Origin of the sequence: Pseudomonas sp. 7P_10.2_Bac1, from assembly GCF_025465935.1 — a bacterium.
Classification (GTDB): Bacteria; Pseudomonadota; Gammaproteobacteria; order Pseudomonadales; family Pseudomonadaceae; genus Aquipseudomonas.
Window position 1 is genome coordinate 56396 of record NZ_JANLNV010000057.1, and the last position, 52935, is coordinate 109330.

Sequence of the window (52935 nt, forward strand, 5' to 3'; positions counted from 1 at the left end):
CGAGGATTTCAGTGGGAGCCATCAAGGCCACCTGATAACCGACCTCCAGCGCCTGCAAGGCGGCCAGGGCCGCGACCACGGTTTTACCCGCGCCCACATCGCCCTGGATCAGGCGCAACATGGGCTCGGATTGGCTGAGGTCGTAAGCGATTTCATTGCCGACCCGCACTTGCGCGCCAGTGGGCGGGAAGCCCAGGTTGGCGAGGTATTGCTTGGGCAGCTTTTTGGCCTTGGGCAACGCCGGGGCTTGTTGCGAGCGCAGGCTCTCGCGCAGGCGTTGCTGCGAGAGCTGGTGAGTCAGCAGTTCTTCAAACGCCAGCCGGTGCTGGGCCCAGTGATGGCCCAGTGCGAGTTCTTCAACGTCAGCGTCAGCAGGCGGCTGATGCAAATAACGAATGGCCTCGTCCAGCGGGGCCAATTGGTATTCCTTGGCCAGTTCTGGTGGCAACCAGTCGGGCAAGCTGCGCGGCCCCAGCATCGCCAGGCTCTGCTGGCTGAGCTGGCGCAAACGCTGCTGCGTCAGGCCCTCGGTGGTGGGGTAGATCGGCGTCAGCGTGGTGTCGACAGGCGGCGGCTCCGCTCCGGTGATAGCGCGGTACTCGGGGTGGTAAATTTCCAGACCCGAGGCGCCCGGCCGTGCCTCGCCATAGCAGCGCACTTCGGTGCCGCGCTTGAGACTTTCTTTTTGCGCGTTGCTGAAGTGGTAGAAGCGCAGGCTCAAGCCGCCGGTGCCATCGTTGATGCGCACCAACAGACTGCGGCGCTTGCCCATCACTACGTCGACGCCAATCACCCGGCCTTCGACCACCGCGTCCTGACCGGGACGCAGCGCACCAATCGGCACCACGCGGGTGCGGTCCTGGTAGCGCAACGGCAAGTGGAAAAGCACATCCTGAACGGTTTCGAGCCCTACCTTGGCCAGCTTCTCGGCCATGGCCTCACCGACGCCCTTGAGCGCGGTGACCGACACGTTGGACAACTCAGTCATTTCAGCTTCTTAGGTCGCGACAGGTGGCTTGGCCACGGAACACAGGCGGATCGAGTCCGCGAGGATTTCGATGGCTTTTGGCCGTGGGAAGCTCGCACGCCAGGCGATGGCCACCGTGCGAAACGGTACCGGCGGGGTCAGCGGACGCACGGACAAAATGCCAGGGGCGTAATGGTGGCTGTCGACCGCCGACAACGGCAGGATCGAAATCCCCAACCCCGAGGCGACCATATGGCGGATGGTTTCCAGCGAACTGGACTCCACCGTGGTGTGCTTGGCGCCATCGGCCCCCTTGGTCAGCGTAGGGCACGCTTCCAGCACCTGATCGCGGAAGCAGTGGCCTTCACCCAGCAGCAGCAAGCTCTTGTCGTTGAGCAGGTTGGCGTCGATGGTTTCTTTTTTGCTCCACGGGTGTTCGCTCGGCATCAAGACGTAGAACGGCTCGTCGTAGAGCGGCAACGTCAAGACGTCGGCTTCCTGGAACGGCAGCGCGATGATGATCGCGTCCAGTTCGCCGTTGCGCAGTTTGTCGCGCAGCACGTGTGTGAAGTTTTCTTCGATGTACAACGGCATTTGCGGTGCGACCCGATGCAGTTGCGGAATAAGGTGTGGGAAAAGGTACGGACCAACGGTGTAAATCGCCCCCACCTTGAGCGGTGCGGTCAGTTGATTCTTCCCGGCCTGAGCCAGTTCGCGAATGCCTTGGGCCTGCTCAAGAACCTTTTGCGCCTGGGCAACGATGCCCTCACCCACAGGCGTGAGACGCACAGCGCTTTTGCTGCGCTCGAAAATCAGCACACCGAGTTCGTCTTCCAGCTTTTTCACGCCCACCGACAAGGTCGGTTGGCTAACGTGACAACGTTCGGCTGCGTGACCGAAGTGTTGCTCTTGGGCGAGCGTAACGATGTAGCGTAATTCGGTAAGAGTCATAACGGGCGTCCCTGTGTTTGCGGGCCAAGCATAACGGCTGCTATCGATAGACGCACGTTATCACTCATTGCCTACGGAACCACAGTGACTGCGGCACGTATTCATGTTCAAGCATCAACTGGGTGAGCCGCCTGTGTAGTCGCTGACCAAGCATGGGGCTGCGAGGGGTTGCGAAGCGCCTCTGAGCGGCGACGACAGGGAGCGGGGCCAATATGTACAAAGGGCACCCTGGGGTGCCCTTTGTGGTGTTAACGCCGACGTTTATCGATGGAATAAACGAACGGAGCCACGATTTCGATGCTGCCGTTAGTGAGCATTTCAGGCGGCGGCTTGGGCAATGGTTGTGCCCGGCGAATCATTTCCAGGGTGGCCCGGTCCAGATCCGCGTTGCCGGAGCGGCCTACCAGCTCGTAGGACAGCACCTTGCCTTCGGCATCCACGACGAAGCGCAGACGGTTCAGACCTTCTTTGCCCCGCGACTGAGCGGCGGGCGGGTACTTCTTGTACTTGCCCAAGTGGGCCAGCAACGTACCTTCCCAGCTGGCTTTGGCGGCCAGTTGTTGTGGCGACGGGCCTGGAGCCGGCGCAGCAGACTTCTCGCTCGGCGCCTTGGTCGGCGTTGCGTCGCTAGGTTTATCTTCTGACGGCTTTTCCTTGACCGGCTCAGGTTTTTCCACAGGCTTGGGCGGCTGAGGCTTCTGCTTGGGCTTAACCGGTTTGGGCACAGCAATCTTGGGTTTGGGCGCTTCGGCCAGCTTGGGTATCGGCAACTCTTCCACGGGAGCCGGCGGTTGTGGCGGGGTCACCACTTTCGGCGGCGCAGGCGGAGGCGGCTCTGGCATCGGCGCCAGATCCACCATCATGGCTTGCGGCGGAAGTTCGATAGGCCGTGGGTTAGACCAATTCAGGGCAAGAGCCACTGCCACAGCATGAATCGCCAGCACCACGGCCAAGCTGATTGCGTAACGCGTCATCTTTTGGCGCGCTATGGTCATTTCTTGGCTGCCGTCTCTAGTCCGACCAGACCGACCTTCAAGTAACCAGCTGCGCGCAATGCATCCATCACGCTCATCAAATCACCGTAATCCACACCTTTGTCTGCCTGGAAGAAGATCGTCGTGTCCTTGTTGTTGTGAGTCCTGGCATCCAGGGTCGGGCCCAATGCTTCAACCGTGACCGGCTCTTCGCCCAGATATAGGCGCTGGTCAGCTTTGACGCTGAGGAACACCGGTTTCTCGGGTCGCGGTGCCGGTTTGGCGGTCGAAGCGGGCAGGTCAACCTTGATATCAACAGTCGCCAGCGGTGCCGCCACCATGAAGATGATCAGCAGTACCAGCATCACGTCAATAAAAGGGGTGACGTTGATTTCATGGTTCTCGGCGAGATCGTCATCGCCTTCTTTTAAATGCAGGCCCATGGCCGATTACCCCACTTTCACCATGTGCGGTTGCGAGCTGCGCTCGGGCGGCAGGTGATCGAGGTCACGACTAACCAGCAGCAACACTTCTGCCGATGCATCCGCCACCTGAGCCTTGTAGCCGGTGATGGAGCGGGCGAATACGTTATAAATCACCACCGCAGGAATCGCAGCCACCAGGCCCAAAGCGGTTGCCAGCAAGGCCTCGGCGATACCGGGTGCAACGACGGCCAGGTTGGTGGTTTGGGTTTTGGCGATGCCGATGAAGGAGTTCATGATGCCCCATACGGTACCGAACAGACCGACGAACGGTGCTGTGGAACCGATGGTCGCCAGCACGCCGGTGCCGCTGCTCATGTTACGACCGCAGGCCGCCACCAGACGCTCAAGGCGGAAGCTGACACGCTCCTTGATACCTTCTTTTTCACGGCTGTTGGCCGACAGGCGCATTTCTTCCATGGCGTCCTGTACCAACAGGTGCGCGAGGGTGCCTTCTTTGGCTGCTGTTTCGCTGGCTTCTTGAAGTGTGCGGGCTTTTTTCAGGTTGGCGATTTCGCCGCGCAGGCGACGCTTGGCGCCCATCACTTCAAAGCCTTTGGCGATCCAGATGGTCCAGGTGATGATCGAGGCGATTGCCAGGCCGATCATCACGAGTTTCACAACAATGTCAGCGTTTTTGTACATGCCCCAAGGGGACAGGTCATGGGCCATGCCCAAGCTGTTATCTTCTTCGGCCACGACTTGCGATGCTTCATCAGCCGGAGCGCCAGCGCCTTCAGCGGGGGCTGGGTCTGTCGCAGCCGGTGCAGCAACAGGCGCCGCAGCCTCCGTGGCGGAGTGCACAGCCGGTGTGGCAGGTTCGTCGGCAAAGGCCGCCGCTGGTGCCAGCATAAGGCTGAACATCAGCGCCGCAAGCCCACGCCATAGACGTGAAGGGCTCGAAAGCTGGGTTGGCGAAGCGGAGGGTTGATTGCGTGTCATGCTAGCCGGACCTGAAGAAAGTAAAGAAGAAATGCCCTACAGCGCGTCTTAAGACCCAGGGCAAACGATGCGTTATTATTGCAAGTAATTCTTGTTAACAAAAGCAAATGCACTTGTTTTTTTCAAATGTCACGATCTTGAGCGTGACCGCACAGCCATTTTTGTAACATTTCGTAAGGAGCTTAAGATGTCCAAACCCACAGCGCTGATTGTCGGTTGCGGTGATGTCGGGAGTCGTCTGGCCACTCAGTTGCTTGAGCGTGGCTGGCAAGTCTATGGGTTGCGCCGTTCGATAGATCGCTTGCCTGCCGGGGCCATCGGTGTTGCGGGCGACCTCTTCAACCAGACGTGCCCGGCCAACTGGCCGACCGGTCAGCTTGATTACCTGGTGTACAGCACCGCTGCCACCGAACATGACGAAGCCGGCTATCAGGCCGCGTATGTCGAGGGCTTGAAACATACCCTGAGCTGGCTCAAACAACACGTCCAACAACCCAAGCGCTTGCTGTTTGTGTCCAGCAGCGGAGTGTATGTGCAGCAAGACGGGGAATGGGTAGATGAAACCTCACCCGCAGAATCAACCAACTACTCCGGCCGGATCATGCTCGAGGCTGAGCAGATAGCCCTGCACAGTGGCGTGCCGGCCAGCGTCGTGCGCCTGACTGGTATTTATGGGCCGGGGCGTGAATGGTTGCTGGGGCAAGTGCGCAAGGGTTATCGCGTGGCCGTCAATCCACCGCTGTATGGCAACCGGATTCACGCCGATGACGCAGCCGGGCTTTTGGCCTTCTTGCTGGAAGCAGACCGACAAGGCAAGGCTTTGGACGACTGCTATATAGGTGTTGATAACGAACCCGCGCCGCTGGCCGAGGTGGTGGACTGGTTGCGTGAGCGCCTGGGCGTGACCGAATGGGCCGAAGAGGCGAGCGTGCGCCGTGCGGGCAGTAAGCGTTGCAGCAACGCGCGGGCTAAAGCATTGGGCTGGGAGCCGCGCTATTCGAGCTATCGCGAGGGCTATGCAGCGATTCTTGACGCTATTACACCGTAAGAGCTGTCGAGGCACGAAGGCTGCGATCTTTTGAAGATCAAAAGATCGCGAGGCAAGCTCGCTCCTACAGGATGAACTGCCCCAAACAGTTGGATGGGTGTCCAACTTTTTGGGGGCAGTTCAGGAGCGGGGTTGGCTTTTAGGGCTGTTTCTCTAGCACCCATTCCTGTTTGCCAGGGTAAAACTGGGGCATTTCGTCAGGCTTGGCCGAGTCCAGCGCCTGGAAGATTTCAAGTCGGCGGCCATTTCGCATAAATAGATGTGCAGCGCCGATTTCATCCTGTTGCAGCCACAGGCTGTCGTACTCGCCACTCATCGAGGCGCAGTCACCTGCCAGGCACAGGGCATAGGCGTTGTAATTGGCCAGGCCTTTGATTTGCCCATCCGGCATAAAGGTGACCGTATTGCCCTGCCCCGGGCCGCTGATCACGCGCCACTCACCGCCCAAATAGGCTGCCTTGAGCGCGTACTCGAAATGAGTGCCCAAAGGCGCATCCCGGGTCAGATGCACAGGCGAGCGAACAAACGATTGTTGCGGGTCGGAGTCAGAAGCGGCCTGGGTCAGCCCGATACCTTTGAGGCTCAGCTCAATGGCCGAACTGCCGTATAAGTCCACTTGCCAGACACCCTTCTTCTCAGGTGCCAACTTGCCTTCTACCCACTCAAAGCCGTTGGTGTAGTTGGCCTTGGCGTTCTTGGCGTCGATGTCCCATTCAAGATTCGGCCCGTAAGCCAGCAAGGCTTCACGCAGGTTGCCACCTTTGGCGGCCTCATCGATTGCCGCCTGGTTAATCCAGACGCCACTGATATCGCGGGGTGCAGGGTCGCTGGCACAACCAACCAAAAAAACGGCGAGCAGTGACCAGGCTAGCGCTTTGCGCATAGTGGAATCCTTTTAAAGCAGGGGGGTGGCGCAGCAGGAGAGGCTGCGCCGAGGGTGTTACTCGAGTACCAGAATGGCATCCATCTCAACTTGCGAACCCTTTGGCAAGGCGGCAACACCGATGGCTGCGCGCGCTGGGTAAGGTTGTTCGAAGTACTTGCCCATGATCTCGTTGACCTTGGCGAAGTGGCTCAGGTCGGTCAGGAAGATGTTCAGCTTGACGATGTCTTTGAACGAGCCACCCGCTGCTTCAGCTACCGACTTGAGGTTTTCAAATACCTGAATGGTCTGGGCTTCAAAGCCTTCAACCAGTTCCATGGTTTTTGGGTCCAGCGGGATTTGACCGGACATGTAGACAGTATTGCCAGCTTTGATCGCCTGAGAGTAGGTGCCGATTGCAGCAGGTGCCTTATCGCTGGTGATTACAGTCTTGGACATGGGTGACTCCTTGTAATTAGGTGGCTACGCACGCATACGGGTAATGCGGATGACCCCGGTGAGGGCGCGCAGTTTTTTGATCACACGAGCCAGATGCACACGGTCGTGCACGCTGACTACCAGTTGGACCACGCTGATACGACCATCGCGTTCGTCCATGCTGATCTTTTCGATGTTGCCGTCGGCGGCGTTGACGCTGCTGGCCAGCAATGCGATCAAGCCGCGCTGGTGTTCCAGCTCGACGCGCAATTCGACGTTGAATTCGCCCGTAACGTCCTTGGCCCATGATAGCTGGACGCATTTTTCAGGGTTATGACGGATTTCACTGATATTGCGGCAGTTGTCCAGGTGCACAACCATGCCTTTGCCCGCAGACAAGTGGCCAACAATCGGGTCGCCCGGAATCGGCGTGCAGCATTTGGCGTAGCTGAGCACCAGACCTTCTGTACCGCGAATTGCCAGCGGGCCTTCGGGGCTCGGCAGTTGCTCGCCCTCGCCCAGCAAGCGTCGGGCCACAACGTAAGCCATGCGGTTACCCAAGCCAATGTCTTCGAGCAGGTCTTCGATGTGTTCCAGGCGATATTCCTGGAGCATGGCCTGGACGCGCTCGGCGGGGATTTGGTCCAGCGCGCTGTTGAATCCGTTGAGCACTTTGTTCAGCAGGCGTTCGCCCAGGCTGATGGATTCGGATCGACGCTGCAGTTTGAGTGCGTGGCGAATGTGCGTGCGTGCCTTGCCGGTCACCACAAAGTTGAGCCAGGCCGGGTTCGGGCGGGCGCCCGGGGCACTGACAATCTCGACCGTGGAGCCGCTTTGCAGGGGCTCGGACAGCGGCGCGAGACGACGGTTGATCCGGCACGCGATGCAGCTGTTGCCGACGTCGGTGTGTACCGCGTAGGCAAAGTCGACCGCCGTGGAGCCTTTGGGCAGCTCCATGATCCGGCCTTTAGGCGTAAAGACGTAGACCTCGTCCGGGAACAGATCGATTTTGACGCTTTCGATAAATTCGAGGGAGTTGCCGGCGCGCTGCTGCATCTCGAGCACGCCCTTGACCCATTGTCGCGCCCGGGCGTGAGTCCCGGTGTGTTGCTCGTCGCCACTGGATTTGTACAACCAGTGCGCGGCAATCCCGTTGTTGGCCATTTCTTCCATTTCACGGGTACGGATCTGAATCTCGATCGGTACACCGTGCATGCCAAACAGCGTGGTGTGCAACGACTGATAGCCGTTGGCTTTGGGAATCGCGATGTAATCCTTGAAGCGTCCCGGCAGGGGTTTGTACAAATTATGTACAGCGCCCAATACGCGGTAGCAGGTGTCTACTTTGTCGACGATGATCCGGAACGCATACACGTCCATGATCTCGTTGAACGCACGACGCTTGCCGCGCATCTTTTTATAGATTCCGTAGATGTGCTTTTGACGCCCGCTCACCTCACCCTGAATGCCGTCAACGGCCAGACAGTGGCTGAGCGATTCTTCGATTTTGTTGACGATTTCTTTGCGGTTGCCCCGGGCGCGCTTGACCGCCTGATAAATGCGCGCAGAGCGCATCGGGTACATCGCCTTGAAACCGAGGTCTTCGAATTCGATACGAATGTTGTGCATACCCAGCCGGTTGGCGATGGGCGCGTAGATTTCCAGGGTTTCCTTGGCAATCCGCCGGCGTTTTTCGCCGGACAACACTTCGAGGGTACGCATGTTGTGCAAGCGGTCCGCCAGCTTGACCAGAATCACCCGAATGTCGCGGGCCATGGCCATGGCCATTTTCTGGAAGTTTTCAGCTTGGGCTTCGGCTTTGGTTTCGAAGTTCATCTGGGTCAGCTTACTGACGCCATCGACCAGTTCGGCCACGGTTTCGCCGAACTGCGCAACCAGCGCTTCCTTGGCAATTCCGGTGTCTTCGATCACGTCATGCAGCATGGCCGCCATCAGGCTCTGATGGTCCATATGCATGTCGGCAAGGATGTTGGCCACTGCCAGCGGGTGCGTGACATAAGGCTCGCCGCTACGTCGGCGTTGGCCGTCGTGGGCTTGTTCTGCGTAAAAATACGCTCGTCGGACCAGATTGACCTGGTCCGCACTGAGGTAGGTCGACAAGCTGTCGGCGAGGGCGTCTATGCTCGGCATGAGGGAGCCTCCTGCCAAAACTGTGAACCCTTCGCCGTACTACGTCGACCGGGCATAGGCTTAGTTCGCCTCGTTGGACTCGTCCTCGAACGCTGCAAACAGCGGTTCGTCTTCGACGATTTCAGCGTTGGCGATAAACTCGTAGCTCATCAGGCCTTCTGCGATTTCACGCAGGGCAACGACGGTAGGCTTATCGTTTTCCCACTGAACCAGAGGCTCTTTACCACCGGTGGCCAGTTGACGGGCACGCTTGGTAGACAGCATGACCAGCTCAAAGCGGTTATCCACGTGTTCTAGACAGTCTTCAACGGTTACGCGGGCCATGGTCTTCCTCGTAGCAAATGCAATGTGCGCGCTGCCCGGATGGGCGAGCGGACTCAACAGTTTAAAAAATCACCAGCGATTAGGGAAGCGCTGATTTTTCACGCGCCCTGCCCATAGCCTCTGTAAGTGCCAATTTAAAGCCCTTGCAGGGGTTTTGGGAAGTGCTGTTTAGCCAAGCAGTTCGGCCAGTAATTTACCAAAACGCTGCTGCTGGCGTTTCTGCTGCAGACGATTGGCATGGAAAATGGCCTTCAGGTCATCAAGTGCCAACGCAAAGTCGTCGTTGATGATCAGGTAGTCATAGTCGACGTAGTGACTCATTTCACTCACGGCTTCGCGCATACGGCCGTCAATAATCTCGGCACTGTCCTGCCCGCGATTGTCCAGACGATCACGCAAGGCCTGTTGGCTCGGCGGCAGGATAAAGATTGAACGCGCTTGAGGCATCAGCTTGCGGACCTGCTCGGCGCCTTGCCAGTCGATCTCCAGAATCAGGTCGTGACCTTCATCGAGGGTTTGCTGCAGGTAGCTTTGCGACGTGCCATACAGATTGCCAAACACCTCGGCACGCTCAAGAAAATCACCGTGCTCGATCATCTTCACGAACTCTTCGCGTTCGACGAAGTGATAGTGCACGCCGTTCTCTTCACCGGGGCGCTTGGCCCGGGTGGTGTGCGACACCGAGACGCGAATGTGCGGCTCAACGTCGATCAGGGCCTTGACCAGGCTGCTTTTCCCGGCCCCTGAAGGAGCGGAAATAATGTAGAGAGTGCCAGTGCTGTGGGTCATGTCGGGGTGAGCCTTACTCAATATTCTGTACTTGTTCGCGCATCTGCTCGATCAACACTTTGAGGTTGACCGCCGCCTGGGTACTACGCGGGTCGAATGCCTTGGAACCGAGGGTGTTGGCCTCCCGGTTGAGTTCTTGCATCAGGAAGTCGAGGCGACGGCCGGCAGCACCGCCCGACTTGAGCACGCGCCGCACTTCCAGAATGTGGGTGCTCAGACGGTCCAGCTCTTCTGCGACGTCACTCTTTTGCGCGAGCAAGACCATTTCTTGCTCAAGGCGCTGAGGGTCCAGCTCGGCTTTCATGTCGGCGAAGCGATCCAGCACCTTCTGCCGCTGGGTGGCGAGCATTTGCGGCACCAGCTCACGCAAGGTGTCTACGTCGCTTTCGATGGCGCTCAAACGGTCATTGATCAAGCGCGCCAACTCTGCGCCTTCGCGCTCACGACCATTTTTGAGCTCTTGCAGGCCTTGCTTGAACAACGCCAGCGCCTGTGTGTTCAGGGCTTGAGGGTCGGCCGCATCGGCCACCAGCACTCCAGGCCAGGCCAGGACTTCTAGCGGATTCAGCGCTGCGGGCTGCTTGATCAGGCCGGCGATGGTTTCGGCCGCGGCCACCAGTTGTGCAGCACGCTCGCGATTGACTTGCAGCGGTTTGCCGGTGCTTTCTTCGGTGAAGCGCAAGGTGCACTCCAACTTGCCACGGGAGATACCCTGGCGCAGCGCTTCTCGCACCGCACCTTCGAGCTCGCGAAAGGACTCCGGCAAACGCAGGTGTGGCTCCAGGTAGCGGCTGTTGACCGAGCGCAGCTCCCAGCTCAGGGTGCCCTGAGCGCCAGCGCTTTCGACGCGGGCAAAGGCGGTCATGCTGTGCACCATGGAGGTACCTCGCGATCTGATGAATGAAGCCGGACGGCTATTAAGGGGGCGGATTGTAGCGCAGTGCAGCAGATGGCCCCAAATTACGTCTGTCGCAAAGGCGTTGCAGGCCTGGATTGTTTTTAAATGTGCCCGGATTGATCTCGGCCTTTATAATGCTCGGCAGTTTTCCGTCCCGTACAGGTATCCCACATGAAACGTCCAAGTGGTCGCGCTGCCGATCAGCTCCGTCCGATCCGCATCACCCGCAACTACACCAAACACGCAGAGGGCTCTGTACTGGTCGAGTTCGGTGACACTAAAGTCATTTGTACCGTCAGCGTCGAGAACGGTGTACCGCGCTTCCTCAAAGGTCAGGGCCAAGGCTGGCTGACCGCCGAATACGGCATGTTGCCGCGTGCCACTGGCGAACGTAACCAGCGTGAAGCCAGCCGTGGCAAACAAGGCGGCCGCACCCTCGAAATCCAGCGCCTGATCGGCCGCTCGCTGCGCGCTGCACTGGACATGTCCAAACTGGGCGATATCACCCTCTACGTCGATTGCGACGTGATTCAGGCAGATGGCGGTACTCGTACCGCATCGATCACCGGCGCCATGGTTGCCTTGGTTGATGCCCTCAAAGTGATCAAAAAGCGTGGCGGCCTCAAAGGTGGCGACCCGATCAAGCAAATGATTGCCGCCGTATCAGTGGGCATCTACCAGGGCGAGCCGGTACTGGATCTGGACTATCTTGAAGATTCGGCAGCCGAAACCGACCTGAACGTCGTGATGACCAGCACCGGTGGTTTCATTGAAGTTCAGGGCACTGCCGAAGGCGCACCATTCCAGCCGCAAGAGCTGAACGCTATGCTGGCACTGGCTCAACAAGGCATGACCGAAATCTTCGCACTGCAACAAGCGGCATTGGCTGACTGATTGCCAACCGCCTGGATGATCGACAGGAGAACGCCATGACAGAACTCGACCTTTCAAATCCCAAACCGAGCCGCGAAGCTCGCCAATGGGCAATGTTTTGTCACTTTGCGGCGTTCTTGGGGATGTGGTTTCCGTTTGGCAACCTGATTGGGCCGCTGATCATTTGGCAGCTCAAGCGCGAGAGCGATCCCTTTGTTGACGAACAGGGCAAGGAAGCCCTGAACTTTCAGATCACCGTGGCGATTGCTTCGGCCATTTGCTACGTGCTGATGTTTGTACTGATTGGCTTCGTCTTGCTTGGCCTGCTGTTCATCGGCGCCGTGGTGCTGGTGGTGATTGCCGGTGTCAAAGCCAATGACGGGGTGGCCTACCGCTACCCATTCACCTGGCGGCCGATCAAGTAAACCCCAGATTTGCCTCGCGATCTTTTAGATCAAAAGATCGCGAGGCAAGCTCGCCCCTACCGGTTTTTCAGACGGTTGTTACGCCGTAGCGGGCGGCGGGTTTGTTGTGCGAGAGGTTGGGTAACAGCGCTTGGCGCGCCGCATCAAAGGCCGCCCAATCTGCGCTGTCCGGTAACGCCGGAACGGTGACGTGCTCACCTTGTGCCAGACCGGCCAAGGCGGCATCGACCATGTTTTCGGCGCTCATGACAATCGCCTCCGGCAAAGCGTCCACCGACGAACCGGCAACATCCCAGAACTCGGTGGCTGTCGCACCTGGCAGCACGACCTGAACCTTGACTCCTTTGTCACTGAGTTCATGTTGGAGCGATTCACTGAGTGCCAGCACAAACGCCTTGGTCCCGCCGTACACACTGTTCAATAATTTTGGCGCAACGGCAACGACGGAAGCGATATTGATGATCGTGCCGCGCCCCTGTTCAACGAAGTTACCGGCAGCGGCCTTGGCCAATCGAGTCAATGCCAGCACGTTCAGCAAAATCATCGCATCCATCGCGTCTGCCGACGACTCCAGCAACGAAGTGCTCGCTCCGACTCCCGCATTGTTGACCAGCAGGGTAATACGCGGGTCTTCCTGCAACAGGCTGGCTACACGCTTCAGGTCGGCGGACTGGCTAAGGTCGGCGACCACCACCTGGACATCCCGTCCGGTTTGCGACGTCAACTGCGCTGCCAAGCGCTCCAGCCGCTGTTGGTTACGGGCAACCAGAATCAGGTCATAGCCATCACGCGCCAAACGATCGGCATAAACTGCACCAATCCCCGAAGAGGCCCCCGTAATCAGGGCATAGCCTTTACGTTCACTCATGACGTTGCTCCAAAATGGCCGGGTAAGGAGTCGGCCTTGTTAGCGTTGAGGTTATGAGCGTATGGTGATGGCTGCAATGTCATATATCCCACCTTTAAGGACATGCTCATGGTTACGATTGGCATCCTTCTGTCGCCCGGCTTTCAGGTCCTGAGCCTGTCCACCAGCACGGTCTTTGAGCTGGCCAATCGGTTCTATGGGCAACCGTTCTATCGAGTGGACTTGATTTCCGAACAAGGTGGCTCAGTGGTCAGTTCCATGGGATTCACCATCGATACACTGGCATTCACACAGCGCCGCTATGACACAACTCTGGTGCTGGGCGATAACGAGTTGATAAAGCCCACTCCTGGGTTGATCCACTATTTACAGCAAGCGTTCACTTCATCACGGCGCCTGGCCTCAGCCTGTACCGGCTCCTTTCTGCTGGCCACGGCAGGCTTGCTGGATGGGCGCAAGGCAACCACGCACTGGTACCACGCGCGAACGTTTCGCGAAACTTTTCCCAACGTAAAGCTGGAAGAAGACCGCATTTTCACGGTCGACGGCAAGCTGTGGACCAGCGCGGGCATGACCGCCTGCATTGATTTGGCCTTGGCCTTGGTGGAGCAGGATCTGGGCGCGGCAGTGGCACGCGACGTGGCCAGAAAGCTGGTGGTCTACCATCGCCGCGCCGGCGGGCAGTCGCAGTTTTCGGCCTTGTTGGAGCTCGCGCCAAAGTCCGACCGCGTGCAAACCGCGCTGACCTACGCCAAGGAGCACCTGCGCGAAGAGTTGTCGGTCGAGCAATTGGCCGAGGTCGCCCACTTGAGTCCCCGCCAGTTCAGCCGCTTGTTTAGCAGCGAAACGGGCCAGTCGCCGGCCAAGGCCATCGAGAACCTGCGCCTTGAGGCCGCTCGATTGATGCTTGAGTCCGGCGCCCACAGCATCGACAGCGTGGCGCGTGAGAGCGGTTTTGGCGACCCGGAGCGCATGCGTCGAGCCTTTATACGCGCGTTTGGTCAGCCACCCCAAATGCTGCGCCGGGCGCTGCATTTGCAGGCTTAGCCGCCTCAAAAAAAATGCCCGTATCGTGGGATACGGGCATTTTTATACTGCGAAAGAACACTTAGATAGTGAGTGTCCAGTCGTAGTCCACGATCAACGGCGCGTGTTGCGAGAAGCGTGGCTGACGCGGCAAGCGAGCGCTGCGAACAAAGCGGCGCAAGCCCGGGGTCAACAACTGGTAGTCAAAGCGCCAGCCCAGATTCAGCATCTCGGCCTGTTCGTTGTCCGGCCACCAGCTGTACTGATCACCTTCGCGGCTGACTTCACGCAGGGCATCGACATAGCCCATATTGCCGACAATCTCATCCATCCAGGCCCGTTCAGGCGCCAGGAAACCAGGAGACTGCTGGCTGTCACGCCAGTTTTTAATGTCGAGCTTCTGCTGCGCCACGTACAACGAACCGCAGTAAATGTACTCACGACGCTTACGACGCTGCTTATCCAGATAGCGTGCAAAATCGTCCATTAGCTTGAACTTCTGGTTCAAGTCTTCATCGCCATTCTGCCCCGAAGGGAGCAGCAAGGTCGCGATGCTGACCTTATCGAAATCGGCTTGCAGGTAGCGCCCGTAGCGATCGGCCGTCTCGAAGCCAAGCCCGGTGATGACTGCTTTTGGCTGCAACCGCGAGTACAAAGCCACGCCGCCTTGGGCAGGGACTTCAGCATCGCACGCATACAGAAAGTAGCCATCCAGCTGGTAGGCTGGATCGTCCAGTTCAAAGGCAGAGGCGCGGGTGTCCTGCAGGCAGATAACGTCGGCATTCTGAGCTTGCAGCCAACTGAGCAAACCACGCTCGACTGCCGTCTGAATACCATTGACGTTCACACTGATGATCCGCATAAATGGCCCCAAAAATCACGTGCGTGTATGATACACGCCGTCTTACTAATTAGCTAAATCTGTGGTATCTGGGGCCATTTACATGCAAGCGTATCAGCGCGACTTTATCCGTTTTGCCATTGATCGCGGCGTTTTGCGCTTCGGTGAGTTCACCTTGAAGTCCGGGCGCACCAGCCCCTACTTCTTCAATGCAGGCCTGTTCAACACCGGTTCCGCACTGGCTCAACTGGGGCGCTTTTATGCAGCCGCCATCGTCGACAGCGGTATCCCATTCGACGTGCTGTTTGGCCCGGCTTACAAGGGTATTCCGTTGGCTGCAGCCACCGCTGTATCGCTGGCCGAACACCATGATCGCGACATGCCATGGTGCTTTAACCGCAAAGAAGCCAAGGCCCACGGCGAAGGTGGCAGCCTGGTCGGTTCGCCATTGGAAGGCGACATCCTGATCATCGACGACGTCATTACTGCTGGCACCGCCATCCGTGAAGTCATGCAAATCATTGAAGCGCAAGGCGCCAAAGCGGCGGGCGTATTGATTGCCCTCAACCGTCAAGAACGCGGTAATGGCGAGCTGTCCGCCATCCAGGAAGTCGAGCGCGACTTCGGCATCCCGGTGGTCAGCATCGTATCGTTGAATCAAGTGCTGCAGTTCCTGGCCGAAGACGAAACCTTGAAGCAATACCTGCCAGCCGTTGAAGCGTATCGGGCGCAGTACGGGATTTAATAGCTCGTCTGTTCCCCACGGGGGAGACACGACATCTGTCGCGTCTCCCCCGTTTTGTTTTTGCGGATCACACGGCCTTTGCCGCCAATTCAGCTTCACGCTGGGCGATGGCGATTTCCAGCTCTGGGGAGCGCTTGGCCCATTGCTCGGGTGGGAGGGGTTTGGACCATTCGAGGATGTCGGGGTGATCAAAGGTTGGTGGCGGCGAAAGTTTCCAGGTTTGCAGCATGAAGACGATGGGGCCACCGAAAATGAAGATACCGATAAATAGCCACGCGGCTTTAAAAAACTCACCCTCGCGCAAATGGAGCCAAATACCTTTCGCGTATTCACAACAAGTGCCCCAGATAATTCCTCGTCCTTTCAAACTGCTACGACTGCCTTCAAAGTCATTGGTTTGAGGTAATGCATGAGGACCAATCTCCATAAAACTGCGCATGCATTCCCACACTGACATTGCCGCTTCGTTCCCCCCGCAATTAAAACCCCAATAAAAGTGCTTGTTATCTTCTTCAGCCTGAGGGTCTGGATTATCAAAGCCTATAAACAACATCCCTGAGGTATTTCGACCTGCTTGACTGACTGAAGAACTCTGCGCCGCAGCGGCAGTTACACTTTCCCAAGGCACAATCCAATACTCACCATCTTTACGCGGTACGCAGACTTCACGGCGTTGGCGATTAAAGCGAATGGGGAAGGGGGTTGGGCGGTAGAGCATATGAATGAACATCAAGTACGGGATAAACATGATGCACGCTCCAATCAAAAGATCGCTTAAGCTGCCTGTAAGACGAGCTATCCATAGAAACAGAACCGTCATCGCCCATAAGGTCATGACACCTGATCCAATGTTGTAATTTCCGACATCTAAAAAAACTTCGTTCTTACGCCAAACACTGTTCATAACATCGACAGGCTCCTCTCCCGTTGGAATGGGTAAGGGAGCCAGATAGTCCTGCTTTGAAAAAAAGCCTTTTTTACTCGTACCTGCCCCAGACAAACTCATCGTTCAACTCCGGGCTGCAAAAAGACTGAATATTGCTGTTCGCCCAGTCGATAGCGCTCCGCCTTGTCCAACTCAGGAGTTGGATCGTTACGCAAGGCGACCACTCCCGTTGCGGCGCTCAAGGTGAATGCCAGCCCTTGCTCTCCCCCCACAAAATTGAGAGCACCGAGCATTGAGGTCAAAGGTGTTTGAAATCGTAATCGCAGAGATATTTTAGTAGGTAGCGAACCGAACACGTTAGGCACGGTATTGAAGGAGCCACTCAAACGTAAACCCTGACCTTGAGTATGCGGAATCCACTCACAATGACTTTTTTTTATCCAATTGCCACCTATATCTTGCATCGATTCCTCACGAGAATACTTGCTCTCGCCATTTTTTATCCGTTCACGCATCGCCACGGTATCCAGTGGGTTCCCGATCATGGAAATATCCAGATAAGCATTACTCGGCTCTGCCCCAGGCAGATCAACGGTTAACGATTTAATCGAACTGCTCGTGACGCCTGACTGTAACGAACTCATCACGCTGTTTGGTACTGTGAATTCAAAGCTGACACGAGGTGCGTAAAGAATGCTGTATAAGCGATTAAGCTCATCTTGCTGGGCATCACTTGCTATTGGGTTAATATCGCCGGCACGGGATTTTGACCAGCAGCAATTATTTAGGAAATTTTGCATAGGTGTTTGCTGAAAATACCAGGCAATCAGATACAACACCCCCAATACAGCAATTAAACAATTGAGCGGCCCCATCAAAAATAAATACCCACTAACAGCAGCACTTACGGTAAGCCCACCCGTTATAGCCCTAAAGGTATAAATCGCACCTATTAACGTCTGAGCTGCAAAGGCAAGAACTTGTGTACCAACTACGTTTCGACGCATCTGCAACCATGGATCTATTGAGCCGTGAGAGTTCTCTAATTGAAGCTGCAACGATTTGAATTCATTTAACGCCGCCAAGGTAGATAGCCCGCCAAGCACAGCCCCGAAAAAAGTCAACACAGGGACGGCTGCCCAAGAGTTATTTGGCAGCTTAAGTGCAATCGCCTTGTCCTTCACCCCTCCCCTGACCTGACTATCAATCACCGCCACCAAAGCCGCCCCTGCATATAGCGTCGCCGACGCAGTGTCGTATACCCGCTGCTGATCCATCCCCTCCAGCACTCCAGCCTGCCCCAGATAATTACTGGCATTCCAGCTATTGAGCAGCAACGCCGTCAAAGCGATCAGGCCTCCGCTGTTTTTAACGGCGGGCGAGTCGACAATTTTTGCAACATGCCCACGGCCGATGGCTTTGCCAGTGGTATTAACCCATTGAGAAAGATCTTCTGCTGCCTTGCCAAATTGCTGGAGAACCTGATGTTTGCCTTGAATAATTAGCCGCAAGCCAATCTGATTGGCCACGCGCACAACCGTCATCATTGACAACCACGCCCCTTTTAACGGTTCACCTAATTTGCTGCTGAGCAGCATCAAAGATGCACTTAACCGTTTTATAAGGGTGTTCCAAAGGCTATTGACGTCGCCCGACATTACTCTGAGGCCAGACAGGATATTAAAACCTTCCGACCCTAATGCCTTACTTAATGCGGCCATCGCATTGGCCTGATTTTCAACTTCTAGCGCAGCCATCAACTCTGTTGCACGACTATTGGTATTGACCGCGCCTTCGAGTGTGGGGCTCCAACCGTAAAACAATTGCCTCAGCGCCCCGTCATCAGCACTGCGCACATAGTCCGCATATTGCTCAGCGCCTACCGTGCGCAAGCACTGCGCGCTAAGACACGCCAAGGCCAGTTCATCCAGCCAATGGCGGTGGCCACTGTCTTGATAATCCACAAACCACGTACCGCTGTGGTGTCGCGGCAGGTAAGCGCCACGGTCGGCATACAAGACTTCGTGTCGTTTTTTCAGGTGGTCAAAGTGTTTAGGGGCCGTTTCGTCGAGCCATTGGTTCATGGCGGGCAGGTCGATGTATTGCTCGACCTTGTCGGAGGTGTGTTTGTTTCTCAAGTTGTTGACTTTGCTTTCCTGGTAATCGCGCACCACTTGCAGCACTTCATCATGCAATTGAAGTGGGATGAACCCGCGAATTGGCGCTACTGCGGCTTGTTCGCGCAGGTGTATTTCTGCCAATCGGGTATTTGCTTCTACATTGCTGTGGGTGGTACCGCGTCGAATGTTGGCGGTATATCGTTCTCTCGCCAACTGCTCCAGTCGGGTGCGCGCATTGAGCAACATCTGCGCCTGCTCACGCGTCAGTTCAATGTCCTGCTCCCGGTAGCGATAAATCAGCATCCCGATCACTTCTTCAGGATCTTGCGTAATCAAACTCCTCACAAAGCCGCCAATACTCAGCCGCAGGTTGTTATCGGCTTGCCACTGTTCATGCCGAGATTCGATCAGTTCTTGCTCATGGTTGATGTCACGCAGAACCCCAAGATCGTCATCTAGACAGGCGAGTACGGTGTACAACCCACGAGACTGTGCATGAGCAAGTTCCATTACATTTTGCGTATCAGTCGGTGCCCATGAAACAGCGCTCCATTCTCCCGGTGGCGGAATATCAGCCGGAACAGGCGGGTACTGCGCGGCAATTTTCGCGCGCTCACCCAGCCACTGCATGGCGTCGGTGTAAGCTTTGATTTTTTGGGTGTCCGGCTCTTTGATTACCTGATTGCCCAGTACCTCAGCCTGCCGGCTCAATGCCGGTTGATGGCGCTGGTATTCAATCGCCAGCGCCAAGTCATAGGTACTCGGGATCAGCTCAGCCATCACGCTTTTCGATTCGGTCAACGGCGCGCAGTGGGGTGCTTGTAGCGTATTGGCCACTTGCCGCAAGTCGAGCCGACGCATGCGTTTGGTGCGCATTTCCGGTTCGCGCAGTTGTTCGCAAGAAGCGGCATTCAACGGTATTTCGCAGTAGAGCATCCAGGCGTCCTGATGCTTGTCCAGAGCGATACCACTCTGGGTGCCGGCCTGAACAACAGTGTCGTCTTCGTCCAGCCCCTGGCTGCAAAGCAGGTTGTTTTCAGCGACGGCATAGCGCTGCAACGGGCCGCGACCTTGCCAGATGTACATAAACCCTGCACGCAACAGACGCGCCGCCATCGGGTGGCTTTTAGACTCGACGCCAGGCTGGCAGGTCGGATAGCTGGCAGGTTCTTCGCTGAAGGCATAGCGCACGGGAACGACAAAAATCTGCGGCTGGCTGGTCGGGCACTGCTGCACAGTGCTGTTGATATCCACGTGCTCGCAGGCACTGGCAGCGCGTCGGGCTTCGGCCAGGTTGACCACCGAAGCAAGGCTTTTATCCAGGTTCATAGCGCGATCTCTCTGTGCGTTGTTTGCACAATCAATTGATCCACCAATTGCTTCAGTCGTTGCTCGGGGGCAACTTCGCGCTGGCTCAATATATGGCGATATGCCTCTTGTCCCTCCCCGGCAGGAAATGCATCGCCGAAGGCGGCATACAGGCTTGCCCAGGTCATGACTTCGTCATCTGCGCTGTAACCTTGGCGCGCGGCATTACGCTGACAGCCTTGTGCCCACACCTGCGGATCAAGCCCGTGCAAAGACTGAGGAAAGTAACGCTGGCCATGCTCAACAAGGCGTTGCGTGAAGTGCTCGCGCTGGGCTTGGCACAGATGCTCCAGCGTCTGTGCACTCAACGTGAGCCAAGGTGTCGACGCGTAACGGGCACACGGCTGATCCGGGTTTTTCTGCTGGATAATCACGCCATCCGGCAACCTGATGGTGAGTACCGGGCCCATCAGTAGATCCCGCTCGGCGTCTGCCAGATCCACCAGCCACAAACGGGTAATGCACGGGTCGTAGAAACGGAAAAAAGCAGTGACATCACCCTCAAGCCTTACATGGACCAGGCTGCGCAAATGCTCCACGACACTGGCCTCGTCAGCGCCAGACTCCAGCCAGATACCCGCGCGGCCCTGCCATTGCTGCATAAAGGTATTGGCCAGTGCGCTGCCAGGTTCAACAGGCACCAGCACCGGACCAACCGCGGCCATCTCGGCATAGCGGGTGGTCAGGTACAACGAATGCGCGACGGTGATCTTTGCCAGCTCGAACAGGCGCGCGTAGAGAGAGGGAATCAGATGGCTGTCGAGCAGCAGGTAAGCGCGAGTCATGCCTGCGCCTCCTTCAACGACTGGCAGAGCAGGCACACCGGCGCTCTTTTGGCGCTTGCGCTGGCAAAGGCCTGTTTTTGCGACTCAAGTGCCAGTGCTGTCATGGCCTCAACCCCCTCCGGATTGGCCGACACTGCCGGCATACCCGGTATCGGCACACCGCCCGGCAAGATCGGTGAACTGCTGTAAATTCCGGCAGGAGTGAGTTGCAGGTGTTGCCCGCCCGCCATCAGGGTCAGCAGCGGGCCGCCATCGACCACCAGCGTAGCCCCGGCCTTGAAGTGCGCGTGCACCCCGGCTTCAACGGCCATCAGCAACCCCACTCGCGTGTGACTGCTCATGGCGACGGATTGAAAATCACTGCCTTGCACTTGCACTTTGCGGTCGCCGATGACGGTTTGCTGGTCTTCGCCCTTGAGCACTACCACGCTGGCGCCGCTGATGGTTTCTTCGCGCTGACCATCGATCTGCAAGCGGCTGTCGTTTTCAATGTGTTGCTGCATGTCACGCTGGGCATGCAGGTAGATTTTTTCCTGGCCCTGGCGGTCTTCAAGGCGCAATTCGTTGTAGCCGCCACTGCCCGGTGCAGTACGACTGCGCAAGATACTTTGAGTTTTCTCGGCAGGCAGTTTGAGCGGCGCCGGGGTCATGCTCGACACCAGGCAGCCTGAAATCACCGGCTGATCGACGTCGCCCTCCAGGTAGCTGACCAGTACTTCCATGCCGACCCGCGGAATCGTCACGACACCGTAGCTGTCGCCCGCCCAACTGGACGCGACACGCAGCCAGCAACTGCTGGTGTCATCGGTTGCCCCGCTGCGATCCCAATGGAAGCGGACTTTGACCCTGCCGAACGCGTCGCAGTGGATCTCTTGCCCCGCCGGGCCGGTAACGCGGGCGGTCTGGCTGCCATGGATACGCGGCTTTGCAAAAACCACCGGCGAGCGGTAGATCACGTCATCGGGAATAGCGAAGAAATGGTTGCGATAACCTTGTGCAAAGTCCAGCGAATGCTTGAGGGTCGAGCTACTGCCCTGCTCTTCCAGCACTTGTGGCTGTTTGCCTTCATGGTGAACACGGGTCAGTAGCCATGGCACATTCCAGTCGCTAAAGGGGTGTTCGCTGAGGGTTAAAAAGTGACCACTGCTCAACGTTGGCTGATCACTGTGGCCGCTGGCCTGGCGATAATCGCTCTGGTGCTGCTCAAGTACCCTTTGGCTTTGCTGCTCACCCTGAGCATCGCTGATGAAGCGACCGGGGTAGGTGTAATGCTCAAGCGGACATTGGTTGAGGCCACCTCGGCTATCGGCCTGTAGCGGACGACTGGCGACCTGAAAATCATAATCACGGCGTGCAATGCTGTTGGTTCGGGTTTGCAGACGCAGATCAAAACGCTGAACCGTCGCCTCGGCAGCCGACATCCCGTTACCTGGCAGGTAGAGTGTCGCCCCCTCCAAAGGCGTGAAAGCCGTCTGACCATCACCGAACTGTAAGTAATGAGCGTCAGACGAGTGCCTGAAGTGGTAATGAATACCTTCTTCGAAACACAGCCGCTGAATGAAATGCAGGTCTGATTCCGCGTACTGCACACAGTATTCACGCGGCTCATAGGTCGATTCCAGCGTGAAACCGTAGGCATTGCCAAGGATGCCGTGCTCTTCGAGCAGAGTTTCAATGATCTGCTGCACGGTCTGGTTCTGGAAAATGCGCTGGTTGGTGCGGTGCTTCAAGTAGGCCAAGCGCGGCATCAGCGTCAGGCGATAGTGCGTGAGGCGCTTGCCAGGGCTGCATCGGACGATGTGATAGATCTGCCCGTGGACACCGCGTCCAAGGTCATCAAAGGCCAAAAAAGCCGGGGTATGCAGCAGCGCTTCGAGGTCCAGGTCCGCCCGATCACACACCAGTTCCACGGTAAAGGAAAAGGGCGTATTGAGCGCTTCGTCACCGCTGAAGGCCAGCACCCTAACCGGATGCGGGCAGGCGTTGATGGTCAGCCTGAACGTATGATCGCTGGCAAATCCGGGCATCCCTGTCTCCTCTGACGCGAGGTCAGCGCAAAGGAGGTAACGCTAAAGGATGGGCACAGCGCAGGATGTAGGAGAAGTCTCTACTTACGAATGAATACGGCCTTCGTTGTCGGAGATCCGTAAAACCGTGTAGGAGCCAACTGCCTCGCGATCTTTTAGACAGTCAAAAGATCGCGGGGCAAGCTCGCTCCTACAGCGGGAGTCTTAACCAGCAGGCTTGCTGTTGCTGATCAACGTGCCTACACCGGTGTCGGTGAAGATTTCCAGCAGTACGGCGTTCGGTACACGGCCATCGACAATGTGCGCGGTGGTCACGCCACCTTGTACCGCCTCCAGCGCGCAACGGATTTTCGGCAGCATGCCGCCGTAGATGGTGCCATCTTCAATCAGACCGTCGACTTGGGCGGTAGTCAGGCCGGTCAGCACGCGACCTTCCTTGTCCATCAAGCCGGCAATGTTGGTAAGCAGCATCAGTTTCTCGGCTTTGAGCGCCTCAGCTACTTTGCCTGCCACGAAATCGGCGTTGATGTTGTACGACTCACCGTCCGCGCCAACACCAATCGGTGCGATGACCGGGATGAAGTCACCCTTGGTCAGCATGTTGAGCAAATCGGTGTTGATTCCGGTGACTTCGCCCACATGGCCAAAATCGATGATTTCAGGCGTGGTCATTTCCGGAGTCTGGCGCTTCACAACCATCTTTTTGGCCTGGATCAGCCCGGCATCTTTGCCGGTCAGACCGATCGCACTGCCGCCATGACGGTTGATCAGGTTGACGATTTCCTTGTTCACGTGACCGCCGAGGACCATTTCAACAACGTCCATGGTTTGCGAGTCGGTCACGCGCATGCCGTCGATAAAATGACTTTCGATGGACAAACGCTTGAGCAGGTCACCGATTTGCGGGCCGCCACCGTGGACAACAACGGGGTGGATACCGACCGCTTTCATCAACACGATGTCACGCGCGAAACCGGTTTTCAGGTCATCGTTTTCCATCGCGTTGCCGCCGTACTTGATGACCAGCGTCTTGCCGACATAGCGGCGAATGTAAGGCAGCGCTTCGGACAAAACCTTGGCGACGTTAGAGGCGGCATCACGTTCGAGGGTCATTCAGGGCTCCGGTAAAACTCAGTCGATCAAAACGGTAGTTGAAGATCAGGTGCCACACGCTTGAGTTGGGCGTGGAAGACAGCCTTGATGCGTTGCAGTTCGGCCTCGGTATCAGCCTCAAATCGCAGCACCAGCACCGGCGTGGTGTTGGACGCGCGAACCAGGCCCCAGCCTTGTGGATAGTCGACGCGCACGCCATCAATCGACGTCAGCTCGGCGGTCTCACCCCATTGGGCGTCGTGCAGGGCGTCAATGATGCTGAATTTGCTCTCATCCGTCACATCGATATTGATCTCTGGCGTAGAAATATCGTTCGGGAAGGTCTCAAACAGCTCTTCAGCGGTCTGCTCCTGCTTGCTGAGGATCTCCAGCAGGCGAGCCGCGCTGTAAATGCCGTCATCAAACCCGAACCAGCGCTCTTTGAAAAAGATATGCCCGCTCATTTCACCGGCCAGCAAGGCACCGGTTTCTTTCATTTTCTTTTTGAGTAACGAATGCCCGGTCTTCCACATCAGTGGGCGGCCACCGTATTCCTTGATCAACGACGTCAGGCGACGTGTGCATTTCACATCGAAGATGATCTCGACGTTCGGGTTGCGCGCCAGGACGTCACGGGCAAACAGCATCAGCAAACGGTCCGGGAACACGATGGTGCCGGTGTTGGTCACCACGCCGACGCGGTCGCCGTCGCCGTCAAAGGCCAGGCCCAGATCCGCGTGGGTTTCCTTGACCTTGGCGATCAGGTCCACCAGATTTTCAGGCTTGCCAGGGTCCGGATGGTGGTTCGGGAAGTTGCCGTCCACCTCGCAGAACAGAGGGATCACTTCACAGCCCAGCGCCTCCAGCAGTTGCGGCGCGATCACGCCAGCAGCGCCGTTACCGCAATCGACCACCACCTTGAGCTTCTTGGCCAGTTTGATGTCGCCGGTAATTTCAGCGTGATAGCGAGGCAAGATATCCACGCGCTCAATGCTGCCCTCGCCCCACGTCAGGTCATTGGTTTTAAGGCGCGTGTGCAACGCCAGAATCTGCTCGTTGGCCAGGGTGTCACCGGCGATCACAACTTTAAAGCCGTTGTAGTCAGGCGGATTATGGCTACCCGTGAGCATCACACCTGACTTGCCGACCGACACGCTTGCGGCGTAGTAAAGCGCAGGTGTAGGCACCAGCCCCACATCGCTGACGCAACAACCGCTATCGGCCACACCTTGGATCAAACGCTCGACCAGCATCGGGCCAGACAAACGGCCGTCTCGGCCAACCCATACTTGGGGCACACCTTTGGCCAGGCTCTCGGAGCCAATGGCGCGACCAACCCAGTAAGCCGTTTCAGCGGTCAATGTTTTCGGCACCACACCGCGAATGTCATAGGCGCGGAATATGCTGTCCGAAAAATCGGGGGGGACTGAAGCTGGGTTGCTCATTACTGCTAAGACTCCATTCTTGGGCTGCTGATAAAAGATTAGAGAGTACCGGAATGCCCGAAACCGCCAGCGCCACGCTGGCTTTCATCGAACTCCTCGACCAACTCAAAGTGCGCCTGCACCACCGGCACCAGCACCAGTTGAGCGATGCGCTCGCCGATGGTGATCGTGAACGCGGTTTGGCCACGGTTCCAGCACGACACCATCAATTCGCCCTGGTAATCAGAGTCGATCAGACCGACGAGGTTGCCCAGCACGATGCCATGTTTGTGGCCCAGGCCAGAGCGAGGCAAGATCAACGCAGCCAGGCCCGGATCGCCGATGTACACCGACAGACCGGTCGGGATCAACAGGGTTTGGCCCGGCTCCAGCACGGTGTCTTCTTTGAGCATGGCGCGCAGGTCAAGGCCCGCGGAGCCTGGGGTGGCGTATTGCGGCAGCGGGAATTCGTTACCAATGCGTGGATCAAGGATTTTGGCTTGCAAAGCGTGCATTCGAGTTAAACCTGGTTCAGACGTTCGGCGATAAAAGTGATCAGTTGGCGGGCAATCTTGCCCTTGCTGGTCTGGGCAAATACGGTGGCGTGCAAGTCGCGATCAATCACGCTGCAGGCGTTCTCTTCGCTGTTGAAGCCGATGCTGGGGTTAGCCACATCGTTGGCCACAATCAGGTCGAGATTTTTGTCTTTGAGCTTGCGCGCGGCGTAATCGAGCAAGTGCTCGGTTTCGGCGGCAAAGCCGACACTGAAAGGGCGATCCGGACGCGTTGCAATGGTGGCCAGAATGTCTGGATTACGCACCATTTGCAGCAACAGGCCGTCGCCTTTCGTAGGGTCTTTCTTAAGCTTTTGCGGGGCAACGACTTCCGGGCGGTAATCCGCAACCGCAGCCGAGGCAATAAACACGTCACACGGGATGGCCGCCTCACACGCGGCGAGCATGTCGCGGGCGCTGACAACGTCAATTCGGCTGACGCGATCCGGGGTCGGCAAGTGCACAGGGCCGGTGATCAGCGTGACACGGGCGCCCGCCTCAACCGCCGCTTCAGCCAGGGCAAAGCCCATTTTCCCGGAGCTGTGGTTGGTGATGTAGCGCACCGGGTCGATGTTCTCCTGAGTCGGGCCCGCCGTGATCAGCACGTGCTTGCCGGTCAGCGCCAGATGCTGGAAGCACTCGGCTGCGCAGTGCACCAGGTCACTGGCTTCGAGCATGCGGCCAAAGCCCACGTCGCCACAGGCCTGGCTGCCGGAAGCCGGGCCGAACACTTTGAGGCCGCGGCTCTGGAGCAATTGAGTGTTGGCTTGGGTGGCCGGATCGCGCCACATGGCCTGGTTCATGGCCGGGGCGATAGCAACTGTCGCGTCTGTGGCCAGCACCAGCGTGGTCAGCAAATCATTGGCCAAGCCTTGTGCCAGCCGGGCGATCAGGTCGGCAGTGGCCGGGGCGATCAGCACCAGGTCGGCCCATTTGGCCAGCTCGATGTGGCCCATGGCGGCTTCTGCCGCAGGGTCGAGCAAATCCAGATGAACGGGGTGCCCAGACAAGGCCTGCATGGTCAGCGGGGTGATGAACTCACTGCCGCCGCGCGTCATGACTACGCGCACTTCAGCGCCCTGGTCCAGCAGGCGGCGAACCAGCTCTGCACTCTTGTAAGCAGCAATGCCGCCGCCGACGCCCAAAACAATGCGTTTTCGATACAGCCGCTGCATAGGCCTGCCTTCTAGTTCGATGATGACTGCGCGGAAAATGGCCAAATGCCACGCAAAAATGATGGGTTAAGATAACACAGCGCTTGCTACGGAACAGCGGCGCACCCACACATGGAGGTGTCATGAGTATCAGAAATTGGCCCGCGGCCGAGCGCCCGCGGGAGAAACTTTTAGCGCACGGATCGGCCAGTCTTTCAGATGCCGAGCTGCTGGCAATCTTCTTGCGCACAGGGGTTTCGGGCAAAAGTGCTGTCGATTTGGCGCGGCATTTACTGACTGAATTCGGCAGCTTGCGCGCCTTGCTGGAGGCTGACCAAGGGGCGTTCAGTCGCCAGCTCGGGCTCGGCCCCGCCAAGTTCACCCAGTTGCAAGCGGTGCTGGAAATGGGCCGCCGCCACTTGGCCGAGCATCTGCAACGGGACTCCGCGCTAGAGAGCCCGCAGGCGGTTCGCGACTACCTGAAATCCTTGTTGCGCCACGAACCCCACGAAGTGTTCGGCTGCCTGTTTATGGACTCCAAACACCGCATGCTGGCCTTTGAGGTGCTGTTCAGAGGGTCGATCGACAGCGCCAGTGTTTACCCGCGCCAAGTGGTGAAACGGGCTCTGGCGCACAACGCGGCGGCGGTTATTTTTTGCCATAACCACCCGTCCGGCATCACCGAACCCAGCCAGGCCGACCGCGTCCTGACCCAGCGCCTCACTGAGGCGCTGGATCTGATCGAAGTGCGGGTGCTGGATCACTTCATCGTCGGCGAAGGTGAGCCGCTGTCGATGGTCGAACACGGCTGGATGTGACGCTTAAGGCTTCACGCTAACCGTAGAAAAGTCCTGACGTCCAAATGGGCTTACCTGATAACCCTGTACGTCTTTACGGGTTAGCGCGTAGGCCGTTGGATGTGCCAGCGGCAGCCATAAAGCCTGCTGCTGAATCTCTGCCTGAGCCTTTTGATACAGCGCGCTGCGCTTGTCCTGATCGCTGATGGTTTTGCCCTGGCTGATCAGCGTATCGAGGGTTTTGTCGCAGTAGCGGGCAAAGTTGGTCCCGGACTTCACCGCCGCGCATGAAAACTGCGGTGTCAGGAAGTTGTCCGGGTCACCGTTATCACCCGCCCAGCCCATAAACAGCAGATCGTGCTCGCCCGCCTTGGCGCGACGAATCAACTCGCCCCACTCGATCACACGGATATCGGCCTGAATACCAATCTTGGCCAGATCGGCCTGCAGCAACTGCGCGCCCAGGCTTGGGTTGGGGTTCAGGACGCTGCTGGTGGGACGCGTCCAGATGGTGGTCTTGAAGCCGTCCTTGAGGCCCGCTTTGGCCAGCAGTTCCTTGGCCTTTTGCGGGTCATGGGCATAGCCTGGCAAATCTTTGGCGTAGCTCCAGGTATTGGACGGATAAATACCGTTGGCCGCTTGCGCGCTGTTCTCGAACACCGCCTTGAGGTACGTGTCTTTGTCGAACGCCAAATTGATGGCCTGACGTACCTCTGGCTTGTCCAGCGGTGGGTGCTGAGTGTTGAGAGCCACGAACGCGGTCATAAAGGCAGGTGTTTGCGCGACGGCCAGGGTGGCGTCCTTGAGGGCGGCATCGACATCCAGCGGTTTAGGCGAGAGTGCGATCTGGCACTCGTTGCGCCGCAGTTTTTGCAGCCGCACGTTGGCATCCGGGGTGATGGCAAAAATTAACGCATCGAGCCCAGGCTTGCCCGCGAAATAGTCCGGGTTGGCCTTGTAGCGCACCACGGCATCCTTCTGGTAACGGCTGAACACAAACGGTCCCGTCCCGATCGGCTGGCTGTTCATCAGCTCAGGAGTCCCCGCCTTGAGCAACTTGTCAGCGTACTCAGCCGAATAGATCGACGCAAAGCCCATGCTCAGGGCGGGCAAGAACGTAGAGTCCGGGTGGCTGAGGGTGAAGCGCACCGTCAGCGGATCGGGGGTTTCAATTTTCTTGATCAGCTCGGGCAATTGCAGTGACTGCGCATGCGGGAAACCGCTCTGCGCCACTTTGTGCCACGGGTTGGCAGGGTCGAGCATGCGCTCGAAGCTGAAACGCACATCATCGGCATTCAACTCGCGAGTCGGGGTGAAGTAAGGCGTGGTGTGAAACTTGACCCCGGGGTGCAACTTGAACTCATACACAAGGCCGTCAGGCGACACGGACCAGCTTTGCGCCAGGCCCGGCACCAACTTGGCCGCTTTGGCGTCATAGTTCACCAAACTGTTCATCAGCACGTCTGCCGAGGCATTGGTGGTGGTCAGCGAGTTGTACTGCACGACATCGAAGCCTTCAGGGCTAGCCTCGGTGCAAACACTCAAAGTGGCCGCGTGAGCCAACGGGCTCAAGCATAAGGTGAGCAAAAAGGGGGCAGCAGCGAGACGCATATTCTGATTCCTTTGCAAGTCGTTGGCCCATCTGCCAGCGCAGTCTGGAAAAGGACTACCCTAGGGGCTGTTCCCGTTTAATTGCAAGCCGTGTCGCTGAGTCAAATTCAGTCAGGCAAGGCGCAGAGCAAAGGGACGAAGCCCTGTGGCCGCTGCACAAAGCTGCGATAAGGGCCGCAGGACCTTTGAAAAGACCGCAAGATCTTCAACCACGCAGCCTTCGACAGCATCAACATTTATAAAGGCCCACATCGAGATGGGGCAGCACCGACCTGAAACCTTTCATCCAGCGACGAGCGGTCACCCCTTGCCAGGCATAGGCTTTACCGCGGATTGCCGCTAGAATGCCGCCTTTATTAATCACGACAAATCACACTGCTTGTTGTTGCGCTTTAGTCTTTCTGGTATAAAGCAGCGCTCTTTTCTAGGGGCCCGGTTCCTTCGTTTGTAGGTGTAGCCGGTAAGACCCTTAAAGAAACGCGGCGCCTAGCGCCAAATGACTGAGAGATTAAGCGGCCAACCCATGCCGGGTTGGGCATGTGGTTTTAGAGGGCTGAGGCATGTCGAGAGTCTGTCAAGTTACCGGTAAGGGTCCGGTGACTGGGAATAACATTTCCCACGCAAATAACAAAACCCGTCGTCGTTTCCTGCCGAACCTGCAGCATCACCGCTTCTGGGTTGAAGAAGAGAAACGTTTCGTGCGTCTGCGCGTATCTGCCAAAGGCATGCGCATCATCGACAAGCGTGGCATCACCGCCGTGCTGGCCGAAATCCGTCGCGCTGGCAAGATCTAAGGGAGCTAATCATGCGTGAATTGATCCGTTTGGTGTCGAGCGCTGGTACAGGCCATTTCTACACCACAGATAAGAACAAGCGCACCACTCCGGACAAAATCGAAATCAAAAAATTCGATCCGCGGGTTCGCAAGCACGTGATCTACAAAGAAGCCAAAATCAAGTAATTGGTTTTTCTTCTACAAAAAAGGCCCGTATCTCACGATACGGGCCTTTTTTGTTATTTACCGAACAGCCAATGCAGGTTTAACCGCAGAATTGGCGGGCCAGCATGTCGTTTTCATCGACCAGCACTCGCAGGCGATAAGCGTTGAACTCCTTGGTATGAGCCTCACCAAGACGTTCTACACGCACTTCTTTCGCGCCGTAGGTCTTGCGCAAAAACTCCACAAGCTCAGGCGTTGCCTTTGGGGCGACAACGTAATTAAGCGCCAAATCGGTGTTGCACTTGCCTTCTTCGTTCGCCATGGCGGGCAAAGACACTGCCCCTAAAATAACGCTGCCTGCCAGAAGAACGCCCTTCATCGCTGTAAAAGTAGTCATACATCTTCCTTATTTTGAAAGTGAGAGAAGCGGAATGCTCCCTCAGCATCTGCTCATTCCGTGAGCAGCTTGCACTTCCAAAGACTGGACCATAATCAGCCGCTCGGCAGGATCAGGCTGTTTCAAGATCTGTAAAGCCATCATGGGCGAAGGGGCCACAAAAAAGCCCTGCCGTCGTTGGTCGGCAGGGCTTTCAATGGCTCTAAACAAGGCGTTCAAGACTTCTGTTCAAACGCCACATAAAACTTCCGACACGGTTCAAGTACTTCCCACGTCCCCTTGAACCCGGCCGGGATGACAAAACGATCTCCCGCGCGCAGGGTCTTGGCGTTACCTTCTCGGTCACGCAATACCGAAACGCCCTGCACGATTTCACAATATTCATGCTCAGTGAAATTCACCTCCCACTGGCCAACGGCACTTTCCCACATGCCGGCATTCAACTGACCACAGTCGCTGGCGTAATGGTTGTGCAAGACCTGCTGAGGGTCACCCTTCAAGAGTTTCTCGGGTGCCGGGCTGTAACGCTCGGCCTGGGTGTTGGCGGTGCTGAAGTCGACGACGCTTTCAATGTTCATTGATTATCCCCCCGAAATGACAGCGTGATAGGCCTGAAAGCCCAGAGTCTATGTTTATTAAAACGAACAAGCCATGCTGTTTACGACCTCACTGTCAAATATATTGAAAGTCCCAGGGACACTGGTTTAGGGTGGTGCATGCCTCGTGCCGATCACGCTAGAAGATTGGACAGCATTCCAGACACGTCACGCTAAACTCGCTGTGGCGAATGTATATCAACAAAAGAGGAGGACACTCGAATGACCACCCTGACGCGTGCTGACTGGGAACAACGTGCCCAACAGCTGAAAATCGAAGGTCGCGCCTACATCAACGGTGAATACACCGATGCGGTTTCCAAAGAAACGTTCGAGTGCCTCAGCCCGGTCGATGGCCGCCTGCTGGGCAAAGTGGCCAGCTGCGACGCAGCAGACGCCCAACGCGCTGTAGAAAATGCCCGCGCAACCTTCGAATCGGGCGTCTGGTCACGTCTGGCACCCGCCAAGCGCAAAGCCGCCATGATCCGTTTTGCCGGTCTGCTCAAGCAACATGCCGAAGAACTGGCCCTGCTTGAAACCCTGGACATGGGCAAGCCTATCAGCGACTCCCTGCACATCGACGTACCGGGTGCTGCCGGCGCATTGAGCTGGAGCGGCGAAGCCATCGACAAGATTTACGACGAAGTTGCGGCCACCCCGCACGACCAACTCGGCCTGGTGACCCGCGAAGCAGTCGGCGTGGTGGGCGCCATCGTGCCGTGGAACTTCCCGCTGATGATGGCGTGCTGGAAACTCGGTCCGGCCTTGTCGACCGGTAACTCGGTAATCCTCAAGCCGTCCGAAAAATCCCCATTGACCGCCATCCGCATCGCAGCGCTGGCCGTTGAAGCCGGCATTCCTGCCGGTGTGCTGAACGTGTTGCCAGGCTACGGCCACACCGTTGGCAAGGCACTGGCCCTGCACAACGACGTCGACACCCTGGTGTTCACCGGCTCGACAAAAATCGCCAAGCAACTGCTGATCTACTCGGGCGAGTCCAACATGAAGCGCGTCTGGCTCGAAGCCGGCGGCAAAAGCCCGAACATCGTGTTCGCCGACGCTCCAGACCTGCACGCTGCGGCCAAGGCTGCGGCCAGTGCGATCGCCTTCAACCAGGGGGAAGTCTGCACCGCCGGTTCGCGTCTGCTGGTCGAACGCTCGATCAAAGACAAATTCCTGCCTCTGGTCATCGAAGCGCTCAAAGAGTGGAAGCCGGGTAACCCGCTTGACCCATCGACCACCGTCGGCGCGCTGGTCGACACGCAACAAATGAACACCGTGCTGTCGTACATCAAGTCTGGCCACAGCGAAGGCGCAAAACTGGTGACTGGCGGGAACCAAATCCTGCAGGAAACCGGCGGCACCTACGTTGAACCCACTATTTTTGACGGCGTCAGCAACGCGATGAAAATCGCCCAGGAAGAAATCTTCGGCCCGGTTCTATCAGTCATTGCATTCGACACCGCAGCCGAAGCGATCCAGATTGCCAACGACACGCCTTACGGCCTGGCCGCAGCGGTGTGGACGGCGGATATTTCCAAGGCTCACCTGACCGCCAAAGCCTTGCGCGCTGGCAGTGTGTGGGTCAACCAATACGATGGCGGCGACATGACCGCTCCGTTTGGTGGCTTCAAGCAGTCGGGGAATGGCCGCGACAAGTCGCTGCACGCTTTCGACAAATACACCGAGCTGAAAGCGACCTGGATCAAGCTGTAATACAACACGTGTAACACCCTGTGGGAGCGGGCTTGCCCGCGATAACGGTGCCGTGGTCTGACCGCGGCGCCGGCATCGTGAGCACGCCCGCTCCCACAATTGTTTTAATCCTTTATTTCTGGAGCACAAACATGCGTTGGGCGACCTATTTCGCCGTGCTGGCCTCGGTGCTCAGCGTCGGCCTGGCGCTGGGTGTGAGCATGCCTCTGGTGTCGTTTCGGCTTGAAAGCTGGGGCTACGGCGGGTTTGCAATTGGCGTCATGGCAGCCATGCCGGCCATTGGCGTACTGGTAGGCGCCAGCGTGGCGAGCAAACTGGCGGCACGCGTAGGCACACCGGCGCTGATGCGCTTGTGTCTGTGGGCGGGCGCTCTGTCCATCGGTTTGCTGGCGTTGTTGCCCAGCTACCCGATATGGCTGGTTTTGCGGCTGCTCATTGGCGTAGTGCTGACCGTCATTTTTATTTTGGGTGAAAGTTGGATCAACCAACTGGTCGTCGAGCAATGGCGCGGCCGCCTGGTGGCGCTGTATGGCTGCGCGTACGCCTTGAGCCAACTGTCCGGGCCGCTGTTGCTGGGCCTGGTGGGATCGAAAGAAGATTACGGCTTCTGGATCGGCGTGGCTCTGCTGACACTGGCGCCCCTGCTATTGCTGGGTCGCGATGGCGCCCCGGTCACCGAGGCGTACCGCGTGACCTTCAAGAATTTACTGACGTTCTGTCGGGGCTTGCCTGCCATTGCGTGGGGCGTTGCGCTGTTTGCCGCCTTTGAAGCGATGGTTCTGACGTTACTGCCCGTTTACAGCCTGCGCCAAGGCTTTAGCGCCGAGATCGCCTTGGCGATGGTCAGCACGGTGGTGGTGGGCGATGCCTTGCTGCAATTGCCCATTGGCGCGCTGGCGGACCGCTTGTCTCGCCGCGCGTTGTTTACCGGCTGCGCGGTCCTGCTGATGCTGTCGAGCCTGGCCGTGCCGCTCTTGCTCCATACACTGCTGATCTGGCCGCTATGGGTGATTTTCGGCGCCAGTGCGGGCGGGCTGTTTACCTTGTCGCTAATCCTGATCGGCGAGCGCTTTCGCGACGATGCACTCGTACGCGCCAACGCACACGTGGCGCAATTGTGGGGCATTGGCTGCCTGATCGGGCCATTGGCAGCAGGCGCTGGCAGTCAATGGATCAGCGGTCATGCCTTGCCGCTGTTCATGGCCGCCGGGGCCTTTGGCCTGGTGATACTGGTTCTGCGCCAAGGTGCCTTCGGCGTAGAACACACTGCCACCTAGCCTTTAGAGCATCTTCTCCAGCCCGACTGTTTTGCTGAACCACGCATTCAGTCGGCGCCACCAACTGCCGGGCTCGCGGGTCAGGGTGTGCAATTGGCCGTGGTCTTCAGTCACCCAGACGATGTTCCCTTGCTCCAGCATCGGCTCATAACTCAACGCCGCTGACATACCTTGCAGCGCCAGGTCGCGGGCTTGCGCGGCCAGTTCCGGGCTGTCGACCAGGACGCCCACTTCGGTGTTCCATAAACCCGAGCGCGGGTCGAAATTGAACGAGCCGATAAACGACTTTCGCTGATCAAAAATCATCGCCTTGCTGTGCAAGCTCGAATCCGAATTCAAACCCGGCCTGAACAAGTGCAACCCGCTCCCGCCGGTACTGCCCGGTTGACGACGCAGCTCATACAGTTTGACCCCGTGCTCCAGCAACGCCTTGCGATACGGCGCATAGCCACCGTGCACCACCGGCACGTCGGTGGCTTCCAGCGAGTTGGTCAGCAACCGCACATCAACCCCGGCATCGGCGCGGCCTGTCAGATACACCAACCCCGTTTCGCCGGGTACAAAGTACGCCGAAATCAAAATCAGCTCTTTATTGACCCCAGATAGGTCCGGGGCCAACTGCGTGGTCAGCAATAAATGCGGGTCCGGCTCACCGCTGGCCAGCACCTTGCTCGGCGCATCCCACAGGGCCTGGTTCCAGGCCCAGATCAACTGTGTGCGCCACACATCCAATTGCGGATTGGTTTCGTAAGCGGCGAGCTGCTGGTACAAGTCCTGGTGGGCCTGCTTGGACTGTTTGAGTGAGGCCTCCAACGCGCCACGGGCCTCGGACAATTCCTGATGCGACAAGCGCGAAGAAACAAAATCACCAATCGGCTGGCTCAGCGCGCTGTTCCAGTACTGGTCAAAACTGTGCCCCAACTGCTCAGCCACAGGACCGACACTGAGCAAGTCGATATCCGTGAAATTCAAATCCGGCTCGGCATCGAAATACTCATCGCCCAGATTGCGCCCACCGACAATCGCCGCACTGTTATCAGCCAGCCATAACTTGTTATGCATACGCCGGTGCTGACGCGACAGGTTGAACAGCCGCCCCATGGCCCGGGTCACACCAGTGCTGCGGCCCAGTTGCAGTGGATTGAACAGGCGAATCTGGATGTTGGGATGGGCGGCGAGGGTCGCCAGAATATCGTCCAGCCCATCGCTGGCGGTGTCATCGAGCAAGATGCGCACCCGCACCCCGCGATCGGCCGCCTTGAGCAACTCGTCGATCAACATCCGCGTGCTGAGGCCGTCATGAACGATGTAGTACTGCAGATCGAGGCTGGTCTGCGCGTTGCGGATCAACTCGGCGCGTGCCCAGAATGCCTCACTGCTGTTGGGCAACAGGCGAAACCCGGAGCGGCCTTGATACGCAGCCGCCTGGGCCTGGAGCGAACGACCAAAGGCCGAGCTCGAGGCCGGTAATGACTGGCTCGGTTCACGGTTTACTTCCACAGAGCTGCAACCTCCCAGCCACAACGCGAACAGCAAAATACACAGTGATTTCAACGTGTGGTGCCCCATCATTGCTCGGCGTGATCAACGGTTTCAGCCAACAGCTTGCAGGCAGTCACACCGACTTTGCGTACGGCTTCTTCAATCTGGAGCGTTGGTTTGGCAGCGTAGTTCATTCGCAAGCAGTGACGGTACTTGCCTGATGCCGAAAAGATGCTGCCCACGGCAATTTGTACACCTTGCTCAAGCAGCGCACGGTTCAAGCGCAAACTATCAAAGCCTTCGGGCATCTCCAACCAGAGCAGGAAGCTGCCTTGGGGTCGACTGGCGCGTGTACCCGGCGGAAAATAACGGCTGACCCAGCCAAGCATCACGTCGCGATTACGCTGGTATTGCATACGCATCTTGCGCAAATGGGGCTCGAAGTGACCATTTTTCATAAATTCCGCCACCGCCAGTTGAGGGTGTGGCGAGGTCGAGCCAGTGCTGATGTATTTGGTGTGCAGCACACGCTCCAGGTAACGCCCCGGGGCAACCCAACCGACGCGCAACCCAGGCGCCAGGGTTTTGGACACCGAACTGCAAAGCAACACACGACCGTCATCATCGAATGACTTGACGGAGCGCGGACGCGGGTAGCTGTAGGCCAGTTCACCGTAAATATCGTCTTCGATAATCGCCACATCAAAACGCTGAGCCAACGTCACCAACGCGCGCTTGCGCGACTCGGGCATGATGTAGCCCAGCGGATTGTTACAACTGGGGGTGATCTGAATCGCCTTGATCGGCCACTGCTCCAATGCCAACTCCAGGGCTTCCAAGCTGATGCCAGTGAGCGGGTCAGTGGGGATCTCCAGCGCTTTCATGCCCAACCCTTTGAGGGTTTGCATGGCCCCATGAAAGCTCGGCGAGTCGACCGCCACAATATCGCCCGGCTCACATACCGCCCGGATACTGCATGACAGCGCTTCATGGCAGCCGGTAGTGATCACCAGATCCTCGGCGCCCACCTGGCATCCCGAATCGAGTAGCAAGCGGGCGACTTGCTCGCGCAGGGCCAGCACGCCATAGACGTTGTCGTAATACAAACCAGGCAAATCGAGGCGCCGGCTGATTTGCGCCAGGCTGCGCAGCAGCGGCTTGAGGGTGGGTGTGTTGACGTCAGGCATGCCTCGCCCCATCTGAATCACATCCTTTTGTGGCACTGAGCGCACCAGTTCCAGCACCTGCTCCCACTGCGAAATCTCGACCGGACGCTGGGCCGGCTTGCCCATGCCCGGCAAAGCCGGCAACGCCCGTTCCAGCGGTACGAAGTAACCCGATTTAGGCCGCGGCGCCGCCAGGCCCTGGTCTTCCAGAAAGCGATACGCCTGCTGCACCGTACTGAGGCTCACACCATGCTCGACGCTTAACGCTCGCACCGAAGGCAGGCGATCGCCCGGTCGGTAAAAGCCCTGCTTGATGCGTGTGCCCAACAACTCGGCGAGATTGATGTAAAGGGTCATGACCGCACTCTTGAAAGAAAAACCAGTACAGATGAGGCAAAAACCTGAGATTCAGCGCCAGAAAGCCCAGATCTGTATGCAATTAATAGCGGGCTTTTGAATCTGTCATGGCTTTTGGCGCGAGGCCATCATGCTGACTCAATGCAATGGAGTCAAAAGGAGCTGCCCAATGAATGCTGTTAGCGAAGTACACCTCAGACCTCACCGCCAACCCACTCACCTGGGACGCTTGGGCCTGTTCTGGCATCGCTCACGCTCGCGCCGCGCCTTGCTTAATCTGGACGCGCGGCAGTTGGACGACGTGGGCTTGAGTGCTGAAGTGGCCAGACACGAAGGCCGCAAACCGTTTTGGCGCTCTTGATAGACCTCTGTAGGAGCCAACTGCCTGGCGATCTTTTAAAAGATCAAAAGATCCCCAGGCAAACTCGCTCCTGCAGCAATCAGGCGAGTTCTTTGAGTCGGTGCCAGAGCATGCCCAGTGCCAGCAACGGCGAGCGCAGGTATTTACCGCCTGGGAAGGTCATGTGCGGGACTTTATTGAACAGATCAAACCCCGTGCTGTGCTGGCCGCTGATGGCCTCGCCCAGCAACTTGCCCGCCAGGTGTGTGGCGTTGACTCCGTGGCCTGAGTAGGCCTGCGCGTAATACACGTTGGAGTGCTCTGGCAGGCGGCCAATCTGTGGCAAGCGGTTAGCACCGATGCCGATCATGCCGCCCCACTGGTAATCAATCTTCACGTCCTTGAGATACGGGAACACCTCCAGCATTTTGGGGCGCATATAGGCGCCAATATCCTGTGGGTCTCGCCCCGAATAGTGGCAGGCACCGCCGAACAGCAAGCGACGGTCCGCCGAAAGCCGGTAGTAATCCAGCGCCACGCGCTGATCACACACCGCCATGTTTTGCGGCAGCACTGCCTGGGCCTGGGCTTCGGTCAGCGGTTCGGTGGCAATGATGTAGCTGCCCGCCGGCAGCACTTTACCGCTGAGGTGCGGGTTCAAATCCTTGAGGTAGGCGTTGCAACCCAACACCAGAGTTGTCGCCCGGACAGCGCCTTGAGCGGTGTGCACGCGCACTTGCGAGCCGTACTCGATACGGGTCACAGCGGAATGCTCGAACAGTTTCACGCCCAACTGCACCGCAGCCGCGGCCTCACCCAACGCCAGGTTGAGCGGATGCAAATGACCTGAGCCCATATCGATAAGCCCGCCCACATAGCGGTCCGAGCCCACCACGGTGCGCACTTCGCTGGCAGGCAGCAGACGGGTTTCATGGCGATAGCCCAGGTCGCGCAGTTCTTGCGCTTCTTCAGCAAAGCCTTCGAGATCGCGGGGCTTGTTCGCCAAGTCGCAGTAACCCCAGGTCAGGTCGCAGGCAATGTTGAAACGCTCGACGCGCTGGCGAACGATCTCCACCGCCTCCAGCCCCATCAGCTTCATTTGCCGAACGCCGTCCTTACCGATCACCCCTTCAAATTGATCCAGACCATGGCCGACGCCGCGAATCAGCTGGCCCCCGTTGCGCCCGCTGGCGCCCCAACCGATCTTGTGGGCTTCAAGCAGGACAACGCTCAAGCCGCGCTCGGCCAGTTCCAGCGCCGTGTTCAACCCGGAAAATCCGCCACCGACCACGCACACGTCAGCCACCAACTCGCCTTGCAACACCGGATGGTCAGGCTGCGGTAAGCTGCTGGCGGCGTAATAGGAGGCGGTGTGCTGGCTGCGCTGAACCGGGGCGTTCATGTGCGTAATCCTGATTGTTTATGTTTGGAAAATTTTACGGAGCATAAGCCGTGCCAATCGCGAGGAGCAAGACCGGCCATACGGTGCTGTCTAGGCCAATGGTTTTAAGGCAGACTCTGCGGCCTTTTCACGTGCGACGAGCAATAAATGAGCTGCAACAGTCATAAAATTCGCTTTCTCAGGCAGCAAATTCCGTCGTTCGAATGCGTGCCGGGGTGCCATGACTGCTGTGGGCCGGTGACTACGTCATCGGAGGAAATGGCTCGTTTGCCGCGCAAGACCGCAGCCGAGCAAGAAGCAGCCCTGAATGAGCTGAATTGTGTGCACCTGGGGCCGAACGGCTGCACGGTGTATGACGAACGCCCGCTGATTTGCCGTCTGTTCGGTACGACCCCCACACTGCCCTGCCCGAATGGACGTCGTCCGGTGGAGATGATTCACCCAAGCGCCGAGAAGCTGGTGCATGAGTACATTGCCAGTACCCGGCAAGTCCTGGTTTAACGCACCGTTATTGGGCCAGGCTGGAGGTGCTTTGCCCCACCGCCAAACCGGCCCGGATCGCTGCCAATGCTGCCTGGTAGTAAGTCTTGCCGTCAGAAGACTCGGCAAACGTCACAAATTCTTCCAGCTCCGGGTCGGACAGGTCGCGGTACACATACAGCAACGTGTTATCCAGTTGCCCGGCAATCTGCTCCATCAACCGCTGGCGCTGGCCATTGAGCGCGCTTTGTACCTGCGTGCTGCCGAGCAAGCCTGGAATCATCGCACTCAAGCTGTCCGCCGCTACCCCGGCAATCGCCAAGGTCACCTCTGCGCCCGCTTCACTCGCCGGCAAGGCATTGGATAAATGGTTAATCAGCAGCTGACGCGTAGCGCTCGCCTCAACGCGCGGCAAACCTTGGGCGTGTTTGGCCAATTGATCACGGCGGGTGGCCAGCAGTTCGGCGGCCACGATCTTGCGTCCCAGCGCTGACTGAAAAAAAGTCAGGGCCGGATCGGGATTCGGCAACTGCTTGCGCATCTGCCCCTTGGCACGCCGGTCCATCGCTTCAGCGCCGAAACGCTGACTGCTGTTGTTGACCAGCGCCTGGTAAACGGCAGGCGGCAAGTTATTGCGATAGCGCTCTTGAGCGGCATTTAGGGCGTCATTGAAATGCGCGCGTTGCTCGGGCCAGCCCGCAACGGTGAATAGATCATCGAGGTGGTCTGCCCATGCGGGGAACGAACAACACATCATTAACAGTAAAAACAAGCGGCGCATGAAGGACTCCTGTCAGCTAGGCGCTATTGTCCGGGGCCAGCCTAGGACTTGTCGAGAATTCGTCTTGCCCCGACGGCTTTAAATGACCAGATGAAATATTTCTGCTTGGCCAGCTAGACGGAGCTGTCAGATTTTCGGGCGTCTCTATATGATGCGCGCCATGCAAATACCCTCTGATCACCCACTGTTGCTCCGCATCGTCGACGACCTGTACGCGCAGGGATGGTCACAGCAAAACATTTTCCTGCCCGAGGCTTTGACCCTCGAACTGGCGGCTGAGTGCCATAAACGTGCGGCCGAGGGTGAACTGACCCCGGCGGCCGTAGGCCGTGGCCCGGCGCAAGAGGTCCGCGAGGGTATCCGCGGCGACCATATTCAATGGCTGGAGCCGGGAGAGGCTCCAGCCTGCGACAACTATTTAGGGTTAATGGAAAGCCTGCGAATCGCTATGAATCGCAGGCTTTTTTTGGGTCTGGAGGACTTTGAAAGTCACTTCGCCCTCTACCCACCCGGTGCGTTTTACCTCAAGCATCTGGACCGCTTCCGCGACGACGACCGTCGCATGGTGTCGGCAGTGCTCTACCTCAATCAGGCCTGGTTGCCTGAACACGGCGGGCATTTACGCATGTATCTTGAAGGCAATGTCGATTACGACGTGTTGCCAACGGGTGGTTGCCTGGTGGTATTTCTCTCGGGCGAAATCCCCCATGAAGTAATGCCCGCCACACGCGATCGCCTGTCATTGACCGGCTGGTTTCGCCGGCGCGCCACAGAGGTACTGTTATGAAGCCCAAATTGCTGGTCAGTCGCTGCCTGCTGGGCCATCGCGTGCGCTATGACGGCGGCGCCAGCGGCCCTTACGATCAACTGGCCCAATGGCAGGACGAAGGCCGAGTCGTTGCACTGTGCCCGGAAGTCGCCGGTGGCCTGCCGACCCCGCGTGCAGCGGCAGAGATCCCGGGTGGGCAAGGCATTGAAGTGCTCAGCGGCCGTGCCCCCGTCATCACCACCGACGGCGAGGACGTGACCCAAGCCTTTGTATCCGGCGCCCGGCAGGCGCTTGAGCTGGTCAAGCAACACGGCATTCGCATTGCTATCCTCAAGGCCAACAGCCCGTCGTGTGGCAATCGATTGACCTACGACGGCAGCTTCAGCGGCACCAAGGTTGAAGGTCAGGGTGTCACCACCGCGTTGCTCAGCGCAGCCGGGGTCCAGGTCTTCAATGAACTGGAATTGGCCGAGGCGGCCGAGGCGCTGGCGAACATTTCCTGACGGCACGGAGCCGCTGCAGCAGGCTGTGAGGCAACCCGTTTCTCAAAAACGCCGCAGTCCTTCGCAGCCTTCGGCAGCGACTACAGTTTTACGGTGTGTGCGTGTAACATCCGGTGCCACTTTGCCCAGGGGATTTATATGAGCGACAAGCAGAAACCACAACCTACTGCCTCTACCGCCAACACTTCACCCGCCGAAAGTGCCGATGCGGCCTTGCACCACATCGTTGATGGTTTTTTGCACTTCCATCACGAGATCTTTCCTGAACAAGAAGCCTTCTTCAAAAAACTCGCCACGGCGCAAAGCCCGCGTGCGATGTTCATTGCTTGTGCCGATTCGCGCATCGTCCCGGAACTGATTACCCAAAGCGCACCGGGTGATCTATTCGTGACGCGTAACGTAGGCAACGTAGTGCCACCTTATGGCCAGATGAACGGCGGTGTTTCCACCGCCATCGAGTACGCGGTGCTGGCATTGGGCGTGCAGCACATCATCATTTGCGGGCACTCCGATTGCGGTGCGATGCGTGCCGTGCTCAACCCCGGCACCCTGAAAAAGATGCCGACGGTTAAAGCCTGGCTTCATCACGTAGAAGTCGCAAAAACCATGGTGCAGGACAACTGCAACTGCGCCACCGAGTCCGAGAGCATGCACGTGCTGACGGAAGAAAACGTGATTGCCCAGCTGCAACACTTGCGCACCCACCCATCGGTGGCGTCACGCATGGCCAGCGGGCATCTGTTCATTCATGGCTGGGTCTACGACATCGAAACCAGTGCGATCAAGGCCTACGACGCCGATACCGGCAGTTTCCGCCCGCTGGACGGGACCAACCCGATCCCGAGCGCGACCCCTAAAGCCCGGTTTTAATACCCGGCTCGCACCTGCAGCCCAATTACAACGACAGCCCGACGCCCAATTGCTTGGACAGGCACGGCCAGCGTTTCCACGCGGCGCCCGTGTCCGGGCTGGTCAGCTTCTCGCGGTAAGCTTCGACCGACTCCAGCGCAAAGCTTTCGTCATTGAGCATCTGATCTACAGCGTGGTGCACCGCCTCGTCGAGCCGGTTAGCAAACTCTTCACCCACCAGTTGATGAGCGATCAGGTTGGCCACGGTCATGTCCAGTGGAATCAGCGGCTGCTGAAAGTGCTTGATGTAAAGATCGTTGACCTCTTCAACCAGGCGATGCGCCAGGTACGCTTCGTCCAGCAAGCCTTCGAGCCCTTCGTGACCTGCGAGCAAGGAAGGTGGCTGAGCGAAAAACTGCTCGGCGATTTTCAACACAGGCTCGATCTGTGATTGGATACCCGCTTCACGAGCGACCGCATGGGCGGCATCGAGCAAGTCCGGCACCTGGTCGATATAGGCGCTGACAAAACGGGTCATCACCGTATTGCGATCAAGCTCAGGCAACTGAATCGCCGAATGAAGGTGAGGAAGCTGGGCAGCCAGATGTTTGGCAAGCAGGCCACTTTTGGCGTCAAGTTCTTGGGCACGCGAGATCTGCGCGCGGATGTCGGCGGTGTTCATGGGAACTCCAGGGGGGGCGCTGAACTAGGGAAGTGCTTTAAAAGAAGCTCTCTGCAAAGGAGGGCCTTTTTTTCAGGGGGCATATTGTTAATCATTTTGTAACCGGGCAGTGAGTGCCATTTGTCGCGGGGGTCAGGTTTTAAATTTGGGCGCGCATAGTAACCGATCAGTGTTGTACCGTGGCACTTCGCCGCACACCTCTATCTGCACCTTCACGTACGCTGTCTCTTCGCGTTGTTTTCGACCACTACGCAGTGATGAACCGATGACTAAAACCCAAAGAAACGTCTTTATTCTGGTCGCGCTGCTGGCGTTGATCATGGGGCTGATCTTCAACAGCCTGATATCCAAGAGCAGCCATGGCAATAACGCGGCCTTGACCGAGGCCGGGATCATTCTGCTGCCGCAAAGCCGTCACCTGCCAGACTTGACCCTGACCAATCAAGACGGTCAGCCGGTGCACATCAATGAGCTGAAAGACAAGTGGAGCCTGCTGTTTTTTGGTTACACCTACTGCCCGGACATTTGCCCTACCACCCTCTCCCAACTGCGCCAGATCAAAAGCGAGCTGCCTGAGGAGGTACAAGACAAACTGCAAGTCGTGATGGTCACCGTCGACCCGAACCGTGATAACCCGCAGCAGCTCAAAAAATACCTGAGCTATTTCGATCCGCAATTCGCGGGCCTCACACCGGGGTCAATCGAGGAGCTGCAAACGCTGGCGAACGCCGTGAGCATTCCGTTTATTGCGCCCGATACCAGCAAGCCTAACTACACCGTCGATCACAGCGGTAATCTGGCCTTGATTGGGCCGGACGGCACTCAGCGTGGTTTTATCCGCGCGCCGTTCAATACCCAAAAGATGGTTACCCAGTTGCCAGGGCTGGTAGAGAGGAAGTAACGAGAAAGGCAGAGAACGGTAGAAGCGAGCTTGCCTCGCGATCTTTTAAGCCATCAAAAGATCGCGAGACGGGAGATAGCCCTTAGAACGCCGGCAGGATGGCGCCTTTGTACTTCTCAAGAATGAAGGCTTTGACTTCTGGCGTGTGCAGGGCTGCGACCAGTTTCTTCATGTCTTGCGAGTCTTTATCGTCCGGACGTGCCACCAGGATGTTCACGTAAGGCGAGTCGCTGCCTTCAATGACCAGCGCGTCTTTTTCCGGGTTCAGCTTGGCTTCCAGCGCGTAGTTGGTGTTGATCAGCGCCAGATCAACCTGAGTCAGCACGCGTGGAATCGTGGCCGCTTCAAGCTCGCGGAACTTGAGGTTTTTAGGGTTTTCGGTGATGTCTTTCACCGTCGACAGGATGTTTTTCGAATCCTTGAGCTTGATCACGCCCGCCTTGTCCAGCAGCAACAGTGCGCGGCCGCCGTTGGTGGCATCGTTCGGGATCACGACAGTATCGCCATCCTTCAGCTCTTTCAGATCCTTGATTTTGCTGGAGTAAGCGCCCAACGGTTCGAGGTGCACGGCCGCTACGCTGACCAGGTTAGTACCTTTGGATTTGTTGAACTCATCCAGGTAAGGCTGATGCTGGAAGAAGTTGGCGTCCAGACGCTTTTCCGCCACTTGTACGTTGGGTTGAACGTAGTCAGTGAAAACCTTGATCTTCAGGTTTACGCCCTCTTTCTCCAGCGTAGGCTTCACGAACTCCAGGATCTCAGCGTGCGGAACCGGGCTCGCCGCAACCGACAGATCACCTGCGTGGGCAGAAAACGCCGCAACAGCGGCCACAGCAGCAAATAACTTCTTCATTCAACAGCTCCTTGTGAACACCTGACTCCAGGTATCTGCCAGCTGGGTGCTGGCTATTACGTTTTTAGTGTGTCGACCCGCTTACTTGCGCGAAAAATGCACAACCAGGCGATCGCCCACGGTTTGCAGAATTTGCACCAGAATCAACAACAGCACCACGGTGACGATCATCACGTCGGTCTGGAAACGCTGGTAACCAAAGCGAATCGCCAGATCACCCAAGCCGCCCGCGCCTACGACACCCGCCATGGCGGTGTAGGACACCAGCGTAATCGCGGTCACGGTAATCGCTGCAAAAATGCCCGGACGGGCTTCTGGCAGCAAGGCGCTGGTAATGATCTGACGGGTGCTGGCGCCCATCGACTGCGTCGCCTCGATAATGCCGCGATCCACTTCACGCAGGGCAGTTTCTACCAGACGAGCGAAGAACGGCGTTGCCCCCACCACCAGTGGCGGAATCGCACCCGCGACGCCGAGCGAGGTGCCGGTGATCAACACGGTGAATGGGATCATCACGATCAGCAGGATGATGAACGGCAACGAACGCAGAATGTTCACCACCAGCGACAGCAAGGCGTAGACGGCTTTCTGCTCGAACAGTTGGCGCGGGCTGCACAGGAACAGCAACACGCCCAGCGGCAAGCCCAGCAGGATAGTGAATAACAGCGAGCCACCCAGCATCATCAAGGTGTCGCCGGTGGCCAGCCAGATTTCGAGCCAGTCGATGTTGGTGAAGAAACCCAATAGAGAGTCCATTAACGCAGTACCTCCATATGGACATCAGCCGCTGTGAAGCGAGCGAAAGCAGCGTCCATGTCGCCACCGGTGATGGCGAGGGTCAATTGCCCGTATGGCGTGTCTTTGATGCGGTCGATACGACCTGCCAGGATGCTGTAGTCCACACCGGTTTCACGGGCGATGGTGCCCAGCAACGGCGCATAGGTCGCCTGGCCCTGAAACGTCAGGCGCACGATGCGCCCAGGCACATGAGCGAAGTCATCGCGCTGTTCGCCTTCGTCGATCTGCTCGTCTTCTTGCACGAAGCGCTTGGTGGTCGGGTGCTTGGGATGCAGGAACACCTCAGCCACCGGACCTTGCTCCACGATGACGCCCGCGTCCATCACGGCCACTTCATCGCACACACGGCGAATCACATCCATTTCGTGGGTGATCAGCACGATGGTGAGCTTCAACTCGCGGTTGATCTCAGCCAGCAACTGCAGCACCGACGCCGTGGTTTGCGGGTCGAGTGCGCTGGTGGCTTCGTCGCACAACAACACTTTTGGTTTGGTGGACAAGGCACGGGCAATGCCCACGCGCTGTTTCTGACCACCTGACAACTGCGCAGGGTATTTCTTGGCGTGGTCTGACAGACCTACGCGCGCCAGCAATTCGGCAACCCGTTGGTCGATTTCACTGCGGGACAATTCACCCGCCAGCGTCAGTGGCATTGCCACGTTGTCGGCAACAGTCTTGGACGCCAGCAGGTTGAAGTGCTGGAAGATCATTCCGACTTGCTGGCGGAAACGCCGCAGGCCATTGGCATCCATCGCTGTCACGTCTTCGTTGTCGACGATGATCTGCCCGCCACTCGGTGTCTCGAGGCGGTTGATCAGGCGCAGCAATGTACTTTTACCCGCACCGGAGTGACCAATCAGGCCAAATACCTGACCGCTCTCGACACGCAAACTGGTGGAGTGCAGGGCGGGAATGTCCTTACCGGCGACCCGGTAAGTTTTATGAACGTTATGGAACTCAATCACGTAGCGGACCTTGTGGGACGCGTAAATAGAAGATCAGCGGTTAGCCGGGCGCGCATTTTAGCCTGTCCTTATAGAGGTTCTTAGCATTTATTTGAGCAAAGACCTTTGATTTGGCGATAAGACGACTGATGGTCAGAAATAAGGAACGACCGCACCGGGGACCAGTCAGTACTAACAGCACCGCACATCCCGCAACGGGATATATGTCTAAGAAGCCCAGCCCGTGGGGCTTTCATCAACAAGGAGCTTAGTCTGATGAGTACCAGGAAACCGTCTTCACACAAAAGCCAGATGGCCGGCACCGACACCTTGGATCGTGGCAACACTAACGTCAAACTGGAAAACCTCGAAAAATTTCGCGACGACGCTACGGATCAAGCGCTGCGAACCAATCAGGGCGTCAAGATTTCGGACAATCAAAACACCCTCAAGGCAGGCGCACGCGGCCCTTCACTGCTGGAAGACTTCATCATGCGTGAGAAAATCACGCACTTTGACCATGAGCGAATTCCAGAGCGCATCGTCCATGCGCGAGGTACGGGGGCTCATGGTTATTTCCAGGCCTATAAAGCCCACAGCGCCCTGACCAAGGCCGGTTTCCTACAAGATCCAGAAAAGAAAACTCCCGTGTTCGTGCGTTTTTCTACTGTCCAGGGCCCGCGGGGCTCGGGGGATACCGTACGCGACGTGCGCGGGTTCGCCGTCAAGTTCTTCACGGACGAAGGTAACTTCGACCTGGTGGGCAACAATATGCCGGTGTTCTTCATTCAGGATGCGATCAAGTTTCCTGATTTCGTACACGCGGTCAAACCTGAACCCCACAACGAAATGCCCACCGGCGGATCGGCCCATGACACCTTCTGGGACTTCGTCTCACTGGTGCCGGAGTCCGCGCACATGGTCATCTGGGCCATGTCCGACCGGGCAATCCCCAAAAGCTTGCGCAGCATGCAAGGCTTCGGGGTGCACACCTTCCGCTTCATCAACGCCGAGGGCACATCTCACTTTGTGAAATTTCACTGGCGCCCCAGCGTCGGCACGTGCTCTCTGGTGTGGGATGAGGCGCAAAAGCTGGCAGGCAAAGACACCGATTACCATCGCCGCGATCTGTGGGACGCCATTGAAACCGGTGATTACCCTGAATGGGAATTCGGTGTGCAGATCATTCCTGAAGAGGACGAACACAAGTTCGACTTCGACATCCTTGATCCAACCAAGCTGATCCCCGAAGAGTTGGTACCCATTACGCCGCTGGGCAAGATGGTGCTCGACCGCAACCCCGACAACTTTTTTGCAGAGACCGAGCAGGTCGCGTTCTGCCCGGGCCATATCGTGCCGGGCATCGACTTCTCCAACGACCCGCTGCTGCAAGGTCGTCTGTTTTCGTACACCGACACGCAAATCAGCAGGCTTGGCGGGCCGAACTTCCACGAAATCCCGATTAACCGCCCTGTGTGCCCTTTCCACAATAACCAGCGCGACGCTCAGCATCGCACCACCATCAACAAGGGCCGGGCCTCGTACGAGCCCAACTCTATTGATGGGGGCTGGCCGAAGGAAACGCCGCCTGCCGCCCAGGACGGTGGTTTTGAGTCGTACCCGGAGCGCATCGACGCCAACAAGATACGTCAGCGCAGTGACTCATTCAGCGATCACTTCTCCCAAGCCCGGTTGTTCTTCCACAGCATGAGCAAGCACGAGCAAGAGCACATCATCGCGGCCTACAGCTTTGAACTGGGCAAAGTGGAGCGTGAACACATCCGTGCCCGTCAGGTGGATGAGATTCTGGCCAATATCGACCTGGAACTGGCCCGACGGGTCGCGGAAAACCTCGGCCTGCCAGCACCGAAAAAAGGCACAGTGCCTGTGCGTAAAACCCGCGTCAGCACGTCAGCCGCGCTGAGCCAGGCCAATTTGCTCCCTGGCAATATCAAGACCCGCAAAGTGGCGATTCTGGCGGCCAACGGCGTAGACGGGGAGGCTATAGACGTGATGAAAAAGACCCTCGCAGCCCAGGGCGCTCACGCCAAATTGCTGGGGCCAACGTCCGCACCTGTCAAAACGCTAGAGGGTAAATCGCTGGCAGTGGATGCCTCGATGGAGGGCTTGCCCTCGGTGACCTTCGACGCCGTGTATGTGCCCGGCGGTGCCGAGTCGATCAACACACTGGGTGAGGACGGGGTGGCGCTGCACTTTCTGCTGGAAGCCTATAAACACCTGAAACCCATCGCCTTGCATGGCGAGGCCAGACAGTTGCTCGAAGCGCTGCATTTGCAAGTGGATGACGGGCTGCTGGCGATCAAGGATGCTCGGGATCTGAAGGCGTTTCTGGCGGCCATCGCGCTGCATCGCGTGTGGGCTCGCGAGGCGAAAGCCAAGGCGATTCCGGCTTAAGCAAAGGCGGTATTGCGTTGCTGCCGAAGGTCTGAAGCCTTCGGCAGCAACGATCAACCCTTACTCGGGCTTGCTGGGTGTCAACACCACTTGGGCCGGTACACGGCGGATGATCTGACGCTCAAGGGTCAGGTCAAAGCCGGGGTCGAGCTTTTTCACTCGTTTGCTGATCAGCGTGGCCAGCCACGGATAATCGGCGGTACGCGGCACCTGCAGACTGACAGCGCATTGATAATTAACAATGTCTTGCGCGATTAAATCCAGTTGATGGCGAAGTTTGCCAATATCGGTGATGTTCAGCGCGATAGTCGTATAAGGCGCCGCCGGGTCAATGACTTTGGCCGGTGGGCGCGCCTCGGCCGCCTTGAGTGCAGCTTCGGCTTTATCCAGTTCGGCCTTGCGGGCCTGGGCGATCGCGCTGTTGACGCCACCCGTCAGGGCCGGAGCCTTGGGCATCAGGGCACGGGCACGGCTCAGGGCCGTTGCGGCGGCGTTGACATCGCCTTTTTGCAACACGATCTGGCTGCGTTGCAAATAAGCCTCGGCCAATTGACGCTGGTACTGCACCAATTGCGGGTCATCAGGCGTTTGGGCCTGCAAGGCGGCCAACTGATCTTCGGCCGTCGCGAGTTCGCTGCTGGCCAGGTTCTGCTCCAGCTGTGCAATGGCGCCCGCACGCGCCTGCTCGGCCTGATTGTCGGCCGATGGCGTGCTTTGGCAGGCGCCCAACAGCAAGGAAAATGCTGCCAGGAGCGCATAACGTGAGTTAAACAGCTTCATTCCTGCGGCTCTCTAAGTGCGCAAAAAACGAGCAAGTCTACACCCCTCGACGGGGCAGAACAAAACTCAGCAGAAACAGTGCGGCGGCACAGACCACAATCGAGGGCCCGGCAGGCGTGTCCTTGAACCACGACAGTGCCAGACCACCACAGACCGCCAGCATTCCCAGTAACGTCGCGCCCACCGCCATTTGCTCCGGGGAGCGGGCGTGCCGTTGGGCAGCGGCAGCGGGGATGATCAGCAACGAAGTAATCAGTAGCACACCGACAATCTTCATCGCTACCGCGATCACCACTGCAATCAACAACATCAAGGCCATGCGCAGCGTGGCGACCGGTAAACCTTCGACCGTCGCCAGCTCTTCGTGCACCGTGATCGCCAGCAAAGGCCGCCACAGTGCCACCAGCAACGCCAGCACCACCACGCTGCCGCCCATGATCCACATCAAGTCCGTAGGGCTGATCGCCAGCAGGTCACCAAACAGGTAAGCCATCAGGTCGATCCGCACCTCATGCATGAAGCTTAGTACTACCAGGCCGAGGGACAAGGTACTGGGGGCGAGAATTCCGAGCAACGTGTCGGACGCCAGTGGCTGACGCTGTTGCAAGGTCACCAACAGTACCGCGAGCAACAGGCAGCCCACAGTCACGGCGATCGCCGGGCTGACATCCAGCAAAAAGCCCAACGCCACGCCGAGCAAGGCCGCGTGGGACAAGGTGTCGCCGAAATAAGCCATTCGTCGCCACACCACAAACGAGCCCAAGGGCCCCGCAACCACCGCTAAAGACAAACCTGCCAGCAGGGCATAAAACAGAAAATCAGCCATGCTTGCAGCCTTCTCCATGAACGTGAACGTGTGCCGTGGCGGCGCCTTCGCTGACCACCGAGCCATGCAGGTCGTGCGCATGGTCGTGATGATGGTGATAAATCGCCAGGCTCTGTGCGTTCTTGCCGAACAGTTCGACAAATGCCGGATCACCACTCACCTGCTCCGGATGGCCGGAACAGCACACATGGCGATTGAGACACACCACCTGATCAGTGGTGCTCATGACCAGATGCAAATCGTGAGACACCATCAGCACGCCGCAGCCGTGGCGGTCGCGCAGGCGGGTGATCAAGCTGTAAAGCTCAGCCTGACCCGCCACATCTACGCCTTGCACCGGTTCATCGAGCACCAGCAGTTCGGGTTTACGCAACAGCGCACGGGCCAGCAGCACGCGCTGCATTTCGCCGCCCGACACGCTCTGGACCGGGCTGTCGATCACTTTTTCGGCACCGACTTCTTTCAGCGCCGCGAGGGCCTGGGCGCGATCCACACCCGGCACCAAACGCAAGAAGCGCAACACCGAAAGCGGCAGCGTGGGGTCAACGTGCAGTTTTTGCGGCATGTAGCCGATACGCAGCTTGGGTTTGCGCCAGACGCTGCCGCTGGTGGGCTTGAGCAGACCCAATACCGCTTTGACCAGCGTGGTTTTACCGGCGCCATTGGGGCCGATCAGGGTCACAATCTGGCCAGGCTCAACGCTTAACTCAATCGCATCAAGCACGTTTTGCCCGGCAAAGGTCACGCAGACCTCATCGAGACGTATCAGAGCAGTGCTCATCAAGCCCCCTGGCAGCCCGAACACAAACCGAGCACTTCTACGGTTTGCCCTTCGACCGTAAAGCCGACATCGCGTGCGCTGCTGATAATCGCGTCACTGATGTTTTTTTGCTCAAGCTCGATGGCCGCGTGGCACGAGCGACAGATCAGAAACTGGCCCTGATGTGAATGCTCGGGGTGGCTGCAGCCGATAAAGGCGTTGAGCGAGGAAATACGGTGCACCAGGCCATTCTCGAGGAGAAAGTCCAGCGCGCGGTAAACGGTTGGCGGCGCGGCACGACGACCATCCTGCTCGCTGAGCACGGCCAGGATGTCATAGGCACCCAGGGGCTTGTGGCTTTGCCACACCAACTCCAGCACCCGCCTCCTCAACGCCGTCAGGCGCAGGCCCTTTTGCGCGCACAAAGCGTCCGCTTCAGAGAGCGCGCTGTGGACGCAATGAGAGTGGTCGTGGGGACGGCTGGCAAGCGGTGCTATAGACATGAGCGGCGACGATTTCCGTGAGAGACGTTATTATGTTACCCGTTTCAGCCGCCATGAGTGCCCATCGTGCCCCGAATTTTTGCGATTTTTATTGCTTTGTCTGCCAGTTTGATGGTGATTTCCCCGGCCCAGGCTGAGGTCAATGTACTGACTAGCATCAAACCGCTGCAGTTGATTGCTGCGGCTGTGCAGGACGGCGTGGGCAAACCCGAGGTGCTGTTGCCGCCGAATGCGTCGCCGCATAACTATGCGTTGCGCCCCTCCGACGTACGGCGTGTTCAGTCGGCTGACTTGCTGTACTGGATCGGCCCGGACATGGAAGGTTTTATGCCGCGGGTGATCAAGACTCGCACCCTGCCCTCTGTGGCCGTGCAGACCCTGCCGGGTTTGAAACTGCGCCATTTTGCCGAAGACAGTCACTCCCATGACGAAGACGATGCGGCCGAACATGACCACGACCACCGCCCCGGCACACTGGACGCGCACTTGTGGCTGGCGCCTGACAACGCCCGGGTGATCGCGGCCAAAATGGCTGCAGACCTGAGCGAAAAAGACCCGGCCCATGCGCCGCAATACCAAAGCAACCTCAAAGCGTTCAATGAGCGTCTGGATGCGCTGGATGCGCGCCTGAAAACGCGTATGGCCGCGATTGCGGACAAACCGTTCTTTGTTTTCCATGAAGGCTACGACTACTTCGAAAGCGCTTACGGCCTGAAACACACCGGCGTGTTCAGCGTAGCGTCTGAAGTGCAACCGGGCGCCCAGCACGTCGCGGCCATGCGCCAGCGTTTGCAGGAAGTGGGCAAGACCTGTGTCTTCAGTGATCCGCCCTTGCGTCCGCGCCTGGCCGACACCTTGACTGCCGGTTTGCCTGTCAAACTGGCTGAGCTGGACCCACTGGGCGGCTTCACCCCGGCCACCGCACAGGGTTATGAACAACTGCTGGAAAAACTCGGCAACGACCTGGCAGGCTGCTTGAACAGCCTCTAAACCCCA

Annotated in this window: 53 protein-coding genes and 1 pseudogene (1 of these 54 running past the window's edge); 18 read left to right on the forward strand and 36 right to left on the reverse strand. The window is 57.9% G+C overall.

From position 1 onward, the window contains the following. From recG to exbB, 5 genes are all read right to left on the reverse strand, one after another. A protein-coding gene (gene recG / locus NTD86_RS09595; protein WP_262201968.1) for an ATP-dependent DNA helicase RecG crosses the window boundary here: on the reverse strand, positions 1–988 show its 5' portion. The gene continues 1088 nt to the left of window position 1, outside the view; only the first 988 of its 2076 coding nucleotides appear in the window; it begins with the start codon at positions 986–988; its stop codon lies off the left edge, out of view. 9 nt (positions 989–997) lie between these two features. After that, the gene (locus NTD86_RS09600) at positions 998–1918 is read right to left on the reverse strand and encodes a hydrogen peroxide-inducible genes activator (RefSeq protein WP_262201969.1); all 921 of its coding nucleotides are present in this window, start codon (positions 1916–1918) and stop codon (positions 998–1000) included. Positions 1919–2166: 248 nt separating this feature from the next. Further along, positions 2167–2913 carry a TonB family protein gene (locus tag NTD86_RS09605; RefSeq protein ID WP_262201970.1) on the reverse strand — a complete coding sequence of 249 codons (747 nt, stop codon included), beginning with the start codon at positions 2911–2913 and terminating at the stop codon, positions 2167–2169. Next, a complete protein-coding gene (gene exbD, locus NTD86_RS09610) occupies positions 2910–3335 on the reverse strand; it encodes a TonB system transport protein ExbD (RefSeq protein WP_019828186.1) in 426 nt (141 codons plus the stop codon). The genes NTD86_RS09605 and exbD overlap by 4 nt, the downstream gene beginning before the upstream one ends. Positions 3336–3341: 6 nt before the next feature. Further along, positions 3342–4316: a tonB-system energizer ExbB gene (gene exbB, locus NTD86_RS09615; protein WP_262201971.1), complete on the reverse strand. Its 975-nt coding sequence runs from the start codon at positions 4314–4316 to the stop codon at positions 3342–3344. Positions 4317–4503: 187 nt separating this feature from the next. Here exbB and NTD86_RS09620 point away from each other — a divergent pair, with 187 nt between their 5' ends. Then, positions 4504–5364 (forward strand): SDR family oxidoreductase, encoded by an 861-nt coding sequence (locus tag NTD86_RS09620; protein ID WP_262201972.1) that lies wholly within the window; start codon positions 4504–4506, stop codon positions 5362–5364. Positions 5365–5503: 139 nt separating this feature from the next. Here the strand turns inward: NTD86_RS09620 and NTD86_RS09625 are convergent, their stop codons facing one another. From NTD86_RS09625 to NTD86_RS09650, 6 genes are all read right to left on the reverse strand, one after another. Then, on the reverse strand, positions 5504–6247 hold the full coding sequence (locus NTD86_RS09625) for a hypothetical protein (protein WP_262201973.1): 744 nt from the start codon (positions 6245–6247) through the stop codon (positions 5504–5506). 57 nt (positions 6248–6304) lie between these two features. Beyond that, a complete protein-coding gene (locus NTD86_RS09630) occupies positions 6305–6685 on the reverse strand; it encodes a RidA family protein (protein WP_153432836.1) in 381 nt (126 codons plus the stop codon). 24 nt (positions 6686–6709) lie between these two features. Beyond that, positions 6710–8815 (reverse strand): bifunctional GTP diphosphokinase/guanosine-3',5'-bis pyrophosphate 3'-pyrophosphohydrolase, encoded by a 2106-nt coding sequence (spoT, locus tag NTD86_RS09635; RefSeq protein WP_262201974.1) that lies wholly within the window; start codon positions 8813–8815, stop codon positions 6710–6712. A 60-nt stretch (positions 8816–8875) separates the two neighbouring features. Then, positions 8876–9139, reverse strand: a complete 264-nt coding sequence (gene rpoZ, locus NTD86_RS09640) for a DNA-directed RNA polymerase subunit omega (RefSeq protein WP_016782707.1) — start codon at positions 9137–9139, stop codon at positions 8876–8878. A gap of 168 nt (positions 9140–9307) precedes the next feature. Next, complete coding sequence (gene gmk / locus NTD86_RS09645; RefSeq protein WP_262201975.1) at positions 9308–9928, reverse strand: guanylate kinase; 621 nt, start codon at positions 9926–9928, stop codon at positions 9308–9310. 13 nt (positions 9929–9941) lie between these two features. After that, positions 9942–10805 (reverse strand): YicC/YloC family endoribonuclease, encoded by an 864-nt coding sequence (locus tag NTD86_RS09650; protein ID WP_262201976.1) that lies wholly within the window; start codon positions 10803–10805, stop codon positions 9942–9944. Between the two features lie 192 nt (positions 10806–10997). Between NTD86_RS09650 and rph the strand changes: the two genes are divergently transcribed. Then, the gene (gene rph / locus NTD86_RS09655; RefSeq protein WP_262201977.1) at positions 10998–11720 is read left to right on the forward strand and encodes a ribonuclease PH; all 723 of its coding nucleotides are present in this window, start codon (positions 10998–11000) and stop codon (positions 11718–11720) included. Positions 11721–11755: 35 nt separating this feature from the next. Then, a complete protein-coding gene (locus NTD86_RS09660) occupies positions 11756–12124 on the forward strand; it encodes a DUF4870 domain-containing protein (RefSeq protein ID WP_262201978.1) in 369 nt (122 codons plus the stop codon). A 67-nt stretch (positions 12125–12191) separates the two neighbouring features. Here the strand turns inward: NTD86_RS09660 and NTD86_RS09665 are convergent, their stop codons facing one another. Further along, complete coding sequence (locus tag NTD86_RS09665; protein ID WP_262201979.1) at positions 12192–12992, reverse strand: SDR family NAD(P)-dependent oxidoreductase; 801 nt, start codon at positions 12990–12992, stop codon at positions 12192–12194. Positions 12993–13100: 108 nt separating this feature from the next. Here NTD86_RS09665 and NTD86_RS09670 point away from each other — a divergent pair, with 108 nt between their 5' ends. After that, a complete protein-coding gene (locus NTD86_RS09670) occupies positions 13101–14039 on the forward strand; it encodes a GlxA family transcriptional regulator (RefSeq protein ID WP_262201980.1) in 939 nt (312 codons plus the stop codon). 61 nt (positions 14040–14100) lie between these two features. Here NTD86_RS09670 and NTD86_RS09675 read toward each other — a convergent pair whose 3' ends face one another. Then, positions 14101–14880: an exodeoxyribonuclease III gene (locus tag NTD86_RS09675; protein ID WP_262201981.1), complete on the reverse strand. Its 780-nt coding sequence runs from the start codon at positions 14878–14880 to the stop codon at positions 14101–14103. Between the two features lie 82 nt (positions 14881–14962). Here NTD86_RS09675 and pyrE point away from each other — a divergent pair, with 82 nt between their 5' ends. Beyond that, positions 14963–15604 carry an orotate phosphoribosyltransferase gene (gene pyrE, locus NTD86_RS09680; protein WP_262201982.1) on the forward strand — a complete coding sequence of 214 codons (642 nt, stop codon included), beginning with the start codon at positions 14963–14965 and terminating at the stop codon, positions 15602–15604. Between the two features lie 67 nt (positions 15605–15671). Here the strand turns inward: pyrE and NTD86_RS09685 are convergent, their stop codons facing one another. From NTD86_RS09685 to coaBC, 8 genes and pseudogenes are all read right to left on the reverse strand, one after another. Further along, the gene (locus NTD86_RS09685) at positions 15672–16610 is read right to left on the reverse strand and encodes a DUF6708 domain-containing protein (protein ID WP_262201983.1); all 939 of its coding nucleotides are present in this window, start codon (positions 16608–16610) and stop codon (positions 15672–15674) included. Next, complete coding sequence (locus NTD86_RS09690) at positions 16607–19939, reverse strand: toxin VasX (protein WP_262201984.1); 3333 nt, start codon at positions 19937–19939, stop codon at positions 16607–16609. Before NTD86_RS09690 ends, NTD86_RS09685 begins: the two co-directional genes overlap by 4 nt. Then, positions 19936–20763, reverse strand: coding sequence for a DUF4123 domain-containing protein (locus NTD86_RS09695; RefSeq protein WP_262201985.1), 828 nt, complete (start codon positions 20761–20763; stop codon positions 19936–19938). The genes NTD86_RS09690 and NTD86_RS09695 overlap by 4 nt, the downstream gene beginning before the upstream one ends. Further along, positions 20760–22790 carry a type VI secretion system tip protein VgrG gene (locus tag NTD86_RS09700; protein ID WP_262201987.1) on the reverse strand — a complete coding sequence of 677 codons (2031 nt, stop codon included), beginning with the start codon at positions 22788–22790 and terminating at the stop codon, positions 20760–20762. The genes NTD86_RS09695 and NTD86_RS09700 overlap by 4 nt, the downstream gene beginning before the upstream one ends. 204 nt (positions 22791–22994) lie before the next feature. Further along, positions 22995–23903: an acetylglutamate kinase gene (gene argB / locus NTD86_RS09705; protein ID WP_262201989.1), complete on the reverse strand. Its 909-nt coding sequence runs from the start codon at positions 23901–23903 to the stop codon at positions 22995–22997. 26 nt (positions 23904–23929) lie between these two features. Further along, positions 23930–25303: pseudogene (locus NTD86_RS09710) on the reverse strand (phosphomannomutase/phosphoglucomutase); the annotation flags it as partial. Between the two features lie 62 nt (positions 25304–25365). Then, positions 25366–25821, reverse strand: a complete 456-nt coding sequence (gene dut / locus NTD86_RS09715; protein ID WP_262201990.1) for a dUTP diphosphatase — start codon at positions 25819–25821, stop codon at positions 25366–25368. Between the two features lie 5 nt (positions 25822–25826). Continuing rightward, a complete protein-coding gene (coaBC, locus tag NTD86_RS09720) occupies positions 25827–27035 on the reverse strand; it encodes a bifunctional phosphopantothenoylcysteine decarboxylase/phosphopantothenate--cysteine ligase CoaBC (protein ID WP_262201992.1) in 1209 nt (402 codons plus the stop codon). Positions 27036–27157: 122 nt separating this feature from the next. Here coaBC and radC point away from each other — a divergent pair, with 122 nt between their 5' ends. Beyond that, a complete protein-coding gene (gene radC / locus NTD86_RS09725) occupies positions 27158–27832 on the forward strand; it encodes a RadC family protein (RefSeq protein ID WP_262201993.1) in 675 nt (224 codons plus the stop codon). A 3-nt stretch (positions 27833–27835) separates the two neighbouring features. Here radC and NTD86_RS09730 read toward each other — a convergent pair whose 3' ends face one another. After that, on the reverse strand, positions 27836–29422 hold the full coding sequence (locus tag NTD86_RS09730) for an ABC transporter substrate-binding protein (protein ID WP_262201994.1): 1587 nt from the start codon (positions 29420–29422) through the stop codon (positions 27836–27838). Between the two features lie 560 nt (positions 29423–29982). On the opposite strand from NTD86_RS09730, the gene rpmB reads away from it, so the two are divergent. Next, positions 29983–30216 carry a 50S ribosomal protein L28 gene (gene rpmB, locus NTD86_RS09735; protein WP_262201995.1) on the forward strand — a complete coding sequence of 78 codons (234 nt, stop codon included), beginning with the start codon at positions 29983–29985 and terminating at the stop codon, positions 30214–30216. Positions 30217–30227: 11 nt separating this feature from the next. Beyond that, complete coding sequence (rpmG, locus tag NTD86_RS09740) at positions 30228–30383, forward strand: 50S ribosomal protein L33 (RefSeq protein WP_003437824.1); 156 nt, start codon at positions 30228–30230, stop codon at positions 30381–30383. A 79-nt stretch (positions 30384–30462) separates the two neighbouring features. On the opposite strand, the gene NTD86_RS09745 is transcribed toward rpmG, so the two are convergent. Continuing rightward, on the reverse strand, positions 30463–30759 hold the full coding sequence (locus NTD86_RS09745) for an I78 family peptidase inhibitor (RefSeq protein ID WP_262201996.1): 297 nt from the start codon (positions 30757–30759) through the stop codon (positions 30463–30465). A gap of 215 nt (positions 30760–30974) precedes the next feature. Beyond that, positions 30975–31337: a cupin domain-containing protein gene (locus tag NTD86_RS09750; protein WP_262201997.1), complete on the reverse strand. Its 363-nt coding sequence runs from the start codon at positions 31335–31337 to the stop codon at positions 30975–30977. A gap of 240 nt (positions 31338–31577) precedes the next feature. Here NTD86_RS09750 and NTD86_RS09755 point away from each other — a divergent pair, with 240 nt between their 5' ends. After that, positions 31578–33071: an aldehyde dehydrogenase gene (locus NTD86_RS09755; protein ID WP_262201998.1), complete on the forward strand. Its 1494-nt coding sequence runs from the start codon at positions 31578–31580 to the stop codon at positions 33069–33071. A gap of 131 nt (positions 33072–33202) precedes the next feature. Beyond that, positions 33203–34348 (forward strand): MFS transporter, encoded by a 1146-nt coding sequence (locus NTD86_RS09760; RefSeq protein WP_262201999.1) that lies wholly within the window; start codon positions 33203–33205, stop codon positions 34346–34348. 3 nt (positions 34349–34351) lie between these two features. Here the strand turns inward: NTD86_RS09760 and NTD86_RS09765 are convergent, their stop codons facing one another. Both NTD86_RS09765 and NTD86_RS09770 read right to left on the reverse strand, forming a co-directional pair. Continuing rightward, positions 34352–35917 carry a phospholipase D family protein gene (locus NTD86_RS09765; RefSeq protein WP_262202000.1) on the reverse strand — a complete coding sequence of 522 codons (1566 nt, stop codon included), beginning with the start codon at positions 35915–35917 and terminating at the stop codon, positions 34352–34354. Next, complete coding sequence (locus tag NTD86_RS09770; protein ID WP_262202001.1) at positions 35917–37353, reverse strand: PLP-dependent aminotransferase family protein; 1437 nt, start codon at positions 37351–37353, stop codon at positions 35917–35919. Before NTD86_RS09770 ends, NTD86_RS09765 begins: the two co-directional genes overlap by 1 nt. 169 nt (positions 37354–37522) lie before the next feature. Between NTD86_RS09770 and NTD86_RS09775 the strand changes: the two genes are divergently transcribed. Continuing rightward, positions 37523–37714, forward strand: a complete 192-nt coding sequence (locus NTD86_RS09775; RefSeq protein ID WP_262202002.1) for a DUF1127 domain-containing protein — start codon at positions 37523–37525, stop codon at positions 37712–37714. 79 nt (positions 37715–37793) lie between these two features. Here NTD86_RS09775 and NTD86_RS09780 read toward each other — a convergent pair whose 3' ends face one another. Next, positions 37794–39095 (reverse strand): NAD(P)/FAD-dependent oxidoreductase, encoded by a 1302-nt coding sequence (locus NTD86_RS09780; protein ID WP_262202003.1) that lies wholly within the window; start codon positions 39093–39095, stop codon positions 37794–37796. Positions 39096–39242: 147 nt separating this feature from the next. Here NTD86_RS09780 and NTD86_RS09785 point away from each other — a divergent pair, with 147 nt between their 5' ends. Then, positions 39243–39596: a YkgJ family cysteine cluster protein gene (locus tag NTD86_RS09785; protein WP_262202004.1), complete on the forward strand. Its 354-nt coding sequence runs from the start codon at positions 39243–39245 to the stop codon at positions 39594–39596. A gap of 7 nt (positions 39597–39603) precedes the next feature. Here NTD86_RS09785 and NTD86_RS09790 read toward each other — a convergent pair whose 3' ends face one another. Continuing rightward, positions 39604–40356 (reverse strand): hypothetical protein, encoded by a 753-nt coding sequence (locus tag NTD86_RS09790; RefSeq protein WP_262202005.1) that lies wholly within the window; start codon positions 40354–40356, stop codon positions 39604–39606. Positions 40357–40507: 151 nt separating this feature from the next. On the opposite strand from NTD86_RS09790, the gene NTD86_RS09795 reads away from it, so the two are divergent. The 3 genes from NTD86_RS09795 (at position 40508) to NTD86_RS09805 (ending at position 42498) form a co-directional block, all read left to right on the forward strand. Continuing rightward, on the forward strand, positions 40508–41143 hold the full coding sequence (locus tag NTD86_RS09795) for a 2OG-Fe(II) oxygenase (protein ID WP_262202025.1): 636 nt from the start codon (positions 40508–40510) through the stop codon (positions 41141–41143). After that, positions 41140–41628, forward strand: coding sequence for a DUF523 domain-containing protein (locus NTD86_RS09800; protein ID WP_262202006.1), 489 nt, complete (start codon positions 41140–41142; stop codon positions 41626–41628). Before NTD86_RS09795 ends, NTD86_RS09800 begins: the two co-directional genes overlap by 4 nt. Before the next feature lie 138 nt (positions 41629–41766). Beyond that, positions 41767–42498: a carbonic anhydrase gene (locus tag NTD86_RS09805; RefSeq protein WP_262202008.1), complete on the forward strand. Its 732-nt coding sequence runs from the start codon at positions 41767–41769 to the stop codon at positions 42496–42498. A gap of 25 nt (positions 42499–42523) precedes the next feature. On the opposite strand, the gene NTD86_RS09810 is transcribed toward NTD86_RS09805, so the two are convergent. Beyond that, positions 42524–43159, reverse strand: a complete 636-nt coding sequence (locus tag NTD86_RS09810; protein ID WP_262202009.1) for a hypothetical protein — start codon at positions 43157–43159, stop codon at positions 42524–42526. Positions 43160–43424: 265 nt separating this feature from the next. Between NTD86_RS09810 and NTD86_RS09815 the strand changes: the two genes are divergently transcribed. Next, positions 43425–44060: an SCO family protein gene (locus NTD86_RS09815; RefSeq protein WP_262202010.1), complete on the forward strand. Its 636-nt coding sequence runs from the start codon at positions 43425–43427 to the stop codon at positions 44058–44060. Positions 44061–44142: 82 nt separating this feature from the next. On the opposite strand, the gene NTD86_RS09820 is transcribed toward NTD86_RS09815, so the two are convergent. The 3 genes from NTD86_RS09820 to NTD86_RS09830 all read right to left on the reverse strand — a co-directional run bounded on the left by NTD86_RS09820 (position 44143) and on the right by NTD86_RS09830 (position 46676). Next, positions 44143–44913 carry a MetQ/NlpA family ABC transporter substrate-binding protein gene (locus NTD86_RS09820; protein WP_262202011.1) on the reverse strand — a complete coding sequence of 257 codons (771 nt, stop codon included), beginning with the start codon at positions 44911–44913 and terminating at the stop codon, positions 44143–44145. Between the two features lie 81 nt (positions 44914–44994). Then, positions 44995–45669: a methionine ABC transporter permease gene (locus NTD86_RS09825; protein ID WP_262202012.1), complete on the reverse strand. Its 675-nt coding sequence runs from the start codon at positions 45667–45669 to the stop codon at positions 44995–44997. Next, positions 45669–46676 carry a methionine ABC transporter ATP-binding protein gene (locus tag NTD86_RS09830; RefSeq protein WP_048387105.1) on the reverse strand — a complete coding sequence of 336 codons (1008 nt, stop codon included), beginning with the start codon at positions 46674–46676 and terminating at the stop codon, positions 45669–45671. Before NTD86_RS09830 ends, NTD86_RS09825 begins: the two co-directional genes overlap by 1 nt. Before the next feature lie 201 nt (positions 46677–46877). Between NTD86_RS09830 and katE the strand changes: the two genes are divergently transcribed. Beyond that, entirely contained in the window at positions 46878–49070 is a 2193-nt protein-coding gene (gene katE / locus NTD86_RS09835) for a catalase HPII (protein ID WP_262202026.1), read from the forward strand. Between the two features lie 60 nt (positions 49071–49130). On the opposite strand, the gene NTD86_RS09840 is transcribed toward katE, so the two are convergent. Genes NTD86_RS09840 through NTD86_RS09855 form a run of 4 tightly spaced genes read right to left on the reverse strand, consistent with a single transcriptional unit; the run spans position 49131 to position 51939 of the window. Continuing rightward, on the reverse strand, positions 49131–49850 hold the full coding sequence (locus tag NTD86_RS09840; protein ID WP_262202013.1) for a PA5502 family lipoprotein: 720 nt from the start codon (positions 49848–49850) through the stop codon (positions 49131–49133). Positions 49851–49887: 37 nt separating this feature from the next. After that, the gene (gene znuB, locus NTD86_RS09845; RefSeq protein ID WP_262202014.1) at positions 49888–50676 is read right to left on the reverse strand and encodes a zinc ABC transporter permease subunit ZnuB; all 789 of its coding nucleotides are present in this window, start codon (positions 50674–50676) and stop codon (positions 49888–49890) included. Then, positions 50669–51457 carry a zinc ABC transporter ATP-binding protein ZnuC gene (gene znuC / locus NTD86_RS09850; RefSeq protein WP_262202015.1) on the reverse strand — a complete coding sequence of 263 codons (789 nt, stop codon included), beginning with the start codon at positions 51455–51457 and terminating at the stop codon, positions 50669–50671. Before znuC ends, znuB begins: the two co-directional genes overlap by 8 nt. After that, on the reverse strand, positions 51457–51939 hold the full coding sequence (locus NTD86_RS09855) for a Fur family transcriptional regulator (RefSeq protein ID WP_262202016.1): 483 nt from the start codon (positions 51937–51939) through the stop codon (positions 51457–51459). Before NTD86_RS09855 ends, znuC begins: the two co-directional genes overlap by 1 nt. Positions 51940–51996: 57 nt before the next feature. Here NTD86_RS09855 and znuA point away from each other — a divergent pair, with 57 nt between their 5' ends. Then, positions 51997–52929 carry a zinc ABC transporter substrate-binding protein ZnuA gene (gene znuA, locus NTD86_RS09860; RefSeq protein ID WP_410016969.1) on the forward strand — a complete coding sequence of 311 codons (933 nt, stop codon included), beginning with the start codon at positions 51997–51999 and terminating at the stop codon, positions 52927–52929. Positions 52930–52935 lie beyond the last annotated feature (6 nt).

Bases quoted from the DNA above. Each gene is read 5' to 3' on its own strand.
- NTD86_RS09700 (WP_262201987.1), bottom strand. From the start codon at position 22,790: ATGCCCGGATTTGCCAGCGATCATACGTTCAGGCTGACCATCAACGCC.
- NTD86_RS09630 (WP_153432836.1), bottom strand. From the start codon at position 6,685: ATGTCCAAGACTGTAATCACCAGCGATAAGGCACCTGCTGCAATCGGC.
- dut (WP_262201990.1), bottom strand. From the start codon at position 25,821: ATGCACGCTTTGCAAGCCAAAATCCTTGATCCACGCATTGGTAACGAA.
- NTD86_RS09805 (WP_262202008.1), top strand. From the start codon at position 41,767: ATGAGCGACAAGCAGAAACCACAACCTACTGCCTCTACCGCCAACACT.
- NTD86_RS09760 (WP_262201999.1), top strand. From the start codon at position 33,203: ATGCGTTGGGCGACCTATTTCGCCGTGCTGGCCTCGGTGCTCAGCGTC.
- NTD86_RS09660 (WP_262201978.1), top strand. From the start codon at position 11,756: ATGACAGAACTCGACCTTTCAAATCCCAAACCGAGCCGCGAAGCTCGC.
- rpoZ (WP_016782707.1), bottom strand. From the start codon at position 9,139: ATGGCCCGCGTAACCGTTGAAGACTGTCTAGAACACGTGGATAACCGC.
- NTD86_RS09750 (WP_262201997.1), bottom strand. From the start codon at position 31,337: ATGAACATTGAAAGCGTCGTCGACTTCAGCACCGCCAACACCCAGGCC.
- NTD86_RS09775 (WP_262202002.1), top strand. From the start codon at position 37,523: ATGAATGCTGTTAGCGAAGTACACCTCAGACCTCACCGCCAACCCACT.
- NTD86_RS09770 (WP_262202001.1), bottom strand. From the start codon at position 37,353: ATGACCCTTTACATCAATCTCGCCGAGTTGTTGGGCACACGCATCAAG.
- znuC (WP_262202015.1), bottom strand. From the start codon at position 51,457: ATGAGCACTGCTCTGATACGTCTCGATGAGGTCTGCGTGACCTTTGCC.
- NTD86_RS09690 (WP_262201984.1), bottom strand. From the start codon at position 19,939: ATGAACCTGGATAAAAGCCTTGCTTCGGTGGTCAACCTGGCCGAAGCC.
- spoT (WP_262201974.1), bottom strand. From the start codon at position 8,815: ATGCCGAGCATAGACGCCCTCGCCGACAGCTTGTCGACCTACCTCAGT.
- NTD86_RS09665 (WP_262201979.1), bottom strand. From the start codon at position 12,992: ATGAGTGAACGTAAAGGCTATGCCCTGATTACGGGGGCCTCTTCGGGG.
- NTD86_RS09650 (WP_262201976.1), bottom strand. From the start codon at position 10,805: ATGGTGCACAGCATGACCGCCTTTGCCCGCGTCGAAAGCGCTGGCGCT.
- NTD86_RS09695 (WP_262201985.1), bottom strand. From the start codon at position 20,763: ATGACTCGCGCTTACCTGCTGCTCGACAGCCATCTGATTCCCTCTCTC.
- NTD86_RS09765 (WP_262202000.1), bottom strand. From the start codon at position 35,917: ATGGGGCACCACACGTTGAAATCACTGTGTATTTTGCTGTTCGCGTTG.
- NTD86_RS09605 (WP_262201970.1), bottom strand. From the start codon at position 2,913: ATGACCATAGCGCGCCAAAAGATGACGCGTTACGCAATCAGCTTGGCC.
- exbD (WP_019828186.1), bottom strand. From the start codon at position 3,335: ATGGGCCTGCATTTAAAAGAAGGCGATGACGATCTCGCCGAGAACCAT.
- exbB (WP_262201971.1), bottom strand. From the start codon at position 4,316: ATGACACGCAATCAACCCTCCGCTTCGCCAACCCAGCTTTCGAGCCCT.
- argB (WP_262201989.1), bottom strand. From the start codon at position 23,903: ATGACCCTCGAACGTGATGCCGCCTCTAACGTCGCCAAGGTTTTGTCC.
- NTD86_RS09795 (WP_262202025.1), top strand. From the start codon at position 40,508: ATGCGCGCCATGCAAATACCCTCTGATCACCCACTGTTGCTCCGCATC.
- NTD86_RS09675 (WP_262201981.1), bottom strand. From the start codon at position 14,880: ATGCGGATCATCAGTGTGAACGTCAATGGTATTCAGACGGCAGTCGAG.
- NTD86_RS09600 (WP_262201969.1), bottom strand. From the start codon at position 1,918: ATGACTCTTACCGAATTACGCTACATCGTTACGCTCGCCCAAGAGCAA.
- NTD86_RS09755 (WP_262201998.1), top strand. From the start codon at position 31,578: ATGACCACCCTGACGCGTGCTGACTGGGAACAACGTGCCCAACAGCTG.
- NTD86_RS09730 (WP_262201994.1), bottom strand. From the start codon at position 29,422: ATGCGTCTCGCTGCTGCCCCCTTTTTGCTCACCTTATGCTTGAGCCCG.
- coaBC (WP_262201992.1), bottom strand. From the start codon at position 27,035: ATGCAGCGGCTGTATCGAAAACGCATTGTTTTGGGCGTCGGCGGCGGC.
- NTD86_RS09840 (WP_262202013.1), bottom strand. From the start codon at position 49,850: ATGAAGCTGTTTAACTCACGTTATGCGCTCCTGGCAGCATTTTCCTTG.
- NTD86_RS09815 (WP_262202010.1), top strand. From the start codon at position 43,425: ATGACTAAAACCCAAAGAAACGTCTTTATTCTGGTCGCGCTGCTGGCG.
- NTD86_RS09745 (WP_262201996.1), bottom strand. From the start codon at position 30,759: ATGACTACTTTTACAGCGATGAAGGGCGTTCTTCTGGCAGGCAGCGTT.
- NTD86_RS09810 (WP_262202009.1), bottom strand. From the start codon at position 43,159: ATGAACACCGCCGACATCCGCGCGCAGATCTCGCGTGCCCAAGAACTT.
- NTD86_RS09790 (WP_262202005.1), bottom strand. From the start codon at position 40,356: ATGCGCCGCTTGTTTTTACTGTTAATGATGTGTTGTTCGTTCCCCGCA.
- NTD86_RS09800 (WP_262202006.1), top strand. From the start codon at position 41,140: ATGAAGCCCAAATTGCTGGTCAGTCGCTGCCTGCTGGGCCATCGCGTG.
- rpmB (WP_262201995.1), top strand. From the start codon at position 29,983: ATGTCGAGAGTCTGTCAAGTTACCGGTAAGGGTCCGGTGACTGGGAAT.
- pyrE (WP_262201982.1), top strand. From the start codon at position 14,963: ATGCAAGCGTATCAGCGCGACTTTATCCGTTTTGCCATTGATCGCGGC.
- NTD86_RS09685 (WP_262201983.1), bottom strand. From the start codon at position 16,610: ATGAGTTTGTCTGGGGCAGGTACGAGTAAAAAAGGCTTTTTTTCAAAG.
- rph (WP_262201977.1), top strand. From the start codon at position 10,998: ATGAAACGTCCAAGTGGTCGCGCTGCCGATCAGCTCCGTCCGATCCGC.
- NTD86_RS09780 (WP_262202003.1), bottom strand. From the start codon at position 39,095: ATGAACGCCCCGGTTCAGCGCAGCCAGCACACCGCCTCCTATTACGCC.
- NTD86_RS09670 (WP_262201980.1), top strand. From the start codon at position 13,101: ATGGTTACGATTGGCATCCTTCTGTCGCCCGGCTTTCAGGTCCTGAGC.
- NTD86_RS09820 (WP_262202011.1), bottom strand. From the start codon at position 44,913: ATGAAGAAGTTATTTGCTGCTGTGGCCGCTGTTGCGGCGTTTTCTGCC.
- NTD86_RS09855 (WP_262202016.1), bottom strand. From the start codon at position 51,939: ATGTCTATAGCACCGCTTGCCAGCCGTCCCCACGACCACTCTCATTGC.
- rpmG (WP_003437824.1), top strand. From the start codon at position 30,228: ATGCGTGAATTGATCCGTTTGGTGTCGAGCGCTGGTACAGGCCATTTC.
- NTD86_RS09620 (WP_262201972.1), top strand. From the start codon at position 4,504: ATGTCCAAACCCACAGCGCTGATTGTCGGTTGCGGTGATGTCGGGAGT.
- NTD86_RS09625 (WP_262201973.1), bottom strand. From the start codon at position 6,247: ATGCGCAAAGCGCTAGCCTGGTCACTGCTCGCCGTTTTTTTGGTTGGT.
- radC (WP_262201993.1), top strand. From the start codon at position 27,158: ATGAGTATCAGAAATTGGCCCGCGGCCGAGCGCCCGCGGGAGAAACTT.
- gmk (WP_262201975.1), bottom strand. From the start codon at position 9,928: ATGACCCACAGCACTGGCACTCTCTACATTATTTCCGCTCCTTCAGGG.
- NTD86_RS09785 (WP_262202004.1), top strand. From the start codon at position 39,243: ATGAGCTGCAACAGTCATAAAATTCGCTTTCTCAGGCAGCAAATTCCG.
- NTD86_RS09825 (WP_262202012.1), bottom strand. From the start codon at position 45,669: ATGGACTCTCTATTGGGTTTCTTCACCAACATCGACTGGCTCGAAATC.
- znuB (WP_262202014.1), bottom strand. From the start codon at position 50,676: ATGGCTGATTTTCTGTTTTATGCCCTGCTGGCAGGTTTGTCTTTAGCG.